This window comes from Thermomonas carbonis, from assembly GCF_014396975.1.
Lineage (GTDB): Bacteria > Pseudomonadota > Gammaproteobacteria > Xanthomonadales > Xanthomonadaceae > Thermomonas > Thermomonas carbonis.
Map to the genome: position 1 here is coordinate 3,344,899 of NZ_CP060719.1, position 57,070 is coordinate 3,401,968.

At 66.1% G+C, this 57,070-nt stretch carries 47 protein-coding genes, 3 tRNA genes and 6 pseudogenes (2 of these 56 running past the window's edge); 18 read left to right on the plus strand and 38 right to left on the minus strand.

The genetic code is table 11. The annotated features are described in order from the left end of the window. Positions 1–755: the 5' portion of an alpha-1,6-glucosidase domain-containing protein gene (locus H9L16_RS15455; protein ID WP_229796485.1), read on the minus strand. 1,975 nt of this gene lie to the left of the window's left edge; only the first 755 of its 2,730 coding nucleotides appear in the window; its start codon is at positions 753–755; its stop codon lies beyond the left edge, outside the window. Between the two features lie 17 nt (positions 756–772). Beyond that, positions 773–2,383: an alpha-glucosidase family protein gene (locus H9L16_RS15460; protein WP_187552520.1), complete on the minus strand. Its 1,611-nt coding sequence runs from the start codon at positions 2,381–2,383 to the stop codon at positions 773–775. Positions 2,384–2,581: 198 nt separating this feature from the next. On the opposite strand from H9L16_RS15460, the gene H9L16_RS15465 reads away from it, so the two are divergent. Both H9L16_RS15465 and H9L16_RS15470 read left to right on the plus strand, forming a co-directional pair. After that, positions 2,582–3,964 (plus strand): MFS transporter, encoded by a 1,383-nt coding sequence (locus H9L16_RS15465; protein WP_187554232.1) that lies wholly within the window; start codon positions 2,582–2,584, stop codon positions 3,962–3,964. Then, on the plus strand, positions 3,961–5,706 hold the full coding sequence (locus H9L16_RS15470; protein ID WP_187552521.1) for an alpha-amylase family glycosyl hydrolase: 1,746 nt from the start codon (positions 3,961–3,963) through the stop codon (positions 5,704–5,706). The genes H9L16_RS15465 and H9L16_RS15470 overlap by 4 nt, the downstream gene beginning before the upstream one ends. Positions 5,707–5,713: 7 nt before the next feature. Here the strand turns inward: H9L16_RS15470 and H9L16_RS15475 are convergent, their stop codons facing one another. The 10 genes from H9L16_RS15475 to H9L16_RS15520 form a co-directional block, all read right to left on the minus strand. Continuing rightward, positions 5,714–6,760, minus strand: coding sequence for a LacI family DNA-binding transcriptional regulator (locus H9L16_RS15475; RefSeq protein ID WP_187552522.1), 1,047 nt, complete (start codon positions 6,758–6,760; stop codon positions 5,714–5,716). A 139-nt stretch (positions 6,761–6,899) separates the two neighbouring features. Further along, positions 6,900–6,976, minus strand: a tRNA-Arg gene (locus tag H9L16_RS15480). 89 nt (positions 6,977–7,065) lie between these two features. After that, positions 7,066–7,158 (minus strand) — tRNA-Ser (locus tag H9L16_RS15485). Between the two features lie 57 nt (positions 7,159–7,215). Continuing rightward, positions 7,216–7,410, minus strand: coding sequence for a carbon storage regulator CsrA (gene csrA / locus H9L16_RS15490; protein WP_187554233.1), 195 nt, complete (start codon positions 7,408–7,410; stop codon positions 7,216–7,218). A 115-nt stretch (positions 7,411–7,525) separates the two neighbouring features. Further along, the gene (gene alaS, locus H9L16_RS15495) at positions 7,526–10,165 is read right to left on the minus strand and encodes an alanine--tRNA ligase (protein WP_187552523.1); all 2,640 of its coding nucleotides are present in this window, start codon (positions 10,163–10,165) and stop codon (positions 7,526–7,528) included. An 84-nt stretch (positions 10,166–10,249) separates the two neighbouring features. Then, a complete protein-coding gene (locus H9L16_RS15500) occupies positions 10,250–10,750 on the minus strand; it encodes a regulatory protein RecX (protein WP_187552524.1) in 501 nt (166 codons plus the stop codon). Then, positions 10,747–11,772 carry a recombinase RecA gene (gene recA, locus H9L16_RS15505; RefSeq protein WP_187552525.1) on the minus strand — a complete coding sequence of 342 codons (1,026 nt, stop codon included), beginning with the start codon at positions 11,770–11,772 and terminating at the stop codon, positions 10,747–10,749. Before recA ends, H9L16_RS15500 begins: the two co-directional genes overlap by 4 nt. Positions 11,773–11,927: 155 nt before the next feature. Then, positions 11,928–12,563, minus strand: coding sequence for a transcriptional repressor LexA (gene lexA / locus H9L16_RS15510; RefSeq protein ID WP_187552526.1), 636 nt, complete (start codon positions 12,561–12,563; stop codon positions 11,928–11,930). A 53-nt stretch (positions 12,564–12,616) separates the two neighbouring features. After that, positions 12,617–13,114, minus strand: a complete 498-nt coding sequence (locus H9L16_RS15515) for a CinA family protein (protein ID WP_187552527.1) — start codon at positions 13,112–13,114, stop codon at positions 12,617–12,619. 103 nt (positions 13,115–13,217) lie between these two features. Beyond that, positions 13,218–15,911, minus strand: a complete 2,694-nt coding sequence (locus H9L16_RS15520; RefSeq protein WP_187552528.1) for a TonB-dependent receptor — start codon at positions 15,909–15,911, stop codon at positions 13,218–13,220. Between the two features lie 213 nt (positions 15,912–16,124). Here H9L16_RS15520 and mutS point away from each other — a divergent pair, with 213 nt between their 5' ends. The 3 genes and pseudogenes from mutS (at position 16,125) to katG (ending at position 21,829) form a co-directional block, all read left to right on the plus strand. Then, positions 16,125–18,689 carry a DNA mismatch repair protein MutS gene (gene mutS, locus H9L16_RS15525; protein ID WP_187552529.1) on the plus strand — a complete coding sequence of 855 codons (2,565 nt, stop codon included), beginning with the start codon at positions 16,125–16,127 and terminating at the stop codon, positions 18,687–18,689. A gap of 76 nt (positions 18,690–18,765) precedes the next feature. Next, positions 18,766–19,386 carry a DUF937 domain-containing protein gene (locus H9L16_RS15530; protein WP_187552530.1) on the plus strand — a complete coding sequence of 207 codons (621 nt, stop codon included), beginning with the start codon at positions 18,766–18,768 and terminating at the stop codon, positions 19,384–19,386. Positions 19,387–19,592: 206 nt separating this feature from the next. Next, a pseudogene (katG, locus tag H9L16_RS15535) lies at positions 19,593–21,829 on the plus strand (catalase/peroxidase HPI). A gap of 64 nt (positions 21,830–21,893) precedes the next feature. Here the strand turns inward: katG and H9L16_RS15540 are convergent. From H9L16_RS15540 to ffh, 7 genes and pseudogenes are all read right to left on the minus strand, one after another. Continuing rightward, the gene (locus H9L16_RS15540; RefSeq protein ID WP_187552531.1) at positions 21,894–22,586 is read right to left on the minus strand and encodes a peptidoglycan-binding protein; all 693 of its coding nucleotides are present in this window, start codon (positions 22,584–22,586) and stop codon (positions 21,894–21,896) included. 95 nt (positions 22,587–22,681) lie between these two features. Continuing rightward, positions 22,682–23,088, minus strand: a pseudogene (locus H9L16_RS15545) (RNA-binding S4 domain-containing protein). Between the two features lie 72 nt (positions 23,089–23,160). Further along, entirely contained in the window at positions 23,161–23,589 is a 429-nt protein-coding gene (gene rplS, locus H9L16_RS15550; protein WP_187552532.1) for a 50S ribosomal protein L19, read from the minus strand. A gap of 158 nt (positions 23,590–23,747) precedes the next feature. Further along, on the minus strand, positions 23,748–24,521 hold the full coding sequence (gene trmD, locus H9L16_RS15555; RefSeq protein WP_187554234.1) for a tRNA (guanosine(37)-N1)-methyltransferase TrmD: 774 nt from the start codon (positions 24,519–24,521) through the stop codon (positions 23,748–23,750). Between the two features lie 11 nt (positions 24,522–24,532). Then, positions 24,533–25,054 (minus strand): ribosome maturation factor RimM, encoded by a 522-nt coding sequence (gene rimM / locus H9L16_RS15560; RefSeq protein ID WP_187552533.1) that lies wholly within the window; start codon positions 25,052–25,054, stop codon positions 24,533–24,535. A 42-nt stretch (positions 25,055–25,096) separates the two neighbouring features. Then, positions 25,097–25,345, minus strand: coding sequence for a 30S ribosomal protein S16 (gene rpsP, locus H9L16_RS15565; protein WP_187552534.1), 249 nt, complete (start codon positions 25,343–25,345; stop codon positions 25,097–25,099). 95 nt (positions 25,346–25,440) lie between these two features. After that, positions 25,441–26,808 (minus strand): signal recognition particle protein, encoded by a 1,368-nt coding sequence (gene ffh, locus H9L16_RS15570; RefSeq protein WP_187552535.1) that lies wholly within the window; start codon positions 26,806–26,808, stop codon positions 25,441–25,443. Positions 26,809–26,896: 88 nt separating this feature from the next. On the opposite strand from ffh, the gene H9L16_RS15575 reads away from it, so the two are divergent. The 5 genes from H9L16_RS15575 (at position 26,897) to H9L16_RS15595 (ending at position 32,634) form a co-directional block, all read left to right on the plus strand. Next, positions 26,897–27,688, plus strand: coding sequence for a cytochrome C assembly family protein (locus tag H9L16_RS15575; RefSeq protein WP_187552536.1), 792 nt, complete (start codon positions 26,897–26,899; stop codon positions 27,686–27,688). Between the two features lie 81 nt (positions 27,689–27,769). After that, positions 27,770–28,252 carry a MarR family winged helix-turn-helix transcriptional regulator gene (locus H9L16_RS15580; protein WP_229796486.1) on the plus strand — a complete coding sequence of 161 codons (483 nt, stop codon included), beginning with the start codon at positions 27,770–27,772 and terminating at the stop codon, positions 28,250–28,252. 3 nt (positions 28,253–28,255) lie between these two features. Next, positions 28,256–29,698, plus strand: coding sequence for an efflux transporter outer membrane subunit (locus tag H9L16_RS15585; RefSeq protein WP_187552537.1), 1,443 nt, complete (start codon positions 28,256–28,258; stop codon positions 29,696–29,698). 7 nt (positions 29,699–29,705) lie between these two features. Beyond that, on the plus strand, positions 29,706–30,926 hold the full coding sequence (locus H9L16_RS15590; protein ID WP_187552538.1) for an HlyD/EmrA/EmrK family protein: 1,221 nt from the start codon (positions 29,706–29,708) through the stop codon (positions 30,924–30,926). 127 nt (positions 30,927–31,053) lie between these two features. After that, a complete protein-coding gene (locus tag H9L16_RS15595; RefSeq protein ID WP_187552539.1) occupies positions 31,054–32,634 on the plus strand; it encodes a DHA2 family efflux MFS transporter permease subunit in 1,581 nt (526 codons plus the stop codon). On the opposite strand, the gene H9L16_RS15600 is transcribed toward H9L16_RS15595, so the two are convergent. The 10 genes from H9L16_RS15600 to murJ all read right to left on the minus strand — a co-directional run bounded on the left by H9L16_RS15600 (position 32,635) and on the right by murJ (position 42,911). Continuing rightward, positions 32,635–33,213 (minus strand): hypothetical protein, encoded by a 579-nt coding sequence (locus H9L16_RS15600; RefSeq protein ID WP_187552540.1) that lies wholly within the window; start codon positions 33,211–33,213, stop codon positions 32,635–32,637. Then, on the minus strand, positions 33,210–34,613 hold the full coding sequence (gene radA, locus H9L16_RS15605; RefSeq protein WP_187552541.1) for a DNA repair protein RadA: 1,404 nt from the start codon (positions 34,611–34,613) through the stop codon (positions 33,210–33,212). Before radA ends, H9L16_RS15600 begins: the two co-directional genes overlap by 4 nt. Before the next feature lie 210 nt (positions 34,614–34,823). Then, positions 34,824–35,111 (minus strand): hypothetical protein, encoded by a 288-nt coding sequence (locus H9L16_RS15610; protein ID WP_187552542.1) that lies wholly within the window; start codon positions 35,109–35,111, stop codon positions 34,824–34,826. A 30-nt stretch (positions 35,112–35,141) separates the two neighbouring features. Continuing rightward, positions 35,142–35,217, minus strand: a tRNA-Thr gene (locus H9L16_RS15615). Between the two features lie 53 nt (positions 35,218–35,270). Next, entirely contained in the window at positions 35,271–35,654 is a 384-nt protein-coding gene (locus tag H9L16_RS15620; RefSeq protein WP_187552543.1) for a transcriptional regulator, read from the minus strand. Positions 35,655–35,978: 324 nt separating this feature from the next. After that, a complete protein-coding gene (gene ispH / locus H9L16_RS15625; RefSeq protein ID WP_187552544.1) occupies positions 35,979–36,932 on the minus strand; it encodes a 4-hydroxy-3-methylbut-2-enyl diphosphate reductase in 954 nt (317 codons plus the stop codon). A 7-nt stretch (positions 36,933–36,939) separates the two neighbouring features. Next, entirely contained in the window at positions 36,940–37,440 is a 501-nt protein-coding gene (lspA, locus tag H9L16_RS15630; RefSeq protein ID WP_187552545.1) for a signal peptidase II, read from the minus strand. Continuing rightward, positions 37,440–40,229, minus strand: a complete 2,790-nt coding sequence (gene ileS / locus H9L16_RS15635) for an isoleucine--tRNA ligase (RefSeq protein ID WP_223158213.1) — start codon at positions 40,227–40,229, stop codon at positions 37,440–37,442. Before ileS ends, lspA begins: the two co-directional genes overlap by 1 nt. 59 nt (positions 40,230–40,288) lie before the next feature. Beyond that, positions 40,289–41,260, minus strand: a complete 972-nt coding sequence (locus tag H9L16_RS15640; protein WP_187552547.1) for a bifunctional riboflavin kinase/FAD synthetase — start codon at positions 41,258–41,260, stop codon at positions 40,289–40,291. Positions 41,261–41,300: 40 nt separating this feature from the next. Next, the gene (gene murJ, locus H9L16_RS15645; protein ID WP_187552548.1) at positions 41,301–42,911 is read right to left on the minus strand and encodes a murein biosynthesis integral membrane protein MurJ; all 1,611 of its coding nucleotides are present in this window, start codon (positions 42,909–42,911) and stop codon (positions 41,301–41,303) included. A gap of 150 nt (positions 42,912–43,061) precedes the next feature. Between murJ and rpsT the strand changes: the two genes are divergently transcribed. Next, a complete protein-coding gene (gene rpsT / locus H9L16_RS15650) occupies positions 43,062–43,331 on the plus strand; it encodes a 30S ribosomal protein S20 (protein WP_187552549.1) in 270 nt (89 codons plus the stop codon). Positions 43,332–43,400: 69 nt separating this feature from the next. Here rpsT and cgtA read toward each other — a convergent pair whose 3' ends face one another. From cgtA to rplU, 3 genes are all read right to left on the minus strand, one after another. Continuing rightward, complete coding sequence (gene cgtA, locus H9L16_RS15655) at positions 43,401–44,471, minus strand: Obg family GTPase CgtA (protein WP_187552550.1); 1,071 nt, start codon at positions 44,469–44,471, stop codon at positions 43,401–43,403. A gap of 103 nt (positions 44,472–44,574) precedes the next feature. Further along, positions 44,575–44,835 carry a 50S ribosomal protein L27 gene (rpmA, locus tag H9L16_RS15660; RefSeq protein ID WP_187552551.1) on the minus strand — a complete coding sequence of 87 codons (261 nt, stop codon included), beginning with the start codon at positions 44,833–44,835 and terminating at the stop codon, positions 44,575–44,577. 11 nt (positions 44,836–44,846) lie between these two features. Then, positions 44,847–45,167: a 50S ribosomal protein L21 gene (rplU, locus tag H9L16_RS15665; RefSeq protein ID WP_187552552.1), complete on the minus strand. Its 321-nt coding sequence runs from the start codon at positions 45,165–45,167 to the stop codon at positions 44,847–44,849. A 543-nt stretch (positions 45,168–45,710) separates the two neighbouring features. On the opposite strand from rplU, the pseudogene uvrA reads away from it, so the two are divergent. Both uvrA and H9L16_RS15675 read left to right on the plus strand, forming a co-directional pair. After that, positions 45,711–48,578 (plus strand): annotated as a pseudogene (gene uvrA, locus H9L16_RS15670) (excinuclease ABC subunit UvrA); the annotation flags it as partial. A gap of 23 nt (positions 48,579–48,601) precedes the next feature. Further along, positions 48,602–49,021 (plus strand): acyl-CoA thioesterase, encoded by a 420-nt coding sequence (locus H9L16_RS15675; RefSeq protein WP_187552554.1) that lies wholly within the window; start codon positions 48,602–48,604, stop codon positions 49,019–49,021. Positions 49,022–49,031: 10 nt separating this feature from the next. On the opposite strand, the gene H9L16_RS15680 is transcribed toward H9L16_RS15675, so the two are convergent. After that, entirely contained in the window at positions 49,032–49,463 is a 432-nt protein-coding gene (locus H9L16_RS15680) for a copper chaperone PCu(A)C (RefSeq protein WP_187552555.1), read from the minus strand. Positions 49,464–49,510: 47 nt separating this feature from the next. Here H9L16_RS15680 and H9L16_RS15685 point away from each other — a divergent pair. Then, a pseudogene (locus tag H9L16_RS15685) lies at positions 49,511–50,268 on the plus strand (enoyl-CoA hydratase/isomerase family protein). Between the two features lie 33 nt (positions 50,269–50,301). Here the strand turns inward: H9L16_RS15685 and H9L16_RS15690 are convergent. The 3 genes and pseudogenes from H9L16_RS15690 to H9L16_RS15700 form a co-directional block, all read right to left on the minus strand. Then, positions 50,302–51,150 carry a sulfurtransferase gene (locus H9L16_RS15690; protein WP_187552556.1) on the minus strand — a complete coding sequence of 283 codons (849 nt, stop codon included), beginning with the start codon at positions 51,148–51,150 and terminating at the stop codon, positions 50,302–50,304. Between the two features lie 25 nt (positions 51,151–51,175). Beyond that, positions 51,176–51,963 (minus strand): annotated as a pseudogene (locus H9L16_RS15695) (CoA pyrophosphatase); the annotation flags it as partial. A gap of 97 nt (positions 51,964–52,060) precedes the next feature. Continuing rightward, entirely contained in the window at positions 52,061–52,780 is a 720-nt protein-coding gene (locus H9L16_RS15700; protein WP_187552557.1) for an FKBP-type peptidyl-prolyl cis-trans isomerase N-terminal domain-containing protein, read from the minus strand. Between the two features lie 214 nt (positions 52,781–52,994). Here H9L16_RS15700 and H9L16_RS15705 point away from each other — a divergent pair, with 214 nt between their 5' ends. From H9L16_RS15705 to nth, 3 genes are all read left to right on the plus strand, one after another. Next, on the plus strand, positions 52,995–53,777 hold the full coding sequence (locus tag H9L16_RS15705) for an enoyl-CoA hydratase/isomerase family protein (RefSeq protein WP_187552558.1): 783 nt from the start codon (positions 52,995–52,997) through the stop codon (positions 53,775–53,777). A 161-nt stretch (positions 53,778–53,938) separates the two neighbouring features. Further along, a complete protein-coding gene (locus H9L16_RS15710) occupies positions 53,939–54,253 on the plus strand; it encodes a hypothetical protein (protein WP_187552559.1) in 315 nt (104 codons plus the stop codon). Further along, entirely contained in the window at positions 54,250–54,942 is a 693-nt protein-coding gene (gene nth, locus H9L16_RS15715) for an endonuclease III (RefSeq protein WP_187552560.1), read from the plus strand. The genes H9L16_RS15710 and nth overlap by 4 nt, the downstream gene beginning before the upstream one ends. Positions 54,943–54,994: 52 nt before the next feature. Here nth and H9L16_RS15720 read toward each other — a convergent pair whose 3' ends face one another. Continuing rightward, on the minus strand, positions 54,995–55,696 hold the full coding sequence (locus H9L16_RS15720) for a TonB family protein (protein ID WP_187552561.1): 702 nt from the start codon (positions 55,694–55,696) through the stop codon (positions 54,995–54,997). Positions 55,697–55,876: 180 nt separating this feature from the next. Continuing rightward, positions 55,877–56,740: a 2OG-Fe(II) oxygenase gene (locus H9L16_RS15725; protein ID WP_187552562.1), complete on the minus strand. Its 864-nt coding sequence runs from the start codon at positions 56,738–56,740 to the stop codon at positions 55,877–55,879. A gap of 231 nt (positions 56,741–56,971) precedes the next feature. On the opposite strand from H9L16_RS15725, the pseudogene H9L16_RS15730 reads away from it, so the two are divergent. Continuing rightward, a pseudogene (locus H9L16_RS15730) lies at positions 56,972–57,070 on the plus strand (hypothetical protein) (it continues 1,358 nt past the right edge of the window).

The window sequence follows — 57,070 nt, forward strand, 5'->3', positions numbered from 1 at the left end:
ACCGAGTACGGATCGGTGACGCGATTGCGCACGATGCCGACACCCGGCACGAAGACGTCGACCAGGTACGTGTAGTAACTGCCGCGCAGGTCGCGCGGGTTGCCGTTGAGCCACTGGCCGGTGCGCTCCTCGCGCGCCAACGGCACCGACTCGATGGCAGGCGATGCGCCATCGGGATACAGGCAGACCGACACGTCGATCGCCGTCGGCGCCCATACCCGAAACCACGTTGTTCCGTCGCCCGGCGTTGCCCCGAGCGGCACGCGATCATCATCGGCAGCGGCGGCGTACAACGCATCCAGCGCGCCCGGCGTTTGCAGATAGGTGGCATCGATCACGTTGCCGCGGGCGTCTTCATGCACCAGCATCGCCTGGCCGCGCAACAAGTCGCGCAGTTCCGTCCGCGCATCCTGCGGCAACGCCAACGTCGCGCCAGCGCCAACAAAGCGGAAGCGTGCGGCGACATCGTCAGGCACATTTTCCGATCCCGACAAGGCGTACCCGTGATCCGCGCCAGCGACAGGCGCACCGCGTTGTACCTGCAGGGTTGCGGATGTCGAAGCAACGAGGCGGTAGCGTGCGCCTACAGGCTGTCCCGGCCAACGGATGCGCGTGTCATCCAGCCAGTACCCGCGCGCATCGGTGGCGGCATGCGCGACCGGTTGCAGCACGCGCATGCTGTCGCCATCGCAGTCATCGATCCCGGCCTGGGCCACGCCGCTTGCGGCGAGCAGCAATGCGAAGGTCGTTCGCATGCCGCGCATCGTCTTGCTCACGCCAGGCTGGCGTAGGCGGCGCTGCGCGGCGGGAACTGCAACACGCCATCGCGCAGGTTGGCCGCATCGATGCCGGGTGCGGACAGCAGCGCAATGCCGGTCGGCGGTGTCCACGCGATTGCCTCCGGCGAGAGGTTCAACGCGACCAGCATCCGCTTGCCTCGATGTTCGCGCACGAATGCGAGGACATGCGCGGGTGCATCGAGGAAGCGGATCGTGCCTTCGACCAGCGCGGGTTGCGACTTGCGCCAATGCAGGAATGCACGCGCGGCATTCAGCACGGACGACGGATCGGCTGCCTGCACGTCCACGTTGCGCGCGATGTGCGTCGCCGGCACCGGTAGCCACGGCTTGCCTTCACTAAAGCCGGCATGTTCGCCCGCAGTCCACGGCATTGGCGTGCGGCAACCATCACGTCCCTTGAAGTTCGGCCAGAACGCCTTGCCGTAGGGATCCTGCAGCGCTTCGTACGGCACGTCCGCTTCCGGCAGGCCGAGCTCCTCGCCCTGGTAGAGGCAGACCGATCCGCGCAGCGAGCAGACCAGCGCGATCAACTGGCGCGCATGCGCTTCGTCATCATGGCCATTGCCCCAACGGGTGACCGCGCGTTGCACGTCGTGGTTGGAAATCGCCCAGCACGGCCAGCCGCCCTGCAGTTGCGATTCCAGCGCTTCGACGGTGTTGCGGATGTGTGCGGGCGATGCGTCGTCGGTCAGCAGCTCGAAGCTGTAGCCCATGTGCAGGCGGTGCGGCTGCACGTAGTCGGTCATCGTCGCCAGCGAATCATCCGACGAGATTTCGCCAAGCGCGGCGACATCGGCGTAACCGTCCATCAATCGGCGAACGTCTTCGAGGAAGCCGAGATTCTCCGGCCGCGTGTTGTTGTAGGTGTGGTACTGGAATGCATACGGATTGTCGGGACTGAAGCCACGGCCTTGGCGCAGCTCCATCGGCTTGGCCGGGTTGTCGCGCAGTTGCGCGTCGTGGAACGGGAAGTTGATCGAATCCAGGCGGAAGCCGTCCACGCCGCGATCCAGCCAGAAACGCAGGGACTCCAGCTGCGCGGCGTAGGCCTGCGGGTTGTGGAAGTTCAGCTGCGGCTGCGAGCTGAGAAAGTTGTGCAGGTAGTACTGCCGCCTGCGCGGCTCCCAGGTCCAAGCCACGCCGCCGAAGATCGACAGCCAGTTGTTGGGCGGGCTGCCATCGGGTCTCGCATCGGCCCACACGAACCAGTCGGCCTTGGGGTTGTCGCGGTCCTGCCGGCTCTCGACGAACCAGGGATGCTCGATCGAGCAGTGGCTGGGCACCTGATCGATCATCACCTTCAGCCCGCGCGCATGCGCCGCGCGCAGGAGCCGGTCGAAGTCGTCCAGCGTGCCGAACAGCGGATCGACATCGCAGTAATCGGAAATGTCGTATCCGAAATCGTGCATCGGCGACTTGAAGAACGGCGAGATCCAGATCGCGTCCACGCCGAGCGACGCCACGTGGTCGAGGCGCGCGACGATGCCCGGCAGGTCGCCCACGCCGTCGCCATCGGTGTCGAGGAAACTGCGCGGGTAGATCTGGTAGATCACCGCGCCGCGCCACCATTGCTGATCCGTCATCCCCACATCCATCCCGCTTGCGACTGCCGCGGATCATGCCGCCTGCGGCACGCATCGCCGATTCGATGAGGGGTTGAATACGTTTACATGCACGATGACCCCCTGAAACATGCCGAATATGCGGCGCTGCATCACGACTCGGCCGATGCGCTGCAGCACACTCCGCGCACTCTGATCGCCACGCACACGAGGCAACGCATGCATGCAACGGGCACGTCATCCAGGCCGGCACTGTCGTTCTGGCAGATCTGGAACATGTCGTTCGGCTTCCTCGGCATCCAGTTCGGATTCGCCCTGCAGGGCGGTTTCATGTCACGCATCTTCCAGACATTGGGTGCGGAGAAAGACGCGTTGCCGTTGCTGTGGATCGCCGCGCCGCTGACCGGCTTGCTGGTGCAACCGGTGATCGGCTGGTTCAGCGATCGCACCTGGCATCCGGTGCTGGGCCGCCGCCGTCCCTACTTCGTGATCGGTGCCCTCCTCAGTTCGATCGCCCTGCTGTTCATGCCGCACTCGCCGACGCTGTGGATGGCGGTGGGCTTGCTGTGGGTGCTCGATGCCAGCATCAACATCAGCATGGAACCGTTCCGTGCACTGGTCGCCGACAAGCTTCCCGAGCAGCAACGTTCTTACGGCTTCGTGCTGCAGACGCTGATCATCGGCATCGGCACGTGGATCGCCAGCAACCTGCCTTGGTTCGTGACCTTGCTCGGCGTGCCCAACGAAGCCGGGCCCGGAGTGGTGCCGCCGTCGGTGAAGATCGCCTTCGCGATCGGCGCGTTCGTGTTCATGGCCAGCATCCTGGTCACGGTGTTCACCACCCGCGAATATCCACCGGAGGATCTGCAGCGCTTCCGCGACGAGAATCGCATGCAGCGCAATCTCTTCAGCGAGATCTTCAAGCATGTACGAGCGATGCCCCTGCAGATGCGTCGGCTCGGCACCGTGCAGTTCTTCAGTTGGCTGGCGTTTTTCACGATGTGGAGCATGGCCACGCCGGGCCTGACCGAACACGTGTTCAAGGCACCGGCACCGAACCCGGCTGCGTTCGACATGGCGAATGCGACGCAAGCGGCGGCGTTCCAGTCGGCGAATGCCGCATTCCAGGATGCCGCCGACCTGGTGGGCTCCTACATGGGCTACTACGGCCTGTCGTCGATGCTGGTCGCACTGCTGCTCAGCTTCATCGCCGCGCGCAGGCCATTGAATCGCAAGGCCGTGCACGCGATGTCGCTGGTGCTCGGCGGCGTCGGCTTTTTGTCGATGTGGGCGGTGCCGGATCCGGCGTGGCTGATCCTGTCGTTCGCGCTGGTCGGCGTGGCCTGGGCGAGCATCCTGTCGATGCCGTACGCGCTGCTGTCCAGCTGCGTACCAGCGCCGAAGATGGGCATCTACATGGGCATCTTCAACATGTTCATCGTGATCCCGCAGATCGTCGCCGCGACCCTGCTCGGGCCGGCCTTGCGTGGGCTGTTCGACAACCGCCCGATCTTCGCGATGGCGATCAGCGGCACCAGCCTGCTGCTGGCGGCGTTGGCGCTCGTGCGCGTCCAGGAACCATCGCCGGAGGCAAGCGCATGACCTTTCGCCACACGACCACCTCGCTTGCCGTCGCCATCGCCCTGGCCATCAGCGGCTGCGCCTCGACCACGCCGCGCGATGCGGCAACGACCGCCGCACCGGCGAAGGACTACTACGGCACGCTGGAACCGTTCGCCGCCAACGCGGTGTACTTCGTGGTCACCGACCGCTTCGTCAACGGCGATACCGGCAACGACCATCGCGACCAGGGCGGTGCGAACCGCACCTTCGACATCCCGCTGCCGGTCTGCGACGGCGTGGCCGGCAACATCGGCTATCTCGGTGGCGACTTCAAGGGCATCGCCGACAACCTCGACTACATCCGCGGGATGGGCTTCACCTCGGTATGGATCACACCGGTGATCGACAATCCGGACGAAGCCTTCACCGGCGGCTCGCCACCGAGTTGCGGCAGCATTCTCACCGACCAGGGCAAGAGCGGCTACCACGGCTACTGGGGCACGAATTTCTACAAGCTCGACGAACACCTTCCAAGTGCCGGGCTCGACTTCGCCGGGCTTGCGAAGTCGGTGCATGCCAAGGACATGAAACTGGTGCTGGATATCGTCGGCAACCATGGCTCGCCGGGCTGGACGATGCCGAAGCCGCAGCCGAAGTTCGGCCAGGTCTTCGACAAGGCCGGCAGGCTCATCGCCGACCACCAGAACCTGCCGCCGCAATCGCTGGATCCGGTGCGCAATCCGCTGCATCGCTTCTACAACACCACCGGCCCGGTCGACGGTGCGAAGGGCTCGATCTTCGACGGCAACCTGGCGCAACTCGCGGATTTCGATGCGGGGAACCCGGCGGTGCTCGAGTACATGGTCGATGCCTACGGCCTCTGGATCGACCAGGGCGCCGACGCGTTCCGCATCGATACGATCAGCTGGATGCCGCCATCGTTCTGGCACGCATTCACCCAGCGCATCCGCGCGAAGCGTCCCGGCTTCTTCATGTTCGGCGAAGCCTTCGACTACGACGCGGCCAAGATCGCGGTGCACACCCTGCCCGGCAACGGCGGAGTCAGCGTGCTCGACTTCCCGATGAAGCAGGCGATGGACGAGGTGTTCGGCCGCAAGCGTGTGGGCTTCGAGCGGCTGGCACCGTCGCTGTTCCTCACCGAAGGCCCCTACGCCAATCCGTACGACCTGGCGACGTTCTACGACAACCATGACATGCCGCGGATGGACGCGAGCGATGAAGGCTTCATCGACGCGCACAACTGGCTGTTCACCGCACGCGGCATCCCGGTCGTCTACTACGGCTCGGAGATGGGCTTCATGCGCGGTCGCGCGGAACACGCCGGCAATCGCAATTACTTCGGCAACGAGGGGATCAAAGCGGCGAAGCGCAGCCCGATCCACGCGGCGCTGTCGCGAATCGCCAACGTGCGCGCGGCGACGCCTGCACTGCAGCGCGGCCTGCAACTCGACATCGCGCTGCAAGGCGACCGCGCGGCCTTCTATCGCGTGTTGCAGCACGACGGCATGCGCCAGATCGCGCTGGTATTGCTCAACAAGGGCGATGCCGCGCAACGCTTCGAGATCGCCACGATGCTGCAGGCGGGACGCTGGCGTTCGGCGCTGGACGCCAGCACGGTCGATGTCGCCGCAGGCGGCGCGCTGTCGGCCAAGGTGGCGGCGCATGACGTGCAGGTCTTCGTGCTGGATGCGCCGGTGATGGAGCCCGCGTTGCAGGCCGCGCTCGATCAGGCGATGTCTGGCGCGCGCAGAGCGCATTAGTACGAGATCAGCCGCCGCTGGAGGCGCGGACTTCCAGCGTCGGCATCAGGGTCACACTCTCGGCGGGCTCGTCGCGCACCAGTCTCAGCAGGCTGGCCACCAGCAATTCGCCTGCGCCCGACGTGTCCTGCACCACCGTGGTCAGCGGCGGGTTGGAGAAGCGCGCCATCGGAGTGCCGTCGAAGCCGACGATGGCGACGTCGTCGGGCACGCGCAAGCCATGCTCGGTGAGCGCGCGAATCGCGCCGATCGCGATCAGGTCGCTGGCGGCGAAGATCGCGTCGAATGCATGGCCACGTGCGATCAGCGTGCGCGCTGCGTCGTAGCCGGATTGCTCGGAACTGTCGGCATCGACCTGCAAGGCCGGATTCATGCGCAGGCCGGCTTCGCGCAGCGCGCCATCGCAGCCGCAGTAGCGCGCGAAGAATTCCGGGAAGTGGGTCGAGGCATCGCCCAGGAACGCAACCTTGCGTCGCCCGCGCGCGATGAGATGTCGCCCGACCAGTGCGCCACCCGCGGCGTTGTCGCAACCGATGGAAATGCCCGGCTGTCCCTGCAGCACCGCGCCCCAGCGGACGAAGTGCGTGCCCTGCGCCACCAGGTGGGCGAGCTTGCTTTCGTAGGCGATGTAATCGCCGTAGCCGAGCAGGATCAGGCCATCGGCCTTCATGCTGTCCTCGTAGTCGGCATGCCAGTCGTCCGACAGCTGCTGGAACGACACCAGCAGGTCGTGGCCATGCTTGGCGCAGGCGCGGGTGATCGAACCGAGCATCGACAGGAAGAACGGGTTGATGTGCGAGTCGTCCGGGGTCGGATCCTCGAACAGCAGCAGGGCCAGCGTGCCGGCGCGCTGCGTGCGCAGGCTGGAGGCGTGGCGATCGACCTTGTAGTTGAGCTCGCGGACCGCTTCCTCGACGCGTTTGCGGGTCTCGGCATTGACCAGCGGGCTGCCGCGCAACACGCGAGAGACCGTGGCCTGCGACACCCCGGCACGATGGGCGATGTCCATCGAGGTGGCCTTGGTTTTCTTCTTGGCGCGGCGCGGTTCCTGCATCGCCGCAGTGTAGCAATCGCCCGCGCGGATGCCGGGCGATGCGTTCCGCGGCATGCTGGCGCTGGCCGGATCGTTGAATTGCTACGCGCCAATCATCCGGAAACAAAAAAAAGCCAACCCGGAGGTTGGCTTTTTCATATGGTGCGCCCGGAGAGATTCGAACTCCCGACCCCCAAGTTCGTAGCCTGGTGCTCTATCCAACTGAGCTACGGGCGCAAATCAGAAGCGGAATTATGCGTTGCCGCATGAGTCCTCGTCAACGAAAAAACACCTTCGGTGACGTTTGTTTCGCGGTTTCGCCAAACTGGCGGAGAGTGAGGGATTCGAACCCTCGATCAGGCTTTTGACCCGATACTCCCTTAGCAGGGGAGCCCCTTCAGCCACTCGGGCAACTCTCCGGCGTGACGAAATCGCGAGCGGCGAAGAATACAGGCTGTACCGTGATCCGGCAAACCTTACGGCTTCGCTTCGCCGTCCTTGTTGCTTTCATCACCCTGGATACGCTGGTAGATCTCCTCGCGATGCACGGCGACATCCTTCGGCGCGGTGATGCCGATGCGCACCTGATTGCCCTTGACGCCCAGCACCGTCACGGTGATGGCATCGCCGATCATCAAGGTTTCACCTACTCGCCTGGTCAAGATCAGCATCGCAACTCCCCTGTCGCAGCCGCCACGGAACCGTGCGGCCAGATGCATCCAATCCATCCGATCATACGGGGCATTGTTCAGCTTGCACAAGCGACCGCGGTCACGGTCGCCGCATTCACTGTGCCGCGATGCGCTCGCTGACCCAAGCCGGCACGCGATCCAGCGCGGCGACCAGCGCCTGGCCGTCTTCGCCGCCACCCTGCGCCATGTCAGGGCGACCGCCGCCCTTGCCGTTGACCTGACGGGCCACGTCGCCCAGCAAATCGCCGGCCTTGACCTTGCCGGCGGCCGCGCCGCTGACGCCAGCCACCAGCGTGGCCTTGCCGCCATCGGTACCGGCCAGCACGATCACCGCATCGCCCAGTTGCTGCTTGAGCCGATCCAGAGCATCGCGCAGCGCCTTGGCATCGAAGCCTTCCAGGCGCGCCGCAAGCACCTTGATGCCGTCGACATCGCGGGCCTGGTTGCCGAGATCGCTGGTCGCACCGGAAGCCGCCTTGGCCTTCAACGCTTCGAGCTCGCGCTCCAGCTTCTTCTGGCGGTCGAGCAAGGCACGCAGCCTGTCGGCAACATCGCCGGTGGTGCCGCCGAGCAGGGCCGCAGCTTCGTCCAGGCGGCGCTCTTCCTCTGCCACATGATCCAGTGCGCCCTGCCCGGTCACCGCCTCGATGCGGCGAACACCTGCGGAGACGCCACCCTCCGAAACGATCTTGAAGAGGCCGATATCGCCGGTGCGGCCCACATGCGTGCCGCCGCACAGTTCGGTCGACGTCGGGCCGAAGCGCAACACCCGCACGTGCTCGCCGTACTTCTCGCCGAACAATGCCATCGCACCGAAATCGAGGGCCTCCTGCATCGCCATGTTGCGCACTTCGCCTTCGTGGTTGGCACGCACCTCGACGTTCACCCGGCGCTCGATCTCGGCCAACTCTGATTCGGTCATCGGCTGGAAGTGCGAGAAGTCGAAACGCAGGCGATCCGGCGCGACCAGCGAGCCCTTCTGCTGCACATGCGTGCCAAGCACGTCGCGCAGGGCGGCATGCAGCAGGTGGGTGGCGCTGTGGTTGAGGATCGTGGCGCCGCGGCGCGCACCATCGACCGAGGCCAGCACGCGGTCGCCGCGCTTCAGCGTCCCGGTGGACAGCGTGCCGACATGTCCATGGAACTGGCCGGCGAGCTTGAGGGTGTCATCGACCACGAAGCGCACACCCTGCTCATCGAGTTCGCCGGTATCGCCGACCTGGCCGCCGGACTCGGCATAGAACGGGGTTGCATCGAGGATCACGATGGCAGCATCGCCCGCTTCGATGGATTCGACCGGCTTGCCGTCCTTCAACAGCGCTTGCACTTCCAATCCTCCCGCGGCCAATGCGTCGTAGCCGACGAATTTCGTGGGCGTCAGCCGGGCCACCAAGTCCGCCGGCAGCGTGGTGCCGCCACCGAACTTGCCGGCAGCGCGAGCGGTTTCTTTCTGCTGGGTCATCGCCGCATCGAAGCCGGCCACGTCCACCGACATGCCGCGCTCGCGGGCCATGTCCTGGGTCAGGTCGAGCGGGAAGCCGTAGGTGTCGTACAGGCGGAAGGCGTCGGCGCCCGGGATCGTGCCATCGCTGCGCGCGGCCACATCGTTGAAGATGCGCATGCCGGAATCGAGCGTCTCGGCGAAGCGCTCTTCCTCGGCCTTGAGTGCGCGCTCGGCGGTGGTGCGCCCTTCACGCAGCACCGGGTAGGCATCGCCCATCTGCGCATCCAGCGTGGACACGAGCTTGTTGAAGAACGGTTCGCGCACGCCCAGCATCCAGCCATGGCGCAACGCGCGACGGATGATCCGACGGAGCACGTAGCCGCGACCCTCGTTCGACGGCAACACGCCGTCCACGATCAGGAAGGCGCAGGCGCGGATGTGATCCGCGATCACCCGCAGCGACTTGTTCTCGAGGTCGGCGGTGCCTGTGAGCTCGGACGCGTGCCTGATCAGCGCCTGGAACAGGTCGATCTCGTAGTTGGTATGCACCCGCTGCAGAATCGCGGCCAGCCGCTCAAGGCCCATGCCGGTATCCACGCACGGTGCCGGCAGCGGCACCAGGGTGCCGTCCGGCTGGCGATCGAACTGCATGAACACGTTGTTCCAGATCTCGATGTAGCGGTCGCCGTCTTCATCAGGCGAACCGGGCGGACCACCGGCGATGTGGTCGCCGTGGTCGTAGAAGATCTCGGTGCAGGGGCCGCAGGGGCCGGTATCAGCCATCTGCCAGAAGTTGTCGGAGGCGAACGGCGAGCCCTTGTTGTCGCCGATGCGGACAATGCGCTCCGGCGGCAGGCCGATATCGTTGTGCCAGATGTCGTAGGACTCGTCGTCGTTGTGGTAGACCGTGACCAGCAGGCGCTCGCCCGGCAGCCCCCAGACTTGGGTCAGCAGTTCCCACGACCACGCGATGGCCTCCTTCTTGAAGTAGTCGCCGAACGACCAGTTGCCGAGCATCTCGAAGAAGGTGTGATGGCGCGCGGTGTAACCGACCTGGTCGAGGTCGTTGTGTTTGCCGCCAGCGCGCAGGCAGCGCTGCACGTCGGCCGCGCGCACGTAACTGCGCTTCTCCGCGCCCAAGAACACATCCTTGAACTGGACCATGCCCGAGTTGGTGAACATCAGGGTCGGGTCGTTTCCCGGCACCAGCGGTGCGGACGGCACGATGGTGTGGCCCTTGGAGGCGAAGAACTCGAGGAAGTCCCGGCGGATATCGGAGGTCGTTTTCATGCGGCCATTTTACAGGCGCAGCGTGCCCGCAAGGCTCTAAATCGCGTGTCCGTTATCGAGCACCCTCTGCAGCTGCGGAAGAACCTATTCCTGGCGAGTCGCGGTCCGCACATGTTCCATCGAGAATCCGCGGCGCAACAGCAGATCGGCGGCCTTGCGCCGCTGTGCGACGTCCAGCGGCCCGTCACCGCTGAAGCGGCGACGGATCAGGCCGCGGGCCACATCGGCCCAATCCTCCTCGAAGCTTGCCAATGCCGCCAAGACCGCCTCTGCGCCCAGCCCATGCGTGCCGAGTTCCGCGCGGATCCAGCCGGGTCCGTAACCTGCGCCCGCGCGGCTGCGTACGAGCGATTGTGCAAAACGGGTGTCGTCCTGCCAGCCGGCGGCAGTCAGTTTGTCGACTACCGCGCATGCATCGGCGGTCTCGACTCCACGGCTGACGAGCTTGCGTGCCAGTTCCTTGCGCGAGTGTTCGCGCCGGGTCAGCAGTCCCAGAGCACGTTGGGTGGGTGAAGGCTCCGGGCGGCGACGGCGATTCCGCGCTGACGAGGACGTTTCACCGCCATCGCCGCCCGGCCCCGTCATTCGACGCCTGCTTCTTCGCGCGGGGCTTCCTCCGGCACGAATTTCTCGCGCAGGGCGGCTTCAAGCTTCAGCGCCGCAGCGGGATTTTCCTTGAGGTAGTTACGGGCGTTTTCCTTGCCTTGGCCGATGCGCTCGCCGTCGTAGCTGTACCAGGCACCGGCCTTCTCGACCAGCTTGGCGTCCACGCCCATGTCGATCAGCTCGCCTTCACGGCTGATGCCTTCGCCGTAGAGGATCTCGGTGATGACCTGCTTGAACGGTGGCGCCAGCTTGTTCTTAACCACCTTGATCCGGGTCTGGTTGCCGATGATTTCATCGCCCTTCTTGATCGAGCCGATGCGGCGGATGTCCAGGCGCACCGAGGCGTAGAACTTCAGCGCGTTGCCACCAGTGGTCACTTCATTGCTCTGGCCGGGCATCATGATCCCGATCTTCTGGCGCAGCTGGTTGATGAAGAACACCATGCAGTTGCTGCGCTTGATGTTGCCGGTCAGCTTGCGCAAGGCCTGGCTCATCAGGCGAGCCTGCAGGCCGGGTAGCACATCGCCCATCTCGCCCTCGATTTCGGCCTTCGGGGTCAGCGCCGCGACCGAGTCGATCACCACCATGTCGACCGCGTTGGAGCGCACCAGCATGTCGGCGATCTCCAATGCCTGCTCACCGGTGTCCGGCTGCGACAGGTAAAGCTCGTCGAGGTTGACGCCAAGCTTCTGCGCGTAGGTCGGATCCAGTGCATGCTCTGCGTCGATGAAGGCGCAGGTACCGCCGGCCTTCTGGCACTCGGCGATGGTCTGCAGGGTCAGGGTGGTCTTGCCGGACGATTCCGGGCCATAGATTTCCACCACACGGCCCTTGGGCAGGCCGCCGATGCCCAGCGCGATATCGAGCATCAGCGAGCCGGTGCTGATGGTCTCCACCACCTCCACCGCACGGTCGCCCATGCGCATCACCGAGCCCTTGCCGAACTGCTTCTCGATCTGGCCCAGTGCGGCGGAAAGGGCGCGCTTCTTGTTTTCGTCCATGGTGCAGGTCCTCGGTACTGAAGGGTGATATCGGGTCTGGAATCAGGTTAGGCGGCACCCATCGCAAAAGCTGCGACGTGGCGGGCCGTGCGATGACAGTGGCAGCCGGCGCGATGCATGGGCATCAGGAAATCCCCCGCCGGACACTGGGACGCTCACGCATTCGGTCGCACCAGGCCGCAGTACAGGCCCTCGATGGCGAAGTCCTGGCCGGGCTGCACCTCGATCGGCGCGTAGTCGGGATTACGCGGCAACAAGCGAATGCGGCCCTGCCCGATCTTCAACAACTTGACCGTGACCTCGTCATCGATCCGGGCGATCACCACTTGGCCGCTGCGCGCATCGGAGGTGCGATGCACGCCGATCAGGTCACCATCGAAGATGCCTTCGTCACGCATCGAATCACCCCTGACCTTGAGCAGGTAATCCGGGGTGGGCGTGAAGAATGCACGATCCATCAACACGACCTGCTCGGAGCCGATGTCGGCGCCGATCGGCACGCCGGCAGCGACCTGACCGAGCACGGGCAGTTGCAGGATGTCGTCGTTGGCCGGCAGTTCGGCCTGCCTCGGCCCATCCGGCAACTGCAGCAGGCGCAGGCTGCGCGCACGCCCCGGGCTGCGCTCGAGTATGCCGGCAACTTCCAGCGCCTCCAGGTGGTACTGCGCGGCGCGGACGCCCTTGAAGCCAAAGGCACGGGCTATTTCCGCCTGCGATGGGGCGAAGCCATCGCCCTCGATGCGTTCGGCAATGAAGGTGTGGATCGCGCGTTGGGTTTCGGTCAGGCTCATGATTAGTAGTAATACTACTAACGATTTGCGACGTCAACCGCTTCGAGCGTCGCTCACTCGAGATGCTGTTCAAGCCCCGTCAGCGCCTTGGCCACGGTTTGCCGGCGCACCGCGTCGCGGTCGCCATCGAAATGGAAGACGTCCGCCTTGGCGTAACCGCCACGCCGCTTCCACGCGATCCAGACCGTGCCGACCGGCTTGTCGTCGCTGCCGCCACCCGGCCCGGCGATGCCGGTCACCGCGACGGCGAGGGTCGCGCCGGAATGCACCAAGGCACCGCTGACCATCTCCACCACGGTTTCACGACTGACCGCGCCGTGGGTTTCCAGCGTCTGCGGGCGCACGCCGAGCAAGGCCTGCTTGGCTTCGTAGCTGTAGGCCGCCATGCCGCAATCGAACCACGCCGAGGAACCTGCCACGTCGGTCACCGCCTTGGCGATCCAGCCGCCCGTGCAGCTCTCGGCAGTGGCCAGGCGATGACGCGTTGCCAGCAGGCGCTCACCGGTGGTGCGTGCCAGAAGATCGAGTTCGGTGTCGGTGGGAACGGTCATCGTCAACTCATTGCGGGACATGGCCGACTTGTAACGCACGCCGGCTGAAAACGGAACGGCCCGCTTGCGCGGGCCGTCCGTGATGCGTGTCGCCTGCGGTGGATCAGAACTGGAAGCGCAGGGTCACGCCATACATCGCCGGGGCACCCAGGAAGGCGTTGTAGGTATTCAGCGGATCGCCCGGGGTCGGCGCACCTGGTGCCTGCAGCGGCCCATCGAATCCAACCTGCACGTAGTCCTCGTCGAGAATGTTGGTGCCCCACAACTCCAACTGCCAGGTGCGGTCGCGCGAGCCGATGCCGATGCGCGCGTTCACCACCGCATACGCGTCCTGCAGCTTCTCGGCATCCAGATCGGAGCCGGTGTTGTATTCGGACTGCCACTTGGTGCCGATGTTGAAGCGACCTTCCAGGTTCGACGCCATGTCCCATTCGTAGGTCAGCGATGCCGACAACGACCATTCCGGGGCGAAGCTCATCTGCGCACCCGGCAGCTTGTACAGCTGTCCGACCGAAGGACATGCCGTCGAGGTCTGGCCCGGCCCAACGAAGTCGCACCCTGGGATGGTCTTGCCGTACTTGGTGTCGGCGTACACCAGGCCCGTCTGCAGCATCAGACCCGGAGTGGCCTGCCACAGCAGCTCGGCATCCAGCCCCTGCGACGTCACCTTCGGAATGGAGCGCACCACGAAGCTGGTGCCCAGGAAGCTGTTGAGCTGGAAGTCGCTGTAGGTCTGATGGAAGAACGCGCCGTTGAGCAGCAGGTTGCCACCCATCCAACTGGTCTTGGCACCCAACTCGTAGCTGTCCACGAACTCGCCGGGGAACGAGGTGTCATTCACCGGTGTGATGCCGGCCCCACCACTGGAAAGACCATTCGACGACTGCACGCGATCGAGGTTGAAGCCGCCTGCCTTGTAACCGCGTGCCGCGGAGAAGTAGGTCATCGCGCGCTCGTTCCAGCGATAGGCCGCCTTCAGGGTGCCCGACCATTCGTTCTCGGACCGCGACTGGTCCGTGCTGCGACCGTCATGCAGCACGTTCGTCCACGGCAGGCAGATGCGTCCGACGATGCCGGACACCAGGCCGGGCGATGCCGCGACCGCCGGCACCAGGCTTGCCAGCAACTGCTGCTGCACCTGGGGCGGCAGGTTGCCGAAGCCATTGATGCGGGCTGCGAGCATGCGCGAAATGCCGGCAGCGGGATTCGCGACCGAAGCCGCGCAACCGAGGCCGCCATTCGGGTTGTCATAGACCGACTGGAGGCCCTTCTTCTCCGTGGTGTAGCGCAGGCCCATGGTGATATCCAGTGCTTCCGTGGCATGCCAGGTGTTGTTGGTGAACAACGCAGTCGTCTTGGCATTCTGCTTGTAGCGGTCCAGCGCGCCCATGCCGGCAAACGTGGTGCCATACGGGCGACCACTGAACTGCGACAGCAACGTGGCCGGGTTCGAGGTATTGAACGACAAACCGAAATTCGCGAGCGTCGGATTCAGCGCCTGCGCCAGCCCGGGCAGGACGCTGCCGCCGACCAGGGTCGACAGGAATGGCTCGTAGCCCGCGCCCACGACGTAGCTTTCGGTACGTTCCAGGTCTTCGTTCGCGTAGAACAGTCCAAACAGCCAGTCGACCTTCTCGGTCGAACCGGTCAGGCGGAATTCCTGGCTGAAGGTCTTGAAGCTGACGAAGGATTCATCCTCGCGCGGATTCGAGTAGATCAGGTCGGCCGCGGTGAAATCGAAATCGCGGCCATTGGTCGAGTCCCAATCGCGACTGGCGGTGACCGAGGTGAACGTCGCGCCACCAAAGGCTTCCAGGTCGATGTTGACCTCTGCCTGCACGCCCCTGTCGTCCATCTTCTGCGCGGTGCTGCGGTTGCTGTAGGCAACCCGCGCCCAAGGATCCGCCGGGATGGCGATCGCATTGCCGCCGCCCACGCCATTGATGATCGGCGCGGTGCCACCGCTGATCAGTTGCACGGCCGTACAGCAGTTCTCGTCGCGCTTGGTGGAATCCGCAGACAGCACGATCTCGACATTGTCGGTCGGCGCCAGCAGCAGCTTGCCGCGGAAGGTGCGGAAGTTCTGGTCGTTGTCCTTGTCTTCGGTGCGTGGGCCTGCACCGGTCGCCACGTCCATCCAGCCATCGCGATCACGATGCGCCGCATACACGCGGAATGCGGCGTAGTCGCCGAGCGGCGCGTTGAACCAGCCCGCCAAGCCCAGCGCACCGTAGTTGCCGAAGGTGACCTCCCCCGCGCCGCTCATTTCGAAATCGGGATTGCGGGTGACCACATTGATCACGCCCGCCGAGGTGTTCTTGCCGAACAGGGTGCCTTGCGGCCCCTTCAGCACCTCGATGCGCTCCAGTTCGCCAAGATCGCCGAAGCCGACCGAGTTGCGCGGCCGGTACACGCCGTCGACCACCACACCAACCGAGGACTCCAGGCCGACGTTATCGCCCACCGTGCCCACGCCACGGATGCGTGCGGTGGTGATCGCCTCGCTCTGGGTGCTGGTGACGGTCAGGCCCGGCACCAGAACCTGCAGATCCTTGATATCGCGCACACCGGTGTCCTGCAAGGTCTGCTGGGACAGGGTCGTGACCACGATCGGCACATCCTGGGCAGCTTCCTCGCGCTTCTGCGCGGTCACGACCATGGTGTCGAGGGTTTTCGCCTCTTCCGGCTTGTCCTGCGCGGCAGCATCCTGGGCGAACGCGGGCAACGCGGAGAACGAGATCAATGCCGCCATCACGGCGACGGCCAACGGCTTTGGCTGCGGTTGCTTGCGGTACATGGAACCCCCTTATGTTGAACACGCCTGAGTCTAGCCGTCGCGGGAGCGGCGGCTGCATCGTCATCGGCGCGACCATGTGGGGGTATGGCGCGCGGGCAGTGGAACGGCTGCCTTGACGGAAAACTAACACATCCATACGGCACCGTGTCCAGTGATTTGTGGCCGCCATCCGGGGATCGGGCACACTAGCCGCCCCCTGCTGCCGCACCATCCATGTCGCTCGAACAGCACACTCCGTTGATGCGCCAATTCTTCTCGGCCAAGGCCGAGCATCCGGACGTGCTGCTGTTCTTCCGGATGGGCGATTTCTACGAACTGTTCTACGACGACGCCCGCAAGGCGGCGCGGTTGCTCGACATCACCCTTACCCAGCGCGGCAATTCCGCCGGCCAGCCGATCCCGATGGCCGGCGTGCCCTACCACGCGGCCGAGGGCTACCTGGCGCGGCTGGTCGCGCTGGGCGAATCGGTGGCGATCTGTGAGCAGATCGGCGATCCGGCACTGGCCAAGGGCCTGGTCGAACGCAAGGTGGTGCGGATCGTCACCCCTGGCACGGTGACCGACGAAGCCCTGCTGGACGAACGCCGCGACACCCTGCTGCTGGCGATCAGTCGGATCAAGTCGGGCTATGGCCTGGCGTGGGCGGATCTCTCCAGTGGCCGCCTCCGCGCAAACGAAGTCGATGGCGATGATGCACTGGAAGCCGAACTGGCCCGCCTGCAGCCGGCTGAAGTCCTGCTGGCCGATGAGGACGGCTGGCCTGCCGCCGTGCTGGAATCGCGCGGCCTGCGCCGTCGCCCGCCATGGCTGTTCGATGCCGAAGCCGGCCGTCGCCAGTTGCTGCAGTTCTTCAGCCTGCACGACCTCACCGCGTTCGGCATCGACGGCAAGCCGCGCGCGATCGCCGCCGCCGCCGCGCTGCTCGGCTACATCGAGGAAACCCAGAAGCAGCGCCTGCCGCACCTGCGCGCGATCGCGCTGGAGGCCAGCGACGAGGCCATTGCGATGAACGCGGCCACCCGCCGGCATCTGGAACTGGATTCGCGGGTCGATGGCGACGTGCGCGCCACCTTGCTCGGCGTGCTCGATTCAACCGTGTCGCCAATGGGCGGACGCCTGTTGCGGCGCTGGCTGCACCGGCCATTGCGCGACCGCAATGTGGTCGGCGAACGCCACCAAGCGGTGTCGGCCTTGATCGATGCGCGCGCCGACGACCTGCTGCGAGAGGCCTTCCGCAGCCTGGGCGACCTCGAACGCATCCTCTCGCGCGTCGCCCTGCGCAGCGCGCGCCCGCGCGACCTGTCCACGTTGCGCGACGGACTCTCGCTGCTGCCATCGGTGCAGGAGATCCTGTCCGGGCTCGACTCGCCGCGCCTGCGGGTATTGCATGCGGCACTTGGCGAACACGATGCGACCGCGCGCATGCTGCGAGCCGCCATCGTCCCGCAGCCGCCGCTGCTCGCCCGCGATGGCGGCACCATCGCTGATGGCTACGACGCCGAACTCGACGAACTGCGCATGCTCAGCACGCATGCGGACCAGTTCCTCATCGATCTGGAAGCGCGCGAGCGCGAAGCCACCGGCATCGCCACGCTGAAAGTCGGCTACAACCGCGTGCATGGCTACTTCATCGAGATCAGCAAGGGCCAGAGCGTCAAGGCACCGGTGCATTACACCCGCCGGCAAACGCTGACCGGCGCGGAGCGCTACATCACCGAGGAGCTCAAGACCTTCGAGGACAAGGTGCTGTCCGCGCGCGAACGTTCGCTGTCGCGCGAGAAGCTGCTGTACGAAGGCGTGCTCGACCTGCTCAACGAAGTCGTCGAACCGCTGCGCCACTGCGCCGCCGCCTTGAGCGAACTCGACGTGCTCGCCGGCTTCGCCGAACGCGCACAGGCACTGGACTGGAACATGCCGCTGCTGCGCGACGAGCCCGGCATCGCCATCGAACGTGGCCGTCATCCGGTGGTCGAGGCGCTGCGTGACGCGCCCTTCGAGCCGAACGACCTGCACTTCGATGGCGACACCCGCATGTACGTGATCACCGGCCCGAACATGGGCGGCAAGAGCACCTTCATGCGCCAGAACGCGTTGATCGTGCTGCTGGCCTGCATCGGCAGTTTCGTGCCGGCGGCCAAGGCGACGATCGGCCCGATCGACCGCATCCTCACCCGCATCGGTGCCGGCGACGACCTCGCCCGCGGGCAGTCGACCTTCATGGTCGAGATGAGCGAGACCGCCTACATCCTCCATCACGCGACCGAACACTCGCTGGTGCTGATGGACGAGATCGGCCGCGGCACCTCGACTTACGACGGCCTCGCACTCGCCGATGCGGTGGCGCGCCAGCTGGCCGCGACCAATCGCAGCTACACCTTGTTCGCGACGCACTACTTCGAACTGACTGCGCTGGCGGAGCCGGGCAGCGGCATCGCCAACCTGCACCTGGATGCGGTCGAACATGGCGATGCATTGGTGTTCATGCACGCGGTGCGACCCGGCCCGGCCAACCGCAGTTTCGGCCTGCAGGTCGCAGCACTGGCCGGACTCCCCAAGCCTGCATTGCAGCAAGCGCGCGCGCGGCTCGCCGAACTGGAAGCGCAGGGCCGCGATGCGCCGGCAGTGACGTTGAGCGCACCGGCATTGGATGCACCGCAGCAGTTCGGCTTGTTCGCGTCGCGCTCGGCGGCGCTGGATGCGCTGGCCGGCATCGAGCCCGACGAGTTGTCGCCGAAGCAGGCATTGGAAGCGCTGTACCGGTTGAAATCGCTGGCCTGACACTGCCGGCATCGGCACGGACTGGTAGTGTGGCTCGCCCGGGAGCTGATCCGGCCCACGCCACGAGGATGCCGCGATGTCCACCCTGACCGACCAGATCTTTTCGCAGATTTCCGGTGCCGCCATGCAGCAGATCGGCCAGCAACTCGGCACCGGGCAGGCGCAGACCTCCGGTGCGGTCGCTGCGGCGCTGCCGATGATCCTGGGCGCAATGGGCCGCAACACCGCGCAGCCGCAAGGGGCGGAGGCATTGCTGGGTGCACTCGGTCGCGATCATTCGGGTGCAGGCGGAATCGGCGACATCCTCGGTGCCGTGCTGGGTGGCCAGTCGAGCCGGCAAGCCGACGGCCTTGGCCAGTTGGGCCACATCTTCGGCGGACAGCTGCCGCGTGCAGAGGCCGGTCTCGGCCAAGCCACCGGCCTGGGCGGCGACAAGGCACAAATGCTGCTGAAGATCCTTGCCCCGATCGTGATGGCCTACCTGGCCAAGCAGATGTTCGGCGGCGCGCCATCGCAAGGCGCGGGAAACGCTCAGGCGCTTGGCGACATCCTTGGTCAGGAACGTGCGATCCAGCAGCAGCAAGGCGGCCTCGGCGGCGGCCTACTCGGCGCGGTGCTGGACCAGGACGGCGATGGCGAAGTCGGTCTGGACGATCTGCTGAAGATGGGCGGCTCGTTCCTGGGCGGTGGTCGCTGACCCGTCATCGCTTCAGTTGGGGTGATGCGCGAACGGCCGCCCGGGCCGCCGTTCTGCATTACGTGGCTGGAGCAGCAACGCTGCGGGGATGCTGCACTGCGGATAGGGAACCCCTATCGAACACTTCACTTCATTCAATTTTTCTTTAATGAAAGCCTGCGTAGGATGGACCTGGTCGATCACAGCGAGCCGGGAGGCCAGCCATCATGTCCAGCGAAGCGAAGTGTCCGTTCCACCAGACTGCAGGCGGCGGTACCGGCAACAAGGAGTGGTGGCCCAACCAACTCCGGCTCGACCTGCTCAACCAGCATTCCGACCGCTCGAATCCGTTGGGCGGGGATTTCGACTACCGCAAGGCCTTCAAGGGGCTGGACTACGCTGCGCTGAAAGCCGACCTGGCAGCGCTGATGACCGATTCGCAGGACTGGTGGCCGGCCGACTTCGGCCACTACGGCGGCCTGTTCGTGCGCATGGCCTGGCACAGCGCCGGCACCTACCGCGTCGGCGACGGCCGCGGCGGCGGAGGCCGCGGGCAGCAGCGCTTCGCTCCCCTCAACAGCTGGCCGGACAACGTCAGCCTGGACAAGGCGCGCCGGTTGCTGTGGCCGATCAAGCAGAAGTACGGCCAGGCGATTTCCTGGGCCGACCTGATGATCCTGGCCGGCAACGTCGCCCTGGAAACCATGGGCTTCAAGACCTTCGGCTTCGCAGGTGGCCGAGAGGATGTGTGGGAACCAGACCTCGACGTGTATTGGGGTCGCGAGACCAAGTGGCTCGGCGGCGACGAGCGCTATTCGCGCGGCTCGCCCGGCGTGGACGACCCGCACGGCGTGCTGGTCAAGGACGACGACAGCAAGGTGCCGCACACCCGCGATCTGGAGAATCCGCTTGCCGCGGTGCAGATGGGCCTGATCTACGTGAACCCGGAAGGTCCGGACGGCAAGCCCGACCCGATCGCCGCGGCCCGCGACATTCGCGACACCTTCGCGCGGATGGCAATGGACGACGAGGAAACCGTCGCCCTCATCGCCGGCGGCCACAGCATGGGCAAGACCCATGGCGCGGCGAGCGCGGACCACGTCGGCCACGAGCCGGAAGCGGCCGACCTCGAACTGCAAGGCTTCGGTTGGACCAATGCGCATGGCAGCGGCAAGGGTGCCGATGCCATCACCAGCGGCCTGGAGGTGACCTGGACGAAGACGCCGACGCGCTGGAGCAACAACTTCTTCGAGAATCTGTTCGGCTTCGAATGGGAACTCACCAAGAGCCCGGCCGGCGCGCAGCAGTGGGTCGCCAAGGATGCCGAAGCGATCATCCCGGATGCCTTCGACCCGTCGAAAAAGCATCGCCCGACGATGTTGACCACCGATCTGTCGCTGCGCTTCGACCCGGCCTATGAAAAGATCTCGCGGCGGTTCCTCGAAGACTTCGATGCGTTCGCCGATGCCTACGCGCGCGCCTGGTTCAAGCTCACCCACCGCGACATGGGGCCGAAGTCGCGCTACCTCGGCCCGGAAGTGCCGGCCGAAGACCTGATCTGGCAGGACCCGATCCCGTCCGCCGATTACGCGCCCATCGATGCGAGTGACATCGCATCGCTCAAGCAATCGATCCTCGCCAGCGGTCTGTCGGTATCGGAGCTGGTATCGGCCGCTTGGGCATCCGCGTCCACGTTCCGCGGCGGCGACAAGCGCGGCGGCGCGAACGGCGCTCGCCTGCGGTTGGCACCACAAAAGGATTGGGCGGCGAATGACCCGGCGCAGCTCGACAAGGTGCTGAAGGCGCTCGAAGGGATCAAGGCGAACTTCGATGCGTCCGCTACGGGCGGCAAGCGGGTCTCGCTGGCCGACCTGATCGTGCTGGGAGGTTGCGCGGCGATCGAACAGGCAGCCCGCGATGCCGGAGCATCGATCAACGTGCCCTTCCACCCCGGCCGCACCGATGCCACGCAGGAACAGACCGACGTGGATTCGTTCGCGCCGCTGGAACCGTTCGCCGATGGCTTCCGCAACTACCTCAAGGGCCGTCGGAAGTCCCGGCCGAACACCTGCTGGTGGACAAGGCGCAGTTGCTGACACTGACCGCACCGGAGATGACCGCACTGGTCGGTGGCCTGCGCGTGCTCGGTGCCAACAGCGGCGGTTCCGCGCACGGCGTTTTGACCGACAAGCCCGGCACCCTGAGCAACGACTTCTTCGTCAATCTGCTCGACATGGGCACGGAGTGGAAGCCGACCGGCCGCAACAGCTACGCCGGCCATTGCCGCAAGACCGGTGCCGTGAAATGGACCGGCACCCGCGTCGACCTGGTGTTCGGTTCCAATTCGGTGCTGCGCGCACTCGCCGAGGTCTATGCCAGTGCCGACGGCCAAGGCAAGTTCATGCAGGACTTCGTTTCCGCATGGAGCAAGGTGATGCAGCTGGATCGCTTCGACCTGGCCTGATCGTCCAGCCGGTGTTGCAACACGAACGGCCGCGCAAGCGGCCGTTCGTTTGCCTGCGTCTGCCTCAATACGGAACCAGCAGCAATTCGAGCGAGGCCGCGTAGCGCAGCGAACCATCCCTGAGCACGATCGGGTTCAGGAAGCTGGTGTACACAGCCCCCTGTCCGACCGGCCACGGATCATGGATGCGCACCATGGTGCCTGCGCCCGATGCGTCGCCATCGCTGTAGACCCCGCTCAGCACCACGGCGTGGCGTCCGCTGGAATGCCGCACGCCGAGCCACAACGGCGTGCGCATCAACATCGCCACCAGCGCGGAAACAGTCGGCGTGTGGTTGGGCATGCTCCAGCCCAGTCCCTGCCCGAACGCGGTGACATTGTCGATACTCGGACTCAGGCCCCCGCTGTCACCGGTGGCTGCTGTGCCCGAGCCCACGCTCATGTTGGTGCCCAGGATCATGGTGGCCGCGGCCGACCAGCAGGTCATGCCGGTCGGCTGCCCGTAGCGGCGGATCGGGTGTTCGCGATGATCGCGCAGGCCCAGCGCGGTCCAGGTACGCGGGCCGACCACGCCATCCACCGTCAGGCCGGGACGCCTGCGTTGCAGCGCCCTGACCGCCTGTTCGGTCTGCGGCCCGAAGATGCCATCGCTGCCGTAGAACGGACTGTCGACACGGTCGCGCACGTCCGCACGCACCAGCAAGCGCTGCATGTACTCGACGTCATGCCCTCTGCTTCCATTGCGCAGGATGCGCATGTTCGTCTCTCCCGGGTGGAAATTCCGGCGAAGTCTCCATGCGTGGCCGCGCGTGGACAATCCATCGTCCGCAATAGGCCGGACGCAAGGCAGGATCAGAGTGCGTCGATGTCGCCCAGCGCGCGGATCAAGCGGCGCGCACGCTTGTCTGGTTTCGATTCGGGTGGACTGAAACCCGCGCGTTCCGCAGCGCGCACGGCCCGCGCCTGTTCGCGTGCGAGTTTCGACGCAACGGATTCGCGATACAGCGCCTGGGCGATGCTGGCCGGGCCGCGCATTGTGTTCAAGCCGACGACCTCGACCTCCAAGCGTTCCTCGCCACGCGCAACCACCAGCGCATCGCCGACGCGCACGCTGCGCGACGGTTTGGCCCGCTGCCCCCGACATCGACCTTGCCGGTCTCGATGGCGTGCTTCGCCAACGCACGCGTCTTGTAGAAGCGCGCCGCCCACAGCCACAGGTCAAGGCGAACGCTGGCGACGGGTTCGATCAGCATCGTCATCGGAAAGGACGAATCTCCTGAAATGCAAACGGCCACCCGAAGGTGGCCGTTGCAGGAAGCGCAGCGTGCGCCTTACTCGGCGGCAGCGGCCGCTTCAGCGGCGGCAGCGGCCTGCGCGGCAGCCTTGGCCTTGGCGTTGCCGGCCAGGTCTTCCTTGATGCGCGCCTTCTTGCCTTCCAGGCCACGCAGGTAATACAGCTTGGCGGCACGGACGTCGCCGCGGCGCTTGACCGTGACCGAGTCGATCGCGGCGCTGTGGGTCTGGAACACGCGCTCCACGCCGAAGCCGTGGGAAATCTTGCGCACGGTGAACGCGGAGTTCAGGCCGGCGTTCTTCTTGCCGATGACCACGCCTTCGTAGGCCTGCACGCGCTCGCGGTTGCCTTCCTTGACCTTGACGTTGACGATGACGGTATCGCCGGGGCCGAAGTCGGGAAACTTGCGCGAAACCTGTGCGGTTTCGAAGTCCTGGAGCAGGGTGTGGATCGAGGGCTTGTTCATGGGATCAACCTTGATGGAATCGTGGCGTGCGGTGCACGCGCCTGTTGGATTAGTTGTTGCGCGAGTGCACGTGGACCCGCGTCATGGCATCGGTGGAACGTGGTGCGGCAAAGCAAGCCGCGCATTATAGCCGGGATTTTCTCAACCGCGCCAGAGGCTTAGGCGTCGCCGGCCGGGGGCTCGCCGACCGCCAGCAACCAGCGTTCGCGGAATTCTCCGAGCAGGATCCGGTCCTGTTTCGACAGGCTCGCCTCATCCAGCAGGTCCGGTCGCCGCAGCCAGGTCCGGCCCAGCGATTGCTGTCGGCGCCAGCGTGCGATCCCGGCATGATTGCCGGACAGCAGCACCTCCGGGACGGCCCCCAACTCATGCTCGACCGGGCGGGTGTAATGCGGGCAATCGAGCAGGCCGTCGCCCCCGAAACTGTCCTGCACCGCCGATTCCGCATCGTTCAGCGCACCGTCCTGCAGCCGGGCCACGGCATCGATCAATACCGCCGCTGCCAGTTCGCCGCCGGACAGCACGTAGTCGCCGATCGAGAGCTCCTCGTCGACCTCATGCTGCACAAGGCGCTCGTCCACGCCTTCATAACGACCGCAAAGCAGGATCAGCCGCGGCGCGGCAGCCAGTTCGCGAACCTTGGCCTGGTCGAGTCGGCGACCTTGCGGGCTCAGGTAGAGCACTTTCGCGGGTGCCGCATCCGCCTCGCGCGCCGCATTGATCGCCGCTCGCAGCGGATCGATCAGCATGACCATGCCCGGCCCGCCACCGCAGGGCCGGTCATCGACCCGGCGATAGTTGCCCTCGGCATGGTCGCGCGGGTTCCAGCCGTGGATCGACAGCAGGCCTCGATCGCCGGCACGCCCGACCACGCCGTGCGCGGCGAGCTGGGCGACGAATTCGGGGAACAGGCTGACGATGTCGAAGCGCATCGGCATCGACGTCAGAAATCCGCGTCCCAGTCCACGGTGACCAGGCCAGCCTCGAAATCGACGCTGCGGATGAAGTCCGGCTGCACGAACGGGATCATCCGCTCGCGGTCGCCCTTCGCCACCAGCACGTCATTGGCGCCCGTCGAGAACAGGTGCGAGACGGTCCCGAAGTCCACGCCCTCGGCGTTGACCACGCGCAGGCCCTCAAGGTCGACCCAGTAATACTCGCCGTCGGCCGGTGGCGGCAATGCGGAACGCGGCACCAGCACGTCGACGCCACGCAGGGCATCGGCAGCATCGCGATCCTCGACGCCGGTCATGCTGGCGATCAGGCCCTTGACGCCTTCGCGCACCTTCACGCCTTCGCAGGATCGCTGCTGCCCGCGCGCGTCGCGCAGGATCCACGGCTGGTAGCGGGCAATGGCGTGCAAGGGATCGGTGAAGCTTTCCAGCTTCACTTCGCCACGCACGCCAAACGCACCGTGCAACCGACCGACGGTGATCATCCGCTGGCCGGTGTCCGGTGCGTTCATGGGAATGCGATCAGAGGGCCGCCGCTAAGACGACTCGCCGGATCAGGCAGCCTTGGCGGCCTGCTTGTAGAGATCAGCGACCTTGTCGGTCAGCTGCGCGCCGTTGTCGACCCAGTGCCTGATGCGCTCGAGGTTCAGCTCGACGCGCTTCTCGGCACCCTGGGCAACCGGGTTGTAGAAGCCCACGCGCTCGATGTTGCGGCCGTCACGGGCGCTGCGGCTGTCGGTGACGATGACGTGGTAGAAGGGACGCTTCTTGGCGCCGCCACGGGTAAGGCGAATCTTGACCATTGCAGTTTCTCGGTGTTGCCCAGCGGCCGGAATGGCCGGGTAAGCCGGCAAGTATAACGCGGTGAATCGACTGGCGAAACCCACGCCGACTTCAGTCACCTCATGGGCATGCCGCCGCGCCCACCCATCATTCCGCTCAGCCCGCGCATCATCCCCTTCATGCCACCGCGGCCCAGCTTGCCCATCATTTTTTCCATCTGCTGGTACTGCTTCAGCACCTTGTTGACGTCGGCCGGGGTCAGGCCGGAGCCACGCGCCACGCGGGCACGCCGCGAGCCATTCAACAAATCCGGATTGCGGCGCTCCTTCTTGGTCATCGAATTGATGACCGCGATCATTCGCGGCACTTCCTTGCCGGTGACCTGCTGCTTGACCGCTTCCGGCAGCGCGCCGACGCCGGGCAGCTTGTCCATCAGCCCATGCAGGCCGCCCATGTTCTGCATCTGCTCGAGCTGGTCGCGCATGTCGTTGAGGTCGAACTTCTTGCCCTTGGCGACCTTGTCGGCGAGCTTTTTCGCCTTGTCGTGGTCGACCTGCTGCTCGACCTGCTCGACCAGCGAGAGCACGTCGCCCATGTCGAGGATGCGGCCGGCGGCACGATCCGGGTGGAACACATCCAGCGCGTCGGGCTTTTCGCCAACGCCGACGAACTTGATCGGCTTGCCGGTGATGTAACGCACGCTCAGCGCCGCGCCACCGCGCGCATCGCCATCGGTCTTGGTCAGCACCACGCCTGTCAGCGGCAGCGCCTCGCCGAAGTGCTTGGCGGTGACCGCGGCGTCCTGGCCGGTCATCGAATCGACCACGAACAGGGTTTCGACCGGGTTGACCGCGGCATGCAGCGCCTTGATCTCGGCCATCATCGCGTCATCGATGCTGGTGCGGCCGGCGGTGTCGACGATGAGGACATCGGCGAAGGTCTTGCGCGCCTCGATGATCGCCGCCTTGACGATGGCTTCCGGCTTCTGCGACGCATCGGACGGGAAGAACAGCGCGCCGACCTGCCCCGCGAGCGTCTGCAACTGTTCGATCGCGGCCGGGCGATAGACGTCGGCGCTGACCACCATCACCTTCTTCTTGCGGCGTTCCTTCAGGTGCTTCGCCAGCTTGGCGACCGTGGTGGTCTTGCCCGCACCCTGCAGGCCGGCCATCAGGATCACCGCCGGTGCCGGTACGTTGAGGTTGAGGTCGGTCGCTTGCGAGCCCATCACCAGCGCCAGCTCGTCGCGGACGATCCGCACCAGCACCTGGCCGGGGGTGAGCGAGCGCATCACTTCCTGGCCGACCGCTCGCACCTTGATCCGCTGGATCAATCCCTGCACGACCGGCAACGCCACGTCCGCTTCCAGCAGGGCGATGCGCACTTCGCGCACCGCTTCACTGATGTTGGATTCAGACAGCCGGCCACGGCCACGCAGGCGTTCCATGGTGCCGGACAGGCGCTGGGTCAGGGATTCGAACATGGGGCTGGCAGCCTTGCAGATGCTGGGATTTCGGGCCGCGGAGTATAGCTCGCGCCCGGCCGGCGCACCTTTGTGCGACACTCACGCGATGACAATCGTTCTCATCGCCGCGGTGCTCTACGTGGCCGCAGCCGCCCTGCTCTGGCACTCCGCCACTGGCGATGGGACGCCGCGCCGCGGCTGGATCCCGCTGGCGGTGCTGGCAGTGCTGTTCCATGCCGAAACCCACGCGGAAGCCTGGCGCCTGCTGCAGGGCGCGGACATGCATTTCTTCGCCGCGCTGTCGCTGGTCGGGCTGGGCATGACCGCCTTGACCACCGCCTTCGGTGCCTCCGGGCGGATGCCGGCGCTCGGGATCGTGGTGTTCCCGCTCGCCGCGGCCAGCCTGCTCGCCTATCGCGGGTACGGCCATGCCGACAACGCGAGCGAGCTCGGCTGGCGGTTGCAACTGCATGCGTGGATGGCCTTGCTGGCTTACGCGACGCTGGCCTTGTCTGCGGTGTTGGCGATCTTCCTTTGGGCGCAGGAACGCGCCCTGCGCCGTCGCGAGTTCCGCCGATGGCTGCGCGCCCTGCCGCCACTCACCGAACTGGAGAGCCTGTTGTTCCGCAGCATCACCGTCGGCTTTGTGCTGCTGAGTGCGACCCTGCTGACCGGTCTGCTGTTCGTCGATGATCTGCTCGCCCAGCACCTGGTCCACAAGACCGTGCTCAGCGTGCTGTCGTGGCTGGCCTTCGGGGCATTGCTGCTGGGTCGTTGGCAACGCGGCTGGCGTGGCGCCATCGCGGTGCGCTGGACCCTGGCGGCGATGGCATTGCTGGTGTTGGCGTTTTTCGGCAGCAAGTTCGTGTTGGAGCTTGTCTTGCACCGGACGGGCTGACCCAGGCCACAGACGAGAATACGTTTGCAGTGTAGATAATTGCATTGACAACTATTGCATGGACGCAGATCATGCTGCCCCATGACGACTCTCCATCCCCCCGACCACCCGGTCGCGCCCAAGATCGCCGCCTGCAGCGGCTCCACGCTGGGCCTGCTGTTCCGGCAAGCGCGCGACGCGATGTGGGCGCGGATGGAGGCCGAACTCGCCCGTTCGGGCCATGAACTGAATTTCAGCCAGTTCATCACCATCAAGACGCTTGCCAACAGCAAGACCAGCGTCACCGACCTGGCCCGTGCGGCGTACCTGCACCCGGGCGCGATGACCCGGCTGCTGGACAAGCTGGAGGCACGCGGGATCCTGGAGCGCGTGGCCGATCCCAACGACCGCCGCGCCCTGCACATCCACCTGACCGACGCCGGTCAGGCGATCTGGCGCGACATCGACCAGTGCGGCAAGCGCGTGCGCGAGGCCGCCTTGCAGGGCATGGACAGCGGCGAGCGCGAGCAGTTGCTCGCCCTGCTGGAACGCGTGCGCGACAACCTTCAATCGACTACGGACTGACTCATGTCCCGTCTCCCGCTCCTGGTCACCGCGCTGGCCACCGCCCTCCTCGCCACCGCCTGCGCCAGCACCGGCGATATCGCGCCACGCGGCGTGATGCGCGATGCCGGCAGCCTGCGATCCGCCGCCTCGCTGGCCGGCACCCGCGTCTCCGACGCCGCCTGGCCGAGCGACCACTGGTGGGCCGCATTCGGTGACCCGCAACTGGATGCATTGGTCGACGAAGCCCTGGCCAACGCGCCGTCGATCGAAGCCGCGGATGCACGCACGCGCAACGCCATTGCCCAGGCGGGCCTGGCCGATGCGGCGCGCAAGCCGACGCTGGGTGCAGGCGCGCAGGTATTGGGCGCACAGGTGCCTCCCGCGTTGGTCGGCGACGAGATCGGCGGCGACTTCAAGGTCGTCAATGCGTTGACCCTCAGCTTTGCCTGGAACCCCGATCTCTGGGGCATGTCGCGCAGCAAATGGCAGGCCGCGGTGGGTAGCGCACGCGCCGCCGAGGTGGACGCGCAATCTGCACGCGTGGCACTGGCCGCGAATGTGGCGCGCAGCTACGTCAGCCTGGCCCGCGCGTTCGACGCACTCGACGCGGCGAATGCCGAAGCCAGACGCGCCGACGCACTCATCGCGCTCAACCAGCAGCGGATCAATGCCGGGCTGGACAACACCATCGCGCTGAATCAGAACCGCAGCGCAGCCGCCACCGCGCGCCAGCAGGCGCAGGCCGCGCAGCACGACATCGATGCCCTGCGCAACGCGTTGGCGGCATTGCTAGGCGCGGGACCGGATCGCGGCATCGAGATCGCCCGGCCGGCACTGAAGACACCCGGCCTCGCATTGCCGTCCGTACTTCCTAGCGAACTGCTTGCACGCCGTGCCGACATCGTCGCAGCGCGCTGGCGGGTGGAAGCGGCGCAGCACGGCATCGACGCCAGCAAGGCCGCGTTCTATCCCTCGATCAACCTGAGCGCGCTGGCTGGCCTGGCCGCCGGCAATCTCGGCGACCTGTTCGGCAGCGATGCGTTGCTGCTCAACGGCGGTCCCGCATTGAGCCTGCCGATCTTCGAAGGCGGACGACTGGAACAGCAGTTGCGTTCCAGCGATGCCGACCGCGACCTCGCCGTTGCCACCTATGACGAGACGTTGATCGGCGCGATCCGCGACGTCGCCAATGCGGTGCAAGCCGCCCGTGCGATGGACGCACAGATCACCAGCACCACCATCGCGCGTGATGCCGCCGCCAAGGCGCATGCGCTCGTGTCGCAACGGCAGCGCGCCGGCCTGGCCACCCAGCTCGATGTGCTGGCCGCGCAGGCACCGCTGCTGAAACTCGACCAGCAACTCGCTGCGCTGATCGCCACGCGCCGCATCGCCAGCATCGACCTCGACCAGGCGCTCGGTGGCGGCATCGCCATCGACGCACCCATCGCTGCCGCCTCCCACTGACGCCGCCATGACCACCGAAACCATCCCGAACACGTCCGCCGGCAGTACCGCGCCGCTGCCGTCCTCACCACCACCCACGCCGGCCAGCAATGGCAAGCGCAAGCGTGCGCTGCTGATCCTGCTCGCGATCGTGCTGATCGCCGCTGGTGCCTGGCTTGCGTGGTACCTCACGGTTGCACGCTGGCACCAGTCGACCGACGACGCCTACGTGCAGGGCAACATCGTCAGCATCACCCCGCAGACGCCGGGTACGGTGGTGTCGATCAATGCCGAAGACGGGATGCGGGTCGAGGCCGGCCAGGTACTGGTGCAACTGGATCCCAACGACGCCGAAGTCGCCTACGCGCAGGCCGAAGCCAACCTCGCCGGCGTCGTGCGCCAGGTACGCGGGCTGTACAGCAGCGTCGACAGCGCGCAGGCGGACATCGCCGCACGCCGAGTCGCGGTCGCGCAGGCGCGCGCCGATGTGGCCCGTCGTAGCGGACTGGTCGCAACCGGTGCGGTGTCGTCCGAGGAACTGGCGCATGCCCGCGCGCAACTGGATGCCGCGGAAGCTGCGCTGTCCGGATCGCAAGGACAGCTGTCGCGCAACCGCGCGCTGGTCGATGCCACCACCGTCGGCAACCAGCCGCAGGTCAAGGCCGCCGCCGCGCAACTGCGCCAGGCCTATTTGAATTTGCAGCGCGCGGCGATCGTCGCGCCGATTTCGGGCTTCGTCGGCAAACGCCAGGTGCAACTCGGCCAGCGCGTGCAGCCGGGCACCACGCTGATGACCGTGGTGCCGCTGGAACAAGTCTGGGTGGAAGCCAATTTCAAGGAAACCCAGTTGCACGCGATGCGCCTGGGCCAGCCGGTCGAACTGACCGCCGATGTCTACGGCGACGACGTGACCTATACCGGCAAGGTGACCAGCCTGGGCCTGGGCACGGGCAGCGCGTTTTCGCTGCTGCCCGCGCAGAACGCCAGCGGCAACTGGATCAAGATCGTGCAGCGCGTGCCGGTGCGCATCGAACTGGATCCGAACCAGGTTGCCGAGCATCCGTTGCGCCTGGGCATGAGCATGTCCGCCGATGTCGCGATCCGCGATCAGGCCGGCAAGACCCTGCCCACCGCATCGCCTGCGAAAACCCTGCTCACCACCCAGGCGTACGCGAAGCAATTGCAGGACGCCGACGCCCGCATCGAAACGATCATCGACCGGAACCTGGCGCAGGGCCGCCGGTCCTGACCGTCCCTTACGCAGGAGTCGCGCTGGCGGCGCTTCGTTCCCTCCCCCTCCCCTCGTGGTGACGGGCGACGCCTAGCCGGCAGCCAACGTGCTGCCGCTCCTGCACCTTTTCCGAAGCCGAAGCCGCATGTCGACCATCGCGCAAGACGCATCTGCCGGGCCGCCCGCTGCTGCCAGCCCGGCCGCCTTCCGCCCACCGAACATGGCATTGACCACGCTCGGCCTGGCCTTGGCGTCGTTCATGCAGGTGCTGGACACCACCATCGCCAACGTCTCGCTGCCGACCATCTCCGGCAGCCTCGGCGGCAGCGCCAACCAGGCGACGTGGGTGATCACCTCGTTCGCGGTCAGCACCGCGATCGCGTTGCCGCTGACCGGCTGGCTAGCGCGCCGGTTCGGCGAGCTCAAGCTGTTCGTGTGGTCGACGATGGCCTTCGTGATCGCCTCGTTCCTGTGCGGCATCGCCAACAGCATGGGCATGCTGGTGGTCGCGCGCGCACTGCAGGGCTTCGTCGCCGGGCCGATGTATCCGATCACCCAAGCGCTGCTGCTGTCGATCTACCCGCCGGCGAAACGCGGCCAGGCGATCGCGTTGCTGGCCATGGTCACCGTGGTCGCGCCGATCGCCGGCCCGATCCTGGGCGGCTGGATCACCGACAACTACAGCTGGGAAGGGATCTTCTTCGTCAACGTGCCGATCGGCATCTTCGCCAGCCTGGTCGTGGGCCGCCAGCTGAAGGGCCGTCCGGAACGGCTGGAAAAGCCGAAGATGGATTACATCGGCCTGGCCACGCTGGTGCTGGGCGTCGGCGCCCTGCAGATCCTGCTCGACCTCGGCAACGACGAGGACTGGTTCGCCTCGCAGACCATCGTGGTGCTGGCGATCGTCGCGGCGATCTCGCTGGCGGTGTTCGTGATCTGGGAACTCACCGACAAGGATCCGATCGTCAACCTGCGCCTGTTCCGGCACCGCAACTTCGCCGCCGGCACGCTGGCGATGGTGGTGGCGTATTCGGCGTTCTTCAGCGTCGGCATCCTGGTGCCGCTGTGGCTGCAGCGCAACCTCGGCTATACCGCGATCTGGGCCGGTTTCGCGACCGCGCCGATCGGCATCCTGCCGGTGCTGCTGACGCCGTTCGTTGGCAAGTACGCCAACCGTTTCGACCTGCGCGTGCTTGCCAGTGTCGCCTTCGTGGCGATGTCGCTGACCAGCTTCGCGCGCTCGCACTTCAACCTCGACGTCAATTTCGAGCACGTGGCGTGGATCCAGCTGTTCCAGGGCATCGGCGTGGCGCTGTTCTTCATGCCGGTGCTGCAGATCCTGCTGTCCGACCTGGAGCCGCACGAGATCGCGGCGGGCTCTGGTCTGGCCACCTTCGTGCGCACCCTGGGCGGCAGCTTCGCGGCGTCGTTGACCACGTATGCCTGGTCCGAACGCGGCGCGGTGCACCACGCCCACCTGACCGAGAAGATTTCGACGCAGGACCCGGCGACGATGCAGTCCGTCATGCAACTCGGCGGCGGCGACCTCCAGCGCGGCGCGGCGATGCTGGAGCGGACGATCTCCAACCAGGCCGCGCAGATCGCCTTCAACGAGATCTTCCACCTGCTCGGCATCATCTTCCTGTGCGTGATCGCCTTCGTGTGGTTCGCCAAGCCACCGTTCGCGGCGAAGCTTGGAGGCGCGCCGCCGGGCGGCGGTCACTGATCAGTTCAAGACGCCCAGCGCGATTCCGGCCAGCAGCCCCAACGCGCTGCCGCCGAACACCTCCGGCAAGCTGTGCCGGGCCATCCGCAGGCGCGACCATCCCAGCAGTGGCAACGCGAGCAGCGCGGCGATGCCGGCGGTTGGCCACAACGACAGCATCGCCACGCTCGCGAATGCCAGGCTGGCCATGTGCAGGGACAGCTTGATCCAGCGATTGGCGATGCCGGCGACGCACAGCATCGCGATCACCGCGACGACGCCCTGCCCGGTCGCCGACGCACGTCCGCCGAGCCACCACCAGTAACCGGCCGCGACGACCAGCACCAACGCGTACAGGATCGGGCGTTCGCGCCGATCCGAGGCATCCACCGTGCCCCAGCGACCACTGCGCCTGCGTTGCAGGACGAAAGCCCAGACGATGGCGATCGCCACCGCGATGCCGATGGCCGTGCGCGGCAACGCCGCCGGATCCACGCGCCACGCCGCGATCAACGCCAGCACAGCGAACACCGCGAATGGATGCAGCAGGATCGAGGTCCAGCGCGCGAAGCCGGATGACGCCGATGCGGCGTCGCTCACGCGTGTTCCAGCGCGTCCGCCAGCCGCTCCACCGCGACGACTTCCATGCCCTTGTAGCTGCCTGACTTCGGTGCGTTGCCTTTCGGCACGATCGCGCGCTTGAAACCGTGGGTCGCGGCCTCGTTCAAACGCTCCTCGCCATTCGGGACTGGCCGGATTTCGCCACTCAGGCCGACTTCGCCGAACGCGATGGTCTTCTCCGCCAGCGGCTTGTCGCGCAGCGAGGACAACACCGCCAGCAGCACCGGCAGGTCGGCCGCCGTTTCCTGCACGCGGATGCCGCCGACCACGTTCACGAACACATCCTGGTCGCCCACCATCACCCCGCCGTGGCGATGCAGCACCGCCAGCAGCATCGCCAGGCGGTTGCCTTCCAAGCCAACGACCACGCGCCGTGGATTCGACAGCGGCGAGGCATCGACCAGCGCCTGCACCTCGACCAGCAACGGTCGCGTACCTTCGCGCGTCACCATCACGCAACTGCCGGGCTGTGGCGTACCGCTACCGGACAGGAAGATCGCCGACGGATTCGGCACTTCGCGCAGGCCGCCATCCGACATCGCGAACACGCCCAGCTCGTTGACCGCGCCGAAGCGGTTCTTGAACGCGCGCAGCACGCGGAACCGGCTGCCGGCATCGCCCTCGAAATACAGCACCGCGTCGACCATGTGCTCGAGCACGCGCGGACCGGCGATGCCGCCTTCCTTGGTCACGTGGCCGACCAGGAACACCGCGGTGCCGGTCTCCTTGGCATAGCGCACCAGTCGCGCCGCGGACTCGCGTACCTGGCTGACCGAGCCCGGCGCGGCAGTCAAGGTGTCGGTCCACAGGGTCTGGATGGAGTCGGCGATCAGCAGCTTCGGCCTGGCCTGCACCGCGTGCTCGAGGATGCGTTCCACGCAGGTCTCGGCCAGCGCCTGCAGGCCGTCCAGCGGCAAGCCCAGGCGCACTGCGCGGCCAGCGACCTGGGCCAGCGACTCTTCGCCGGTCACGTACAGGCCGGGCAGGCTCGGAGCCATCTTCGCCAGCGCCTGCAGCAGCAAGGTGGATTTGCCGATGCCCGGATCGCCACCGACCAAGACCACCGCACCTTCCGCCAAGCCGCCGCCGAGCACGCGGTCGAACTCGCCGATGCCGGTCGAGGTGCGCGCGTGTTCGGTGTGACGCACGTCGGCCAATGCGACGACCTGGGCGACATCGACCTTGCCCGCCCAACCGCTGCGCCGCGATGCCGGCGAGGCCGCCTGCGCTGCACTTTCCAGCACGATTTCGCTCAGCGAGTTCCACGCTCCGCAGGCTTCGCACTGGCCCTGCCACTTGGCGTGATCGGCCCCGCATTCGGTGCACACGTAGGCGCTGCGGCGCTTTTGCGAAGCTGTTTTTGCGGCGGGCTTGGACATGGATGCGCGGCAGATGGCGATGCCGCACTGTAGCCGGACGCCGTCGCAGCCGCTAAGACGAATAACCACCCAATATCGGGTCGGTGATCCGGCATCGAAACATCGCTGCGACGCGCGGCGTTAGCGGACGTCCGGAAAACGAAAAAACCGCCACTTGGCGGGTCATGCCGGCATCCATCACCGGATTGCAGGAACGATGCCGCGGCGGCGTCAGCCTGATGCGGCTGCCGCTTGCGCGCCATTCGCATCGGCTTCGGCGACCGCGCGTTGTTGCAGGATTTTCTCGGCCTGTGCATCCGCCGCCACGCGATGCTGCAACGACTTGCACAGCTCGATGCCGGCCGTGGTCAGTCGCAAACCGTCGGCATCGTCCTCGATCAACCCGCTTTCGACCATGCGCTGCCGGATGACGCCATCACCATGCACAAGCTCGATGCCCTGATCGATGCGATGCAGGACATCCAGCAGGGCCAGGTCTTCGAGCGAAATCGCGTCCATGACCGTCCGGCGGTTGATTGATCGATGGGTTGGTGCCGGAAATAGGAATCGAACCTACGACCTACGCATTACGAATGCGCCGCTCTACCAACTGAGCTATTCCGGCGAGGGCGCAAGTCTAGCCGCTCGGGCCACGCTCCACCAGCTTCGCGAACTCGTTCACGCCTGTCCCGCGCGGCGGCGGCTGGACTGCAGGGTGTCGACCAGGTCCAGCACCAACTGCTGCGAGCGCCGCGGCAGCTCGCGGAATCCGGCAAGCAGGATGCGTTCTTCCTCGACATCGACCAATTCCGCATCGGCGGCCGGTACCTCGGCCAAGGCCTCGGGATCGGTCGAGATGCCGCCGCGGCCGGTGCCCAGCCATTCCAGCGAAACCCGACAGGCCTTGGCGATCGCCAGCAGGTTATGCATCGAGGGCAGCACACCATCGGCGGACTCCCAGTTGGAAACCGCGCTGCGGCGCACGTCCACCGCTGCCGCCAGGCCGGTCTGTGAAAACCCCGCACGCCGGCGCGCGCGGCGGATCCGTTCCTGCATCTTCATGGTGCCTCCCGTGCCAGCCAACGTGGCTGCCATCGATATTGGCACAAGGTTGTACAGGATTGCTGTCTTTCACGCATGGAAAGCTCAGTGAATGGTCGATTCAAGCAGTGCCAGACATTGGGAATGGCGTCCAGCTCGGATGCAATTCCGTGCATTCACAAGCAGGATGATGGCTCGGGCGACACGGACGTTGCCCGCTCCTCCCCCCGGGGCGCCGGAGCTCCTCGTCATCGATACCCCTTATCGATTCCGTGCCGCCCCGCTTTATGCAAGATTGGACGCCACGTTCGCAGCGTGGCGTCCCTTTTTTTCCGGGCAACGGTCTCAGTCGACCAGGCGCAGGCGCAATTCCTTGGGCAGGGCGAACACCATGTCCTCGGGTTCGCCATGCAGGTCGCGCACGCCGACTGCGCCGAGTTCGCGCAATCGCACCAGCACGCCCTGCACCAGCACGTCCGGCGCGGAAGCGCCCGCGGTCACGCCGATGCGCTTGCGCCCGGCCACCCACGCGGGATCGATCTCCTCGGCACCATCGATCAGCCAGGCGGCCGCGCCCTCGCGCTCGGCGAGTTCACGCAGGCGGTTGGAGTTGGAGCTGTTCGGCGAACCGACCACCAGCACCGCGTCGCAGCCCTCGCCGACCAGCTCGCGCACGGCGTCCTGGCGGTTCTGCGTCGCATAGCAGATGTCATCGTTCTTCGGACCCTGCATCTGAGGGAAGCGGGCCTTCAGGGCGGCGATGATGTCGCGGGTGTCATCCACGCTCAACGTGGTCTGGGTGGTGAACGAGCAATTCCCCGGCTGGCCGATGTCGAGAGTCGCGACATCGTCGATGTCCTCGACCAGATGGATCGTCCCCACCCCGCCCTCGCGGTTCCACTGACCCATCGTGCCTTCGACTTCCGGATGCCCGGCATGGCCGATCAGCACCATGTCGCGGCCGTTGCGGCATTGCCGCGCGACTTCCAGGTGCACCTTGGTCACCAGCGGACAGGTGGCGTCGAATACCTTCAATCCGCGCCGGTCGGCTTCACGGCGTACGGCCTGCGACACGCCATGTGCACTGAAGATCACCGTGTTGCCGTCCGGCACTTCGTCCAGTTCCTCGACGAAGATCGCGCCGCGCGCCTTCAGGTCGTCGACCACGAACTTGTTGTGCACGACTTCATGGCGCACGTAGATCGGAGCGCCCAGCGTCTCGATGGCACGCTTGACGATCTCGATGGCGCGGTCGACGCCGGCACAGAAGCCACGCGGATTGGCGAGCAGGATGTCCATGCGCGAATTATCCCGCCTTGGTCTTCGGCTTGCCGGAGAACAGCCCGAACAGCGCGATGCCGATCGCGCCACCGACCACCGCGCAATCGGCGATGTTGAACGCCGGCCAGTAGTGTTCGCCGATGTGCCACTGGATGAAGTCGATCACGTGGCCATGCACAAGGCGATCGATGACATTGCCGATCGCGCCGCCGATCACCAGCGCCAGCGGCAGCGCCTGCTTCCAGTCGTTGCGCCTTGTTCCCCTGAGCATCCACGCCATCAGTCCACTGATGCCGAACGCCAGCACGGTGAAGAACCATTTCTGCCAGCCGCCGGCATCGGCCAGGAAACTGAAAGCCGCACCGGTGTTGTAGGTGCGATACCAGTTCCAGAAGCCGTCGATCACCGGCACCGCGGTGTATTCCGGCAGCGACGCCAGCACCCAGGCCTTGGTCAGCTGGTCCAGCACCAGCACCAGCGCGGAGGCGCCGAGCCAGGGAAGCGCATTGGGCTTCACCGCGGCCATCAGAACCACATCCGGTCTTCGCCCGGCCCTTCGATGTTGGAGACGCAACGCCCGCACAACTGCGGGTGCGCCGCATGCACACCCACGTCCGCACGGTGGTGCCAGCAGCGCACGCATTTGGCCTTCGTGGTCGGCTGCGCGAACACGCCGATCGCGCCCTTGGCCTCGGCATCGGGCACCACGCGGACGTCGCCGCTGATCAGCAGGAAGCGCAGTTCGTCGGCCAGCGGCGCCAGCCAGTTCTGGTCGGACACGCCGCAGCGCAGCTCGATCTCCGCCTGCAGTGCGGCACCAATCTCGCCGGCGGCGCGCATGGGTTCCAGCACCTTCGCGACCTGGTCGCGCACTTGCAGCAGGTTGTCGAAGTCGGTGATCGACAACGCCGCCTCGGAAGGCAACGGTGCCAACCCGTCGTACCAGGTCGCGAACAACACGTTGTCGACGCGTTCGCCGGGCAGGTAACCCCACATCTCGTCGGCGGTGAAGCTGAGCACCGGCGCGATCCAGCGGACGAAGGCCTCGGTGATGCGGAACATCGCCGACTGAGCGCTACGGCGCCCGCGCGAGTCCTCGCCCATCGTGTACAGGCGGTCCTTGGTGACGTCGAGGTACAGCGAGCCCAGGTCCACGCTGCAGAAATTCATCAGCGACTGCACCACTGCGGCGAAGTCGTAGCGCGCATACGCCGCGGCGATGTCTTCCTGCACCTGCCAGGCGCGATGCACGATCCAGCGATCCAGCGCGACCATGTCCTCCAGCGGGCGCAGGTGGCGCGCGGGCTCGAAGCCGTGAAGGTTGCCGAGCAGGAAGCGCGCGGTATTGCGGATGCGCCGATAGGCATCCGCGTTGCGCTTGAGGATCTCCTGCGACAGCGACATCTCGTTGCTGTAATCGGCGGACGCGATCCACAGGCGCAGGATGTCCGCGCCCAGCGTCTTCATGATGTCCTGCGGCTCGATGCCATTGCCCAGCGACTTCGACATCTTGCGGCCGTGCTCGTCCACGGTGAAGCCGTGGGTCAGGCATTGCCGGTACGGAGCGGCCTTGTCGATGGCGACGCCGGTCAGCAGCGAGCTCTGGAACCAGCCGCGGTGCTGGTCGGAACCTTCGAGATACAGATCCGCCGGCTTGCCGAGGCCGCGTTCCAGCAGCACCGCTTCATGGGTGATGCCGGAATCGAACCAGACATCGAGGATGTCGGTGATGCGGTCGTAGTCCTTCGCCTCGTCGCCGAGCAGCTCCGCGGCATCCAGCGAATACCAGACATCCACGCCACCCTGCTCGACGCGATCGGCGACCTGCCGCATCACCTCGACGCTGCGCGGATGCGGCTCGCCGGTTTCGCGATGCACGAACAACGCGATGGGTACGCCCCAGGTGCGCTGGCGCGAGATCGTCCAGTCCGGACGCCCGTCGATCATGCCGGCGATGCGCGCCTCGCCCCATTCGGGATACCAGGTGACAGTCTTGATCGCCGCCAGTGCATCGCGGCGCAGGTTGGCCTGATCCATGGAGATGAACCATTGCGGGGTGGCGCGGAACGCGACCGGCGTCTTGTGCCGCCAGCAATGCGGATAGCTGTGGGTGAGCTTCGAGAACGCGAGCAGGTGCCCGCTTGCACGCAGCACCTCGACCAGCACGTCGTTGGCCTTCCACACATGCAGGCCGGCCAGTTCGACGCCATTCGCAGGCGGCGTCGACGGCAGGTACACGCCGCGGCCATCGACAGGGTTGAGCTGTGCGGCCGAATATTGTTCGACCAGGCGGTACTTCTGCGACACCACGAAATCTTCCTGACCGTGGCCGGGAGCAGTGTGCACGGCGCCGGTGCCGTCTTCTGCACTGACGTGGTCGCCGAGCAGGACCGGGATGTCGCGTTCGTCATAGAACGGATGCGCGAACAACATGCCTTCGAGTTTTTCGCCGAGCGCGCGTCCGAGCACCACGACCTCGTCCACGCCGTAGCGCTTCAATGCCTTCTCGACCAGCGCTTCGGCCAGCACCAGCCAGCGACGCGCACCGCTCGCGGCGACCGGGCCTTCGACCAGCACGTATTCAAGATCCGGGCCCATCGAAATCGCCAGCGACGCCGGCAGCGTCCACGGCGTGGTGGTCCAGATCGGCAGCGCGACCTCGACGCCTTCCGGCAATTCGCTGCCGAAGGCTCGGCTCAGCGCCTGCGGGTTGCGAGCGCTGTACGCCACGTCGACCGCGGGCGAGACCTTGTCCTGGTATTCGATCTCCGCCTCGGCCAACGCCGAGCCGCAATCGAAGCACCAGTAGACCGGCTTGACGCCGCGCAGCAGGTGGCCGTTCTCGACGACCTTCGCCAGCGCGCGGATCTCGTCGGCCTCGAACTTGAAATCGAGGGTGCGATACGGATGTTCCCAATCGCCGAGCACGCCCAGGCGCTTGAAATCGCGGCGCTGCACGTCGATCTGCTCGTTGGCATAGTCCCGGCACTTCTGCCGGAACTCGACCGCATCCAGCTTCACCCCGACCTTGCCCCACTTCTTCTCGATCGCGATCTCGATCGGCAGGCCGTGGCAGTCCCAGCCCGGGATGTACGGCGCATCGAAGCCGGCCACCGTCTTCGACTTGACGATGATGTCCTTGAGGATCTTGTTGACCGCGTGGCCCAGGTGGATCGCACCGTTCGCATAGGGCGGGCCGTCATGCAGGACGAAGCGCGGTCGACCGGCGGCATGCGCGCGCAGTTGCGTGTACAGGCCCTGCGATTCCCAGCGCGCCAGCGTGTCCGGCTCGCGCTTGGGCAGGTCGCCGCGCATCGGGAACGCGGTCTCCGGCAACAGGATGGTCGCCTTGTACGGATTCTCTTGCTTGTCGGTCACGCGGAGGCTCGCTGCGGTGCTTGGAGAGTCAGGATGGCCCGTGCCTGCGCATCGTCGCGGCGCATCTGCACCACCAGCGAGTCGAGGTCGGGGAATTTTTCTTCATCGCGCAAGCGGGCGACGAATTCCACTTCGATGCGACGCCCGTACAGGTCGCCGGCGAAGTCGAACAGATGCGCTTCCAGCAACGGCTCCAAGCCGTCCACGGTCGGCCGTGTGCCGAAGCTGGAGACCGAGGGCCACGGATGCTCGGCGACGCCATGCACCCACGTCGCGTAGATGCCACGCAGCGCCGGCGTCTTGTTGCCGAAGCGCAGGTTGGCGGTGGGATATCCGAGCGTGCGGCCGAGTTGTTTGCCATGGACGACGTGGCCGCCGATGGCGTACGGGCGACCGAGCAGGCGCGAGGCGGTATCGAAATCGCCGCCCGTCAACGCCGCCCGGATGCGCGTGCTGGAGACGCGTTCGCCGTCGCCGCAATGCACCGGCTCGATCGCTTGCGCGCTGAAGCCATGCGCTTGGCCCATCGCCTGCAACAAGCCGATGTCGCCCGCCCTGCCCTTGCCGAAACGGAAGCCGGGGCCGACCCAGACTTCGCGCGCGCGCAAGCGTTCGACCAACATGTCGCGCACGAAGTCCTCGGCCGGCATCGACGCAAGCTTTGCGTTGAAACGCAGCAGGCCGACGCTGTCGCAACCGAGGTCGTGCAGGCCCTGGAGCTTCGCCCGCGGCAGCATCAGGCGCGGCGGCTTGGCATCCTTGGCAAAAAATTCGCGCGGCAACGGTTCGAAGCTCAGTGCAACCGCCGGCATCCCAAGCGAACGCGCGCGCGCCACGGCGCGGCCGACCAGCGCCTGGTGGCCCAGGTGCAGGCCGTCAAAGGCACCGATGCAGGCGACGCTGCCCTGCGGGCTCAGTGGCCCGCGGCTGTCCGAAGCGGAAATGGCGTCGCGGAAGAGAGGCTTCATGGTGACTCCGCAGTATAGCTGCGGTGCAGCACCCTCACGCTCAGTGGCGCAGGTCGCGCGGGCGCATGCCCAGCGCCAGCAACACGCTCGCATAGGCTACGCCGCCGCCGCCGACCATCGCCGCCAACCGCCAGCTGCGCTCCCACCACGCCCAGTCGCCCCACGCCGGCCATGCCTGGCGGAACACCAGCACCACCAGCACCAAGGCCGACGTGGCGGCCACCAATCGGCCCAGGAAACGCCCCCAACCCGGCCGGTGTCGATACACACCGGTGCGCCGCAGCAGCCAGGCCAGTTGCAACGCATTCACCCAACCGGCGACCGCGATCGCCAACGCCAGCAGCGCATGCACGCCATGGATCCCGGCCAGCGCCTGCCGCCAATCGCCACCCGCGGCCTGCAACGCGGCCTGTCCCGTCGGCGTGGCATGCAACAGCCAGGCGAACAGGCCAACCGTGCACAACCCATTCGTCAACACGGCCACGATCGCAGCCTTCACCGGCGTCCGCGTGTCCTGCCGCGAATAGAACGCAGGCGCCAGCACTTTCACCAGCAGGAACGCCGGCACCGCGGTGGACTGCGCGATCAGGCTCCAGCTGCTCATCCTCGTGTCCAGCGCCGTGAAATTGCGGTACTGGAACAGCGTGGCCATCAGTGGCTCGGCGCACAGGATCAAGCCGGCGCAGGCAGGCAGGCCGATCAGCAGGCACAGCCGGAATCCCCAGTCGAGCGCTTTCGAGAACCCGTCGGGATCGGTCGCGGCATGCCGGGTCGACAGGTGCGGCAGGATCACGGTGCCGATCGCGACCCCGAACATCCCCAGAGGGAATTCCAGCAGGCGATCGCTGTAGTAGAGCCAGGTCATGCTGCCGCCGATCAGGAACGACGCCGCCATCGTGTTGAACAGCAGGTTGAACTGGACCACCGACGAGCCGAACAGGGTCGGCACCATCAGCTTGAGGATCTTGCGCACGCCGGCATGGGCGAAATCGAGCTTCGGGCGCGGCAGCAAGCCCAGTTTGGCCAGCGCCGGCAACTGGAACAGCAGTTGCAGGATGCCGGCAGCGAACACGCCCCAGGCCAGCGCCTTGACCGAGCCGCCCATCAACGGCGCCAGCCCCAGCGCCGCCGCCATCATCGCCAGGTTCAGCAGCACCGGCGACAGCGCCGGGATCGCGAAACGCTGGTAGCTGTTTAGGATGCTGCCCACCAGCGACGCCAGCGAAATGAACAGTGCGTACGGAAAGGTGATCCGCAGCATCTCGACGAACAGCGCGTGCTTCTCGCTGCCGGGCACGAAACCAGGCGCGACCAGCTGGGTCAGCCACGGCGCGATCAGCAGGACCACGGCCGTCACCACCAGCAACCCGGCCAGCAGGGTGCCGGTGACCCGGTCCACCAACTCGCGCACCGCCTGCGGGCCGTGCTTTTCCTTGTACTCGGCCAACACCGGCACGAAGGCCATCGAGAACGAGCCCTCGGCCGACAGCCGGCGCATGAAATTCGGGATGCGGAAGGCGGCGATGAACACGTCCATCGCCGGATTGGCACCGAACACGATCGCGTACACCTGGTCGCGGACCAGGCCCGAGACCCGCGACAGGAATGTCATTGCGCTGAACACCGCGGTCGACCGCAGCAAGCGACTCATGCCCGTCCCGCCCCAGCGTTGTTGACGCAAGCCATTGAATCATCCATAATTTTGGGTCTTTCCGATTCCATTCGTCCGTTGGCAAGCCTGCACGCGGACGATCCTTGCAGCAACAGCTGCTCCAATCTCTGACTCTCCAGGATTTCCGTCGTGGCCAATATCAAGTCCGCCAAGAAGCGCGCCAAGCAGACCGTCGTGCGCAACGAACGCAACGTCGCCCAGCGCTCCATGCTGCGTACCGCCGTCAAGAAGGTCATCAAGGCGCTCGACGCCAACGATGCCGACGCCGCTTCCGCCGCTTTCATCACCGCACAGCCGCTGCTGGATCGTTTCGCGGCCCGCGGCCTGATCCACAAGAACAAGGCGGCCCGTCACAAGGCCCGCCTGACCGCCCGCATCAAGGCGCTCAAGGCCGCCTGATCCAGGGCGTCCTGCGTCACCAAAAACCCGGCGAATGCCGGGTTTTTTGTTGGTCGCCACGACCACGGCTCAAGCATCGCCGCTTGCATGTGCGGCGTCCTTCGCCGCCTCCAGTTCGTCCTCGCGCATGCGGTCGAAGAAGGTCTGCACCGCCAGCATGATCGGCCGGGTACCTTCGCGGCCGATCGCCGAGACTAGGTACCACGGCTGGGTCCAGCCAAGCTCGGCGACGACCGATTCGGCCATGGCCCTCGCCTCGTCCTCGAACATCAGGTCGGCCTTGTTGAGCACCAGCCAGCGCGGCTTCTCCAGCATCGCCGGGTCGTACTTGCGCAGTTCGTTCTCGATCGCCCGCACCTGCTCCGCGGGCGTTGCCTCGATCCCGCCTTCCATCGGCGCGATGTCGACCAGGTGCAGCAGCAGGCGAGTGCGCTGGACGTGGCGCAGGAACAAGCTGCCCAGGCCGGCGCCATCGGCGGCACCTTCGATCAGGCCCGGAATGTCGGCGATCACGAAGCTGCGGCCCGGCTCGACGCTGACCACGCCGAGATTCGGATACAACGTGGTGAACGGATAGTCGGCGACCTTCGGCGTCGCCGCAGACACCGCGCGCACGAAGGTGGACTTGCCGGCATTCGGGAAGCCCAGCAGGCCCACATCGGCCAGCAGCTTCAGTTCCAGCCGCAGGCCGCGCTCTTCACCATCGGTGCCCGAGGTGGCGCGGCGTGGCGTGCGATTGACCGAGCTCTTGAAGTGCATGTTGCCGAGGCCACCCACGCCACCCTTGGCGACCAGCAGTCGCTGGCCGTGCTCGGTCAGGTCGCCAATGATTTCGTCGGTGCCGAGGTTGTGCACCACGGTGCCGACCGGGACGACGATGATCCTGTCCTCGCCAGCCTTGCCGTACATCTGGCTGCCCATGCCGTTTTCGCCGCGCTGAGCCTTGAAGCGCGTCTCGTGGCGGAAATCGACCAGGGTGTTGAGATTCTCGTCGGCCTGCACCCAGACATCGCCGCCATTGCCGCCGTCGCCGCCGTTGGGGCCGCCGAGCGGGATGAATTTCTCGCGGCGGAAGGCGATGCAGCCGTTGCCGCCGTTGCCTGCGGTGACGGTGATTTCAACTTCGTCGACGAGTTTCATGTGGGTGATTGTGCCGTGTTCGGTGAAGCGGGTGAGGAGTGAGGGCGCGCATAAACGAAAAACCCCGCCGAAGCGGGGTTCGTCGCGATGCGTCTAGACCGGATCAACCGGCGGCGACGACATTGACCGTGCGGCGCTGCTTCGGGCCCTTGGTCGTGAATTCGACCTTGCCGTCGATCAGCGCGAACAGGGTGTGGTCGCGGCCGAGGCCGACGCCCATGCCCGGATGAAACTGGGTGCCACGCTGGCGGATGATGATATTGCCGGCTTCGATCGCCTGGCCGCCATAGATCTTCACGCCGAGGTACTTCGGATTGGAGTCGCGACCGTTGCGCGAGGAGCCTACGCCCTTTTTATGTGCCATGACTGCTCTCCTTACTTCTTGTCGCCACCGGCAATGCCGGTGATCTCGATTTCGGTGTAGTACTGCCGGTGGCCCATCTGCTTGCGATGGTGCTTGCGGCGACGGAACTTGACGATGCGGATCTTGTCGGCGCGGCCGTGGCTGACGATCTTGGCGGCGATGGACGCCCCCTTGATGTCGTCGCCCAGCTTGATGCCGTCGGCATCGCCGAGCATCAGGATGTTGTCGAACTTGAGTTCGCTGCCGACATCGCCTTCGAGCTTTTCGACGCGGAGCGTTTCGCCCTGCATCACGCGGTGTTGCTTACCGCCGGTGACCAAAACTGCGTACATGGTGAGGTTCCTATGACTCTGGTTTCTGTAGTTATTCTTGTCCCTGCACGACATCGAGGCCGGACAGGAGCGGAATTGTAGGGGATTCAGCGGGTTAGGGTCAACCAGCGCTACGGGATCGCATTCCGAGCGGGCACCTTGGTGACGCCTGCGAGAAAAACGTAGAGCGCCTTCCCACACTGGCGACATGGGTCGGTGGCGGCGTGTGCAGAGGGGCATAGGCCAGAGTGGCCCATGGGTGAGGCCGGGCTGCTCGCGCGGCACTGCCGCGCAGCCTGGTCGAACGCCCGGCGCGCTGCGCCGGGCCGGAGGAGCCGCGAAGCGGCGTGCCCACGCCCGCCGCGTCAGTCCTGGACGACTGGACAAGGCGGCGGGCCCATGCCCCTCGGCGCGCGGTGCCTGCGTCGCAGTCCAGGAGACCCACCAGAACCACACTGGCAATCCCGCCATTTGCCCCCAAATCACCGGCTCGGTACCCTGCCTGATTGCCCGTTGCACGGCATCCGCACCTCGCCCGCTCCCCTTCCCCAGGATCCCCCATCCATGGCGCTGGACACCATCCGCCTACGCGGCGCACGGACGCACAACCTCAAGAACATCGACCTCGACCTGCCTCGCGACAAGCTGATCGTGATCACCGGTCTGTCCGGCTCCGGCAAATCGTCGCTGGCGTTCGACACGATCTACGCCGAGGGCCAGCGTCGCTATGTCGAATCGTTGTCGGCGTATGCGCGCCAGTTCCTGAGCGTGATGGACAAGCCCGACATCGACCACATCGAAGGGCTGAGCCCGGCGATCTCGATCGAACAGAAATCCACCAGCCACAACCCGCGTTCGACGGTCGGCACGATCACCGAGATCCACGACTACCTGCGCCTGCTGTACGCCCGCGTGGGCACGCCGCGCTGCCCGGACCACCACTTCCCGCTGGAAGCGCAGACGGTCAGCCAAATGGTCGACCAGGTGCTGGCGATGGAGCAGGACGAGTCGCTGGCCGCGCAGCGCTGGATGTTGCTGGCGCCGGTCATCCGCGAGCGCAAGGGCGAGCACCAACAAGTGTTCGAACAGATGCGGGCACAGGGTTACACGCGGGTCCGCGTGAATGGCCACGTGCACGAGATCGACGCGGTGCCGACGCTGGCACCGCGCCAGAAGCACACCATCGAAGCGGTGATCGATCGCTTCAAGTCGCGCGCGGACATTCGCCAGCGCCTGGCCGAATCGTTCGAGACCGCGCTGAAGCTCGGCGATGGCATGGCCGTCGTGCAGTCGATGGACGAAAGCGATCGCGCGCCCTTGCTGTTCTCGTCGAAGTATTCCTGCCCGGTCTGCGATTACGCGCTGCCGGAACTGGAGCCGCGGCTGTTCTCGTTCAATGCGCCGATGGGTGCGTGCCCCGGATGCGATGGTCTGGGCGTCGCCCAGTTCTTCGACCCATCGCGCGTGGTCGGCCATCCGGAACTGTCGCTGGCGGCGGGCGCGATGCGCGGCTGGGACCGCCGCAACGCGTACTACTTCTCGATGATCACCTCGCTGGCGAAGCACTACAAATTCGACGTCGACCTGCCGTGGCAACTGCTGCCGGAAGAGATCCGCGCGATCGTCCTGCATGGCAGCGGCAAGGAAGCGATCAACCTTGTTTACGTCGGCGAGAACGGCAACAAGTACCAGCGCAAGCATGCCTTCGAGGGCATCATCCCGAACCTCGAGCGGCGCTACCGCGAAACCGAATCGGCGGCGGTGCGCGAGGAACTGTCGAAGTACATCAGCGAGCGGCCCTGCCCCGAGTGCGGTGGCGCACGACTGAACCGCTCCGCGCGCAATGTGTTCGTGGCCGACCGGCCGCTGCATGAGATCGCGGTGATGCCGATCGACACCTGCCTTGCGTTCTTCCACGGCCTGAAGCTGGCCGGCTGGCGCGGCGAGATCGCCACCAAGATCGTCAAGGAAATCGGCGAGCGGCTGAGCTTCCTGGTCGATGTGGGCCTCGACTACCTCACGCTCGAGCGCAAGGCCGACAGCCTTTCCGGCGGCGAGGCCCAGCGCATTCGCCTGGCCTCGCAGATCGGTGCCGGACTGGTCGGGGTGATGTACGTGCTGGACGAACCCAGCATCGGCCTGCACCAGCGCGACAACGAGCGGCTGCTCGGCACCCTCACCCGGCTGCGCGACCTCGGCAACACGGTGATCGTGGTTGAGCACGACGAGGATGCGATCCGCTTGGCCGATCATGTGGTCGACATCGGCCCCGGTGCCGGCGTGCATGGTGGCGAGGTGGTGGCGCAGGGCAAGCTGGCCGACATCCTCAAGGCACCACGCTCGATCACCGGCCAGTACCTGTCCGGCAAGAAGCGGATCGAGGTGCCGGCGAAGCGCCACGTGCCCAATCGCAAACTGCTGCTCAAGCTGAAGGGCGCGCACGGCAACAACCTGAAGAACGTCGACCTCGAGATTCCCTCGGGCCTGTTCACCGCGATCACCGGCGTCTCGGGTTCCGGCAAGTCCACCCTGATCAACGACACCCTGTATGCGCTGGCGGCCAACGAGATCAATGGCGCGTCGCATACGCCTTCGCCGTATCGCGAGATCACTGGGCTGGACCTGTTCGACAAGGTGGTCGACATCGACCAGTCGCCGATCGGGCGCACGCCGCGCTCCAACCCGGCGACCTATACCGGCCTGTTCACGCCGCTGCGCGAATTGTTCGCGCAGGTCCCGGAATCGCGCGCCCGCGGATACTCGCCGGGCCGCTTCAGCTTCAACGTGCGCGGCGGCCGCTGCGAAGCCTGCCAGGGTGACGGTCTGATCAAGGTCGAGATGCACTTCCTGCCGGACGTGTACGTGCCCTGCGATGTCTGCCAGGGCAAGCGCTACAACCGCGAGACCCTGGAGATCCACTACAAGGGCCACAGCATCCGCGACGTGCTGGAGATGACCGTCGAGGACGCGCTGGAGCTGTTCGCTCCGGTGCCGAGCATCGCCCGCAAGCTGGAAACGCTGATGGACGTGGGCCTGAGCTACATCAAGCTGGGCCAGAGCGCGACCACGCTGTCCGGCGGCGAAGCACAACGGGTGAAACTGTCGAAGGAACTCAGCCGGCGCGACACCGGCCGCACCCTCTACATCCTCGACGAGCCCACCACCGGCCTGCATTTCCACGACATCGAGCACCTGCTCGCCGTGCTGCATCGCCTGCGCGACGACGGCAACACCGTGGTCGTCATCGAGCACAACCTCGACGTGATCAAGACCGCGGACTGGGTGGTGGATCTCGGCCCGGAGGGTGGCCATCGAGGTGGCCAGATCCTCGCCATCGGCACGCCCGAGACGGTGGCCGCGAATCCCGCATCGCACACCGGCCGCTTCCTTGCGCCCCTGCTGGAAAAGGCAGCAGCACCGGTGCCGACTCCACGCAAGAAAAAGAAGGCCTCGGCATGAACGGGAGCAGCAAAGGCCAGGTGTACCGCATCCCGATCGCGCTGCGCTGGAGCGACCTGGATGCGTTCAACCACGTCAACAATGCTCGCTACCTGACCTTCCTGGAGCAGGCGCGCATCGAGTGGTTCGAAACCCTGGAAGCGCCGTGGATGACAGACGAGGTCGCACCGGTGGTGGCCACCGCCACGATCAACTTCAAGCGTCCGATCGAATACCCGGCGAGCATTGCCGTCGAGCTGTTCACCGAACGATTGGGCAACACCAGCGTGACCATCGGCCACCGCATCCTGGCCGATGACGGAACCCTGCACGCCGATGGCCACGTGGTGGCGGTGTGGATCTCGCGCAGCGGCGGTCGGCCAGTGGCGTTGCCAGATGCGGTGCGAAGGGCGTCGGAGTCGCTGCTGCAGGCGTGACGCCGCGGACTCACGTCGCCGGCTTGCGCACCTGGAACTCGCCGAGCAGCTTGCGGCCATCCTTCAGCGTGAACTCGACCACGACGCGGCTGCCCGGTTTCAAGGGCGCACTGGGCTTCATCAACATCAGGTGCAGCCCTCCGGGCTGCAGCACCGCCGCACGGTCCGGGGCGATGCGCAATTCCGGCACTTCACGCATGCGGTTGACCCCATCGACCCGCTTCGACTCGTGCAGTTCCACGCTGGCATAAGCCGGGCTGCTGGCGGACACGATGGTCGCCGGCATCGCACAATTGTTGTCGATGCGACCGAAGCCGGCTTGCATCGGCATGCCGCCGGGCAGCAGGCGGATCCAACCGTCCTTCACCTGTGGCGTGCAGTCGCGCGCGACGGCGGAAAACGGCAGCAGGAGGGCGGCGAGCAGCCATGCGTGCTTGGTCATGCGCCTATGATACCGGCACACGCCCATCGCCTTGCCCGGGAGCCCGCATGCCACTGATCGAAACCAGCATCCATGGCGACATCCATGAACTCCGCCTCGCGCGCGCTCCGGTCAATGCGCTGAATCCGGAACTGTGCGAGGCCTTGACGCAAGCGCTTGCCGATGCGGTCGAGGCGGGTGCGCAGGGCGTCGTCCTTGCGGGTGGACCCAAGGTGTTCTCTGCCGGGCTGGACGTGCCTTACCTGCTCTCGCTCGGCGACGACCAGGACGCGCTGCTGCGCTCATGGACGGTGTTCTTCGGCGCGGCACGCGCACTGGTCGCATGCCCGGTGCCGGTGGTCGCCGCATTGGCCGGGCACTCGCCCGCCGGGGCTGCGTGCTGGCCCTGTGCTGCGACTACCGGATCATGGCCGAAGGACCGTATCGCATCGGCCTCAACGAAACCCAGGTTGGACTGGTCGCACCGGAAGGGATCCAGTCGCTGCTGGCGCGGATGGTCGGGCCGCATCGTGCGGAACGATTGCTGGTAGCCGGCGAGATGGTGGATTCCAGCGAGGCCCTGCGCATCGGCCTGGTGGACGAACTCACCGGCATCGACGACGTCGCCACCCGCGCCCGGGTCTGGCTGGAAGCCCTGCTGCAATTGCCGCGCGTACCGATGCTGCGAACCCGCGCGATCGCCCGCGCCGCGGTGATCGATTGTTTGCGCGCCGAACGCATCGAGTTGTCGAAGTTCGTGGCCGGCTGGATGGAACCGGACACCCAGGCCGCGCTGCGGGCGATGCTGGCGCGCATCGGGAAATAACGAGGGCGGAGGCGTCAGCACGCCTCCTTCGGCTCAAGGCCCGGTCGCCACCGGACGCGACGGGTCCTGGATCCAGCCGCTCCACGACCCGGTGAACAGTTTCGCGCCCTTCAACCCGGCACGTTCCATCGCCAGGATATTGTGGCAGGCGGTCACGCCCGAGCCGCACATCAGCACAGTCGCGGCCGGATCGCGGCCGCCCAGCAGCGCGCGGAATTCGTCGGCCAGCTGCATCGGCGACTTGAAGCGGCCATCCGTCAGGTTGCTGGCGAAAGGACGGTTGATCGCGCCCGGCACGTGGCCCGCGACCCGGTCGATCGGTTCTTCCTCGCCGCGGAAGCGCGCCGGTGCGCGGGCATCGACCAGCAGGCCGCTCTCGAAGAGATGCGACTCGACCTGGTCGGCATCCAGCAATCGGCTGCGGTCGAAATCCGCGGCTTCGTAACGACTGGGTGGCCGCTGGAACGGCGAACTCGCAACCGGCAGGCCCATCGCAGTCCACCGCGCCCAGCCGCCATCGAGTACCGCCACCTTTTCATGACCCAGCAGCCGCAGCAGGAACCACAGCCGGGCCGCATAGGCACCGTCGCCATCGTCGTAGGCGATGACCTGCGAATGCGCGTCGATGCCCCAGCTGCGCAGTTTGGCGACGAGGACTTCGGCCTGCGGCCACGGATGGCGGCCTTCGCCGTGCGGCCCCATGTCCGACAGGTCACGTTCCAGATGTGCGTAAGCGGCCCCGGGCAGGTGCGAGCGCAGGTAGGCCTGTTCACCCACGTTGGGGTCGAGCAGCGAGAAGCGGCAGTCCAGCACCACCAGGTCGGGGCGGCCAAGCGCCACCGCCAGGGTTTCGGCTTGTACCAGGGTCGTCCATCCGGCCATCAGGTTCTCCCGGGGGCGCGGGCGCCAGGCGCTCGCGGAGGTTGAACAGGATCGAGGCGGTCACACCCCAGATCCGTTGCGGTTGGTAGCGGTATTGGAACACGTGGCGCGCCCGTCCGCCGAAATGCAGGGTGATCCGTTCCAGCTGATCAGGATCCAGCAGCCAGTCCAGTGGCACTTCGAAAACCTCGGCCACTTCCGATGGATCGGGTTTCGGCACGAAGTCCGGCGCGACCAGCACCAAGGCAGGTTGCACGCGGAAGCCGGTGATGGTCAGCAATGGATCCAGGTAACCCAGCGGCTCTGCCTGCGCGGCATGCAGGCCCACTTCCTCGGCGGCCTCGCGCAGGGCGGCATCGAGCGGCGTTGCATCGCCAGGCTCCATCCGTCCACCTGGAAAACTGACCTGACCGCCATGCTGCCGGAGCGCCTCGTTGCGACGCGTCAGCAGGACGCTGGCCCCTTCATCGCGCGGGATCACGCCAACCAGTACCGCGGCCCCCTGCGGTTCGCCCGGCGACAACAAGCCATCGAGCTCGAACAGATTCCAAGGATCGCCGACGGGGGGCGACGCAAGCGGATGCAGGGCACCACGCAGCCGCGCCGCGAGCGCCTCGGCGTTCATGTCGCTTCGCGCGTCAGGGCGCGCCGCGGAAGCACCTCGTCCATCATCCGCAGGCGCGCGTCGTCGTTCATCATCGGCCATGCCGCGATCTCGTTGCCCGTGCGATGACATCCGGTGCACAGACCTTCGTCATCGATCAAGCAAACGCCGATGCAGGGACTGAGGACGGCACGGTACTGGAACGTCATGGGATCCGGGTCCTGGCAAGGCGCTGGCGCTGTCAATCCCTCTGAAACGCGATGCGCCGGCAGGACCGGCGCATCGGGGAGAGCCTGGTGCGGTCGATTACTTGACGCTGCCCAGCTCGACCTGGATGGCGATCGCCTGCTGCGCGAACTGCTGGTTCTGGTCGCCAGTGCCCTTGCCCGGCGGCACAACCACTTCCCACACCGCGCCCTGCTGCATCAACGGCAGGGTTTCCTTCAGCGCCGGGATCGGGGCATCGGAGACCTTGAACGCAGCCGGTGTCTGCACGCCGCTGAGCGGCACGCCGACTGCGGCGAGGAAGCTGCGGAAGCCGATCTGCACCTGGCTGTTGGCGGTCGCCTTGGCACCGGTGCCCGGCTTGGCGATGCGGTACATGATGCCGCTCGGCAGCGTGACCACGCCTTCCTGCGTCTTGTACTGGGTGACGAAGTTGGCGGACTGCGCCTTGTTGTCGTCCAGCGCCTTGCGGAACTGCGCTTCCATCTTCTGCTGCACGCGCTGCTGGAAGCCGGAATAAGCCGCACCCAACTGCTGTTCGGTGTAGGCCGGGGTTTTCTTGCCATAGGCATCCTGCAGGCCGCGGATCACGGTGGCGATGTCGACCGGCTCACCGGAGTTCTGCAGGTCCTGGCCCAGCGACCAGCCGAAGGCATAGCTGGCGTGGGTCTTGTCGACCACCGGGGCGGCGGCGGGCTTGGCCGCAGGGGTGGCCGGAGTGGCCGGCTTGGTCTGAGCGGTGGCGATGCCGGCGGTCAGGGTCAGGGCCGCCAGGCTGGCAGCAAGCACATGCAACTTCATCCACAACCTCGTCGTTTGTATGGTGCCGCCGAAGGGCGGTACCGGGCTCCGGCACACGGCCGGAAGGATTGTCTGGCGCCGGTCGAACTGCCCCGGCATGACACGCTAGGATACCGGCCATGGCACTTAACCGCCACTGAGGCCAGCCAATCCGACACCCTTGCGTGGCGGAAGTTCCGGCCCGCCCTTTCCCATTCATGTTTCGAGGGACCGCATGTCCGATTCCCCCCTGCTGATCCAAGATGCCGGCGGCATCCGCACGATCGCCATCCATCGCCCCGACAAGCTCAACGCGCTCAATGCGGCCACCCTGGACGCACTCGATGCCGCCTTCGCCGACGCCGCCAGCGACGCCGCCGTACGCGTCGTCGTGCTGACCGGCAGCGGTCCGAAAGCCTTCGTGGCCGGTGCCGACATCGCCGAGATGAATACCCTTACCCCGGTGCAGGGTCGCGACTTCTCCCTGCGCGGCACCAGGATGATGCGGCGGGTCGAACGCCTGCCCAAGCCGGTGATCGCGATGGTCAACGGCTTCGCCCTGGGCGGCGGGCTGGAGCTGGCGATGTGCTGCCACCTGCGCATCGCCGCGGACAGCGCCAAGGTCGGACAGCCAGAGATCAATCTGGGCCTGATTCCCGGCTTCGGTGGCACCCAGCGCCTGCTGCGCCTGTGCGGACGCGCAGCCACGCTGGAGCTGTGCCTGACTGGAGCGCCGATCGGTGCCGAGCGTGCACTGCAGTTGGGCATCGTCAACCGGGTGGTGCCGGCGGCGGATCTCGAACCCGAAACGATGAAGCTGGCGGCGCAACTTGCAGCATCGGCACCGCTGGCCCTGCGCGGGATGCTGGATTGCGTGAACGTGGGCGGCGAATGCGGGATCGAGGAAGGCTTGGAGTACGAGGCCGCGCAATTCGGCCTGGTGTTCTCGACCGAGGACATGCGCGAAGGCACGTCGGCGTTCCTGGGCAAGCGCAAGCCGGTGTTCGCGGGGAAATAAGCGTTGCCGTGATCCCGGCGAACACCGGGATCACGCCTCTTCGAGGATCCGTGAAAGCAAGCTGGATCCCGGCGTTCGCCGGGATGACGAGCAGGAGCGACATGTCCGTTTCGACCCACTGCGCATCATGCCCCTGCACGCACCCGGACCCGGTACATGCCGTGCTGGCCGCTTTGATCGCTGACGACCTCGACGCCGCGCTGCAACTCGGCTTGCTGGATGCGCAGCCCTGCCCCGGCTGCGACGGCGGTTGCAATGCGCGATTGATCGAAGCACGCGACGCCCGCCTTGTCGCGCTGGCCGCACGCGAACGTCATCGCGCACGCGATGCCCGCCTGCAACGACGCAAGGCCGAACGCCAAGCGGCACGCGCGCCGGCAGCGACCATCGCCAGTGCCGCGCCTGCCCTGCCCAGCGCAGCCGCGGATGCCTTGGCGCGCGCACTGGCGAAAGCGCGCGAACGGACATCGCGATGACGACCAGGCAACGCGCGGCGCGCGGCAGCAAACTGCGCCCCGGTGAAATCACCGAACTGTTCGAGCGCCTGCAGGCGCTGGATCCCGCGCCGACCACCGAACTCGACTACACCACGCCGTTCGAGTTGCTGGTCGCGGTGGTGCTGTCCGCGCAGGCCACCGACGTCGGCGTGAACAAGGCCACGCGCAAGCTGTATCCGGTGGCGAATACGCCGGCAGCGATCCTGTCGCTCGGCGAGGAAACGCTGAAGGGCTACATCAGCACCATCGGCCTGTTCAACGCCAAGGCCGCGAACCTGATCGCGCTTTGCCGGCTGTTGCTGGAACGCCACGACGGCGAAGTCCCGCGCACGCGCGAAGCGCTGGAGGCGCTGCCCGGCGTGGGTCGCAAGACCGCGAACGTGGTGCTCAATACCGCGTTCGGCGAACCGACCATTGCCGTCGATACGCACATCTTCCGCGTCTCCAACCGCACCGGGCTTGCGCCGGGCAAGGACGTGCGCACGGTCGAGGACAAGCTGGTCCGGCTGGTCCCCGACGCCTTCAAGCGCGATGCCCATCACTGGCTGATCCTGCACGGGCGCTATACCTGCAAGGCACGCACGCCGGACTGCGCGCACTGCGTCCTCCATGACCTCTGCCGCTGGCCGGAGAAAACCGCATTGGCAGGGCCGGTGCTGCTGCCCTGAAAAGGAAAGCCCCGCACGGGGCGGGGCTTTACGCAAACACCAAGGCCGTCCTTCAACGCCCGGCGTACGCCACGCGCTCAAGTCGAACGGCCGGATCCAGTGCCAGCACCGTGTCGCGTCCGAACGCCTGCGCGTCGGGTCCGGTCCATGCGCAAGCCTGCTTGTTCGAGGAAGACACGAAACACACCGGCATCAGCAAGCGACCCGCCTGCGGCTCGCCATTGACTCGTTCGGGGCGGAAGGTCCAGTCCCGCGCGGCGGCCATTGCGGCATTGGCCATGGCCAGATTGACGCCGCCGACCGTGTCGTGCACGTCGACCGCACGCACCCGCCCCTGCGCGTCCATGTCGATTTGAAGGACGATCACGCCCTGCTGGCCACGCACTTGCGCGGCAACTGGAAACGCAGGCTTGCGCAAGCTGTCCGGTGCCGGGCCTGCGGTTGCCGACAACACCTGCGCACTGTCGGTGCCTTCGCCCGGGATCGCGGTGACCCGTACCCAGGTAGTCGTGCGTATCGGGGTGCCGTCGCGTTGCGCGGGCCGGAACACCCAGTCGCGCAACGCTTGCTGCAACTGAGTGGTCGTGGCGTCGGCGGCATCGCGCAGCGGGGTCGCCGATAACAGCGCACCACGTTCGTCGAGTTCGACCTGGAAGGTATAGACCTTCGCCTGCTGGGGCTGCCCCGCCGCGGCCGCCAGCGTGGCCAGCGCCGACATGCCCAGGATCCAACGCGCCCATTGCTTCGTGCTCATCGCTTGTCTCCGGCTCAACACATGTTGATGACGCCGCGATGACAACGCAGACGGAATCGCTGTAGGTGACAGCCAGATTACAAGGCACGAAAAGCATGACGGATGGTCGGTTTTGTTAGACGAACGGTCGCCGGTGACATCGGCTTGTCATATCCGCGTGTTCCGCAACGGCGCTTTCGGTCAGTGGTGCTCGCCGCTGCGCAACCACTTGGTCAGGATCCACTTCTCGCCCGCGTGCACCGGCGCGCCCCCATGCAGGGTTTTCGTCATCGGATGGGGGCGGTCGTAGCTGAAGAACACGGCATTGCCGCGGATGGCGGAGACCTCGAAATGCACATCGGGAAACACCGTGGCACCGCCGCGCTCGGGCGTATTGAGGTACATGACCAGGCTTGCGACGCGCTGCCCTCCACGCGCGAGGGTCTTCGCGCTGCCGGGGCGCGCGGGATCGAAGTAGTCGTGGTGCGGCTTGTATTCCGCCCCAGGCCCATAGCGCAGTATTTGCAGGCCTTCGCCATTCTCTACCGGCCAGTCCAGCAGAGCCGCGATGCGACCTTCCACGCGCTGGCACAACGCATCCTGCCCGCGCTGCAGGTAGACGCCCTCGCTGGTACGACCGTCGTTGGGCTCGTCGGCACCAGTGTCCAGGTTCAGTGTGTCCGATCGCCGCAAGCGCGGACGAGCAAGTTCGATGAACGCTGCGCATTCCTCATCGGACAACAAGCTGCCGAACACCACCACCCGCGGCAGCAACATGTTGCACAGAACCCGCACATTGCGATCGGGCAGGACAATTTCGCCGGTGTCGTTGTTGCGCACCGGGGACGGCACCGGCAACGAGGTTGGCAAGCCATGATCCTGCGCATGCCGCTGCAGGTAGTCACGCATCGCATCATCCAGTGCATCCGCGGCGGCGCCCTCCTCCCAACCTTGTTCGATCAGCGGGCCAAGCATCACCTCGGGATTCGCCCCGGCCTGCGCCTGCAGCAACGCCCATTCCACGAACTCGACGGACAGTCTCCGATGTTCGGATTCGTTCTGCATGTGTCTACTTTCCCAGAAGTGCATGACAACCAAGTTCGCAACGCCAATCGTGACAGGCATGTGTCAACGCGACACGTTCAACTCCAGAACTGAAAAGAAACCGCAATACAACATTCCTACTCTGGCGCCAGATTCACGCGACGGGGTGCAAGTCTGCGTGGGTGCGCTGCATGCAAGAGCGGACACCACCCAGTTGCACTCCGGCCTTCCCAATGCCCGGAGATTCGAGTCATGTCCAGCAAGAACAGCAAGGCCCTGTTGGCCACCATCGGCGCCATGCTTGCATTGAGCGCTTGCGGCGGCGGAGCCGATCGCGTCGCGTCGCCCGGT

What these genes read in the sequence shown, in the direction of transcription:
- H9L16_RS15460 (WP_187552520.1), bottom strand. Translation starts at nt 2,383, where the DNA reads ATGACGGATCAGCAATGGTGGCGCGGCGCGGTGATCTACCAGATCTAC.
- H9L16_RS15465 (WP_187554232.1), top strand. Translation starts at nt 2,582, where the DNA reads ATGCATGCAACGGGCACGTCATCCAGGCCGGCACTGTCGTTCTGGCAG.
- H9L16_RS15470 (WP_187552521.1), top strand. Translation starts at nt 3,961, where the DNA reads ATGACCTTTCGCCACACGACCACCTCGCTTGCCGTCGCCATCGCCCTG.
- H9L16_RS15475 (WP_187552522.1), bottom strand. Translation starts at nt 6,760, where the DNA reads ATGCAGGAACCGCGCCGCGCCAAGAAGAAAACCAAGGCCACCTCGATG.
- csrA (WP_187554233.1), bottom strand. Translation starts at nt 7,410, where the DNA reads ATGCTGATCTTGACCAGGCGAGTAGGTGAAACCTTGATGATCGGCGAT.
- alaS (WP_187552523.1), bottom strand. Translation starts at nt 10,165, where the DNA reads ATGAAAACGACCTCCGATATCCGCCGGGACTTCCTCGAGTTCTTCGCC.
- H9L16_RS15500 (WP_187552524.1), bottom strand. Translation starts at nt 10,750, where the DNA reads ATGACGGGGCCGGGCGGCGATGGCGGTGAAACGTCCTCGTCAGCGCGG.
- recA (WP_187552525.1), bottom strand. Translation starts at nt 11,772, where the DNA reads ATGGACGAAAACAAGAAGCGCGCCCTTTCCGCCGCACTGGGCCAGATC.
- lexA (WP_187552526.1), bottom strand. Translation starts at nt 12,563, where the DNA reads ATGAGCCTGACCGAAACCCAACGCGCGATCCACACCTTCATTGCCGAA.
- H9L16_RS15515 (WP_187552527.1), bottom strand. Translation starts at nt 13,114, where the DNA reads ATGACCGTTCCCACCGACACCGAACTCGATCTTCTGGCACGCACCACC.
- H9L16_RS15520 (WP_187552528.1), bottom strand. Translation starts at nt 15,911, where the DNA reads ATGTACCGCAAGCAACCGCAGCCAAAGCCGTTGGCCGTCGCCGTGATG.
- mutS (WP_187552529.1), top strand. Translation starts at nt 16,125, where the DNA reads ATGTCGCTCGAACAGCACACTCCGTTGATGCGCCAATTCTTCTCGGCC.
- H9L16_RS15530 (WP_187552530.1), top strand. Translation starts at nt 18,766, where the DNA reads ATGTCCACCCTGACCGACCAGATCTTTTCGCAGATTTCCGGTGCCGCC.
- H9L16_RS15540 (WP_187552531.1), bottom strand. Translation starts at nt 22,586, where the DNA reads ATGCGCATCCTGCGCAATGGAAGCAGAGGGCATGACGTCGAGTACATG.
- rplS (WP_187552532.1), bottom strand. Translation starts at nt 23,589, where the DNA reads ATGAACAAGCCCTCGATCCACACCCTGCTCCAGGACTTCGAAACCGCA.
- trmD (WP_187554234.1), bottom strand. Translation starts at nt 24,521, where the DNA reads ATGCGCTTCGACATCGTCAGCCTGTTCCCCGAATTCGTCGCCCAGCTC.
- rimM (WP_187552533.1), bottom strand. Translation starts at nt 25,054, where the DNA reads ATGAACGCACCGGACACCGGCCAGCGGATGATCACCGTCGGTCGGTTG.
- rpsP (WP_187552534.1), bottom strand. Translation starts at nt 25,345, where the DNA reads ATGGTCAAGATTCGCCTTACCCGTGGCGGCGCCAAGAAGCGTCCCTTC.
- ffh (WP_187552535.1), bottom strand. Translation starts at nt 26,808, where the DNA reads ATGTTCGAATCCCTGACCCAGCGCCTGTCCGGCACCATGGAACGCCTG.
- H9L16_RS15575 (WP_187552536.1), top strand. Translation starts at nt 26,897, where the DNA reads ATGACAATCGTTCTCATCGCCGCGGTGCTCTACGTGGCCGCAGCCGCC.
- H9L16_RS15580 (WP_229796486.1), top strand. Translation starts at nt 27,770, where the DNA reads ATGACGACTCTCCATCCCCCCGACCACCCGGTCGCGCCCAAGATCGCC.
- H9L16_RS15585 (WP_187552537.1), top strand. Translation starts at nt 28,256, where the DNA reads ATGTCCCGTCTCCCGCTCCTGGTCACCGCGCTGGCCACCGCCCTCCTC.
- H9L16_RS15590 (WP_187552538.1), top strand. Translation starts at nt 29,706, where the DNA reads ATGACCACCGAAACCATCCCGAACACGTCCGCCGGCAGTACCGCGCCG.
- H9L16_RS15595 (WP_187552539.1), top strand. Translation starts at nt 31,054, where the DNA reads ATGTCGACCATCGCGCAAGACGCATCTGCCGGGCCGCCCGCTGCTGCC.
- radA (WP_187552541.1), bottom strand. Translation starts at nt 34,613, where the DNA reads ATGTCCAAGCCCGCCGCAAAAACAGCTTCGCAAAAGCGCCGCAGCGCC.
- H9L16_RS15610 (WP_187552542.1), bottom strand. Translation starts at nt 35,111, where the DNA reads ATGGACGCGATTTCGCTCGAAGACCTGGCCCTGCTGGATGTCCTGCAT.
- H9L16_RS15620 (WP_187552543.1), bottom strand. Translation starts at nt 35,654, where the DNA reads ATGAAGATGCAGGAACGGATCCGCCGCGCGCGCCGGCGTGCGGGGTTT.
- ispH (WP_187552544.1), bottom strand. Translation starts at nt 36,932, where the DNA reads ATGGACATCCTGCTCGCCAATCCGCGTGGCTTCTGTGCCGGCGTCGAC.
- lspA (WP_187552545.1), bottom strand. Translation starts at nt 37,440, where the DNA reads ATGGCCGCGGTGAAGCCCAATGCGCTTCCCTGGCTCGGCGCCTCCGCG.
- ileS (WP_223158213.1), bottom strand. Translation starts at nt 40,229, where the DNA reads ATGCGCGGCGACCTGCCCAAGCGCGAGCCGGACACGCTGGCGCGCTGG.
- H9L16_RS15640 (WP_187552547.1), bottom strand. Translation starts at nt 41,260, where the DNA reads ATGAAGCCTCTCTTCCGCGACGCCATTTCCGCTTCGGACAGCCGCGGG.
- murJ (WP_187552548.1), bottom strand. Translation starts at nt 42,911, where the DNA reads ATGAGTCGCTTGCTGCGGTCGACCGCGGTGTTCAGCGCAATGACATTC.
- cgtA (WP_187552550.1), bottom strand. Translation starts at nt 44,471, where the DNA reads ATGAAACTCGTCGACGAAGTTGAAATCACCGTCACCGCAGGCAACGGC.
- rpmA (WP_187552551.1), bottom strand. Translation starts at nt 44,835, where the DNA reads ATGGCACATAAAAAGGGCGTAGGCTCCTCGCGCAACGGTCGCGACTCC.
- rplU (WP_187552552.1), bottom strand. Translation starts at nt 45,167, where the DNA reads ATGTACGCAGTTTTGGTCACCGGCGGTAAGCAACACCGCGTGATGCAG.
- H9L16_RS15675 (WP_187552554.1), top strand. Translation starts at nt 48,602, where the DNA reads ATGAACGGGAGCAGCAAAGGCCAGGTGTACCGCATCCCGATCGCGCTG.
- H9L16_RS15680 (WP_187552555.1), bottom strand. Translation starts at nt 49,463, where the DNA reads ATGACCAAGCACGCATGGCTGCTCGCCGCCCTCCTGCTGCCGTTTTCC.
- H9L16_RS15690 (WP_187552556.1), bottom strand. Translation starts at nt 51,150, where the DNA reads ATGGCCGGATGGACGACCCTGGTACAAGCCGAAACCCTGGCGGTGGCG.
- H9L16_RS15700 (WP_187552557.1), bottom strand. Translation starts at nt 52,780, where the DNA reads ATGAAGTTGCATGTGCTTGCTGCCAGCCTGGCGGCCCTGACCCTGACC.
- H9L16_RS15705 (WP_187552558.1), top strand. Translation starts at nt 52,995, where the DNA reads ATGTCCGATTCCCCCCTGCTGATCCAAGATGCCGGCGGCATCCGCACG.
- nth (WP_187552560.1), top strand. Translation starts at nt 54,250, where the DNA reads ATGACGACCAGGCAACGCGCGGCGCGCGGCAGCAAACTGCGCCCCGGT.
- H9L16_RS15720 (WP_187552561.1), bottom strand. Translation starts at nt 55,696, where the DNA reads ATGAGCACGAAGCAATGGGCGCGTTGGATCCTGGGCATGTCGGCGCTG.
- H9L16_RS15725 (WP_187552562.1), bottom strand. Translation starts at nt 56,740, where the DNA reads ATGCAGAACGAATCCGAACATCGGAGACTGTCCGTCGAGTTCGTGGAA.